Raw genomic sequence first — 51,219 nt, 5'->3', positions numbered from 1 at the left:
GGTGATAGGTCGGATGTGGAAGCACAGCAATGTGTGGAGCTGACCGATACTAATAGGCCGAGGGCTTGTCTTTTCTACAAAGATGCTACGCGTCCACTGTGAGGTTTCTCGGGATACGGTCGGGAAACCGTGAACAACTCAACAATCTTGAGTATGTGTCGGATCCGATCACTATCACCCATAGTGTTTCGGTGGCCATAGCGAGAGGGAAACACCCGGTCCCATCCCGAACCCGGAAGTTAAGCCTCTCTGCGCCGATGGTACTGCGAGGGGGACCTCGTGGGAGACTAGGACGCCGCCGGACTTCTTACATACAAACCCCCTGAACCTGGTTCAGGGGGTTTGTTGCATTTCAGGGGGTTTGCTCGCCCACCGTGCTCGTGGGCAAGTGACGCTTTCGATCCCTGCCCATACTCCCGGACGTAGACTTGGCAGGGAAGTTGCCACTGCCGTGCGCTGCTCCCGAGGAGGACTGACATGAGTGCCATCACCGTTTCCCGCAAGCTGGGCTCCTACGGCGGCCGCATCGCCGAACGGGTGGCCCAGGAGCTGGGCTGGAAATTCGCCGATCGAGCCTTCGTCGACGGGGTGATCAGCGAATACGGCCTGATCGCCCTCAGGGACCTCTACGACAAGCCGCCGACACTGCTCGACCTGTTCAACGAGAACACCGCGATGACCATCCAGTGGATGAACAAGACACTCGTCACGCTGGCCGCCCGCCACGACGTGGTCATCCTCGGGCGGGGCGGTTTCGCCGCGCTGAAGGGTCATTCGGACGTTTTCAACGTGCTCGTCACGGCGCCCGATGACGAACGCGTCCGCCGGGTGGTGGAAGACAGCCGGGTGTCCCAGGGGGTCGCGCGGGAGATGGTGGACCGTGACACCGACACCAAGACGCGATTCGTTCGCCGCTACTACGGCGAGAACTGGGCGGCGGAGGACAGCTACCACTGGTGGTGGACACCTCCGAGCTGTCGGAGGACGAGGCGGTGGCCCAGATCATCGAGGCTGCCCGCGCCTGGTTCGGGTCCAGCGACGGCACCCCCATCACCGACGTCGAGGTCGACGCGATGCTGCTGCAGACCATCGACGAGCGCTTCGAGAACGACAAGCCGCTCTACAAGTAGCGGCGGGCCGGGCCGGCAGCTGGGAGGATCGGCCACGCGCCGGCCTCCCCATTGCGCAATGCCCCGGAAACTTGGGAGAACAGCCCTCCGGCTGGGATGATGGACCCTATGACTGACAACTCCACACCGGACGAAGGCCAGGGAAACCGCGGGCGCGACGGCAACGACCACGAACGCCGGGCCCCGCGGGGTGACGGCGCGCCGCGAGGCGGCCGCGGACCCCGACGCGACGACGACCGTCGCGGCCCTCGTCAGGGTGGGGAGCGCCGGACCTGGGGTGACCGGGACGACCGCCGTGGTCCCCGTGATGACCGGTTCGGGGGCCCTTCGTCCGAGGCTCGTTCCTCGCGCTCGGCTCAGGGACCGCGCTGGGGTGACCGGGATGACCGTCGCGGCCCGCGGCGGGATGATGATCGTCGTGGTCCCCGCGCCGAGGGTGATCGTCGCACCTGGGGTGACCGGGACGACCGTCGTGGTCCCCGTGATGACCGGTTCGGTGGCCCTTCGTCCGAGGGTCGTTCCTCGCGCTCGGCTCAGGGACCCCGCTGGGGTGACCGGGACGACCGTCGCGGCCCCCGCGCCGAGGGTGATCGTCGCACCTGGGGTGACCGGGACGACCGTCGTGGTCCCCGTGATGACCGGTTCGGCGGCCCTTCGTCCGAGGGTCGTTCCTCGCGCTCGGCTCAGGGACCGCGCTGGGGCGACCGGGACGACCGTCGCGGCCCGCGTCGCGACGATGACCGTCGCGGCCCTCGTGATGACCGGTTCGGGGGCCCTTCGTCCGAGGCTCGTTCCTCGCGCTCGGCTCAGGGACCCCGCTGGGGCGACCGCGACGACCGACGTGGTCCCCGTCGCGATGACCGCTTCGGCGGCCCTTCGTCCGAGGCTCGTTCCTCGCGCTCGGCTCAGGGACCGCGCTGGGGTGACCGGGACGACCGTCGCGGCCCGCGTCGCGATGATGACCGTCGTGGTCCCCGCGCCGAGGGAGATCGTCGCACCTGGGGTGACCGGGACGACCGACGTGGTCCCCGTCGCGATGATGACCGTCGTGGTCCCCGTCGCGACGATGATCGCCGTGGTCCTCGTGATGACCGGTTCGGGGGCCCTTCGTCCGAGGCTCGTTCCTCGCGCTCGGCTCAGGGACCGCGCTGGGGTGACCGGGACGACCGACGTGGTCCCCGTCGCGATGATGATCGCCGTGGTCCCCGTCGGGACGACGACCGCCGCGGTCCCCGTCGCGATGACGACCGCTGGGGCAGGGAGGAGCGCGAAGAGCGCGTGCACCGCCCCGGGACGGCGCCGCGGGCGGACGAGCCCCCGACGCCGCTGGAGTTCGACGACTCGCAGCTGCACCCCGGCGTGAAGGCGGAACTCAAGGGGCTCCCCAAGGACCTGGCCGACACCGTCGCCGCGCACATCTGGGCGGCGGGCCAGCTGATCGACGTCGACCCCGACCTGGCCTTCCGCCACGCCGAGGCCGCCCGGCGCCGTGCGGGCCGCCTGCCGATCGTCCGCGAAGCCGCCGCCGAAACGGCCTACGCCGCCGGCGAGTTCGCCGTCGCCCTGCGTGAGTTCCGCGCCATCCGCCGGATGTCCGGTGGCGACGAGCTCATCCCGCTCATCGCCGACTGCGAACGCGCCCTGGGCCGTCACCGCGACGCGCTCGAGGTGCTCCAGGAACTCAACCCGAAGCATCCGGACGTCAACCTGCACATCGAGTGCCTCCTCGTCGAGGCAGGCATCCGCGACGACCTGGGCCAGCGTGAAGAGGCCGAGCGACTGCTCACGGCCGCGATCTCCCGCAAGGTGGGCCCGCCGCAGGCACAGGCCAGATTGCAGTACGCCCTCGCGAACCTGCTCGAGGAGAACGGCGACAGCGCCGGCGCCCGCCAATGGTTCGCGTCCGCCGCAGAGCTCGACCGCTACGGCGATCTCGACACCGCGGAGCGGCTGGCCGCCATCGACGGCATCACCCTCCCCGACTTCTTCGAGGACGAGGACGACGAGTTCTCCGACGAGGAGGCTGCCGAGGAAGACGAGACGGGCGACCTCGACGACGACGATCTCGACGATGACGATGACCTCGACGACGACGACTTCGACGACGATTTCGCTGACGACGAAGCGGACGACGAAGCCGACCTGGAAACACCCGAGGATGACCTCGACGTGCAGGAGGATTTCTCCGCGGTGGAGGCTCCGGTCGTCGATGGACCGGACGCCGTCGAAGCCGCACCCGGCGAGGAGGACGACAGACGGCCCGATACGCTGGGGGACCCGACGACGGAGGAGACCGATCGATGAAGGCCCTTGCCGCTGACTACGACGCAGCGCTGTTCGACCTCGACGGGGTGATCTACCTCGGCCCGTACGCGGTCGAGGGCATTCCCGAGGCGCTCGAGGAGTTGCGGTCGCGGGGCACCCACCTGGGCTTCGTCACGAACAATGCCGCCCGCACCCCGGCTGCAGTCGCGGTGCACCTCGAGGAACTCGGCATCCGCGCCACCGAGGCCGACGTGGTCAACTCCACCCAGGCCACGCTCCGGATGCTGGCGGCAGACCTGCCCGCCGGCGCCCGGGTGCTGGCCGTCGGCACCAACGCGCTGGCGCACCAACTGGCCGGCGCCGGGTTCACCGTCGTCCACTCGCTCGACGAGGACCCGATGGCCGTGGTGCAGGGCTACCACCCCACCATCGAGTGGCCGCGGCTCGAGGACGCCGCGCTCGCCATCCAGCGGGGCGCCGTCTGGTACGCCACCAACCCGGACCTCACCCGGCCGTCCGAGCGTGGCATCGTGCCCGGTCTGGGCTCGCAACTCCAGGTGGTGCGCAACTGTGTGGCGATCGACCCCAAGATCGCCGGCAAGCCGTACCGGCCCCTCCTCGACGAGACGGTGCTGCGGCTCAGCGCCAAGAACCCGATCTTCGTGGGCGACCGCACCGACACCGACATCCTCGGCGCGAACATCGTCGGCATGGACTCGCTGTTCGTGTTCACCGGCGCCCACGGCAAGGCCGACCTCGCCGAGGCGGCGCCGGAGTACCGCCCCACGCACATCGGCTTCGACGCCAGCGCCCTGCTGGAACCCAAGCGGGAGGCCGAGTTCCAGGGCCAGCGCTACATCTGCGGCTACCAGGAGGTCGACTTCACCGAGGGCGTCGGTTACCTCTCCACCCGCCCCCTCACGCGCGACGAGCAGCTCGACGCGCTGTGGGCAGGCCTGCAGGCGAAGTGGCGCTTCGACGTCGACATCACCGCCGTGCTCAACTCGCTGGACGCCCTGCGATGACCGACGCGCCCACGCCGCGCAGCGCCGCGCCCGCAGACGTGCGCCGCACGGAACTCGTGGGTGAGGTGATGGCCGGGCTCGACCACCTCGACCACCTGCCGCTCGAGGAACAGACCGCGAAGCTGGCCGAGGCACAGTCCGTCCTGCAGGCCGTGCTGAACAACGACCCGACCCTCGCGCAGCTGGGCATCCCCGGCGTCGCCCGGTGAGACTCGACGTCGCCCTCGTCGAGCGCGGCCTCGCCCGCTCCCGCACCCACGCGGCCACTCTGATCGCCGAAGGTCGTGTGGCCGTGAACGGTGCCACCACCACGAAGGCGTCGGCCAGGATCGGCACCGACGACGAACTGACGGCCCGCGCCGAACTCTGGGTCTCGCGCGCGGCCCACAAGCTGCTGGGCGCCCTGGCCGGCTCCGGGGTGGACATCCGTGGCCGCGTGCTCGACGCCGGGGCCTCCACGGGCGGTTTCACCCAGGTGTGCCTCGAGCGGGGCGCCGACGTGGTGTACGCCGTCGACGTTGGACACGACCAACTGGCCCCCGAACTGCGCGCCGACCCCCGCGTCCGCGTGCGTGAGGGGCTCAACCTCCGCGACCTCACGCTCGACGACCTCGACGGCCTCCCCGTCGACCGCGTTGTGGGCGACGTCTCGTTCATCTCGCTCCGGCTTCTGTTGCCCGCACTGTGGAGCGTGCTGCGCGACGACGGGGAGGCGCTGCTGCTCGTCAAACCGCAGTTCGAGGTGGGCAGGGAGCGGCTGGGCTCTGGCGGGGTGGTCCGCGACGAGCGGCTCCGTGCGGAGGCCGTCGACGCCGTCGTCGCCGATGCCGAGGCGCTCGGGTGGCGGCAGCGCTGGCGGGGCGTGAGCGAACTGCCCGGAGCCACCGGCAACGTCGAGTACTTCGTCCACCTGACTCGCTAGGCTGGGCAGGTGACCAAACGAACCGTGGCCGTCCTCGTCCACCCGGACAGGGAGGAGGCCCTCGACAACGCCATCGCGTTCATGGCGGACCTCCACGCCATGGGCTTCGACTTCCTCGTCTTCGACGACGACCTCCAGCGCATCGCCGACAGGGTGGCGCCGGAGGTCGAGTTCGAGGCGCTCGACAGCCGCATGGCGGAACTGGCCGTGGTCTTCGGCGGCGACGGCACGATCCTGCGCGCAGCCGAGTGGGCCCTGCCGCTGGGCGTGCCGCTGCTCGGCGTCAACCTCGGCCACGTCGGCTTCCTCGCGGAACTCGAACCGTCGGACCTCCACGAACTGGCCACCGTGGTGGCGGAACGCCGCTACCAGGTGGAGGAACGCCTCGCACTCGAGGTGCAGGTCAGGGACCAGGACGGGCGGGTCACCTGGACGTCGGCGGCGGTCAACGAGGTGTCGCTGGAGAAGCGGGCCAGGGAGCGCATGCTCAACGTGCTGGTCAGCATCGACGAGCGTCCACTGTCGCGCTGGGGCTGCGACGGCGTCCTCGTGTCCACCCCCACGGGGTCCACCGCCTACGGCTTCTCGGCCGGCGGCCCGGTCGTGTGGCCCGACGTCAAGGCCATGCTCGTGGTGCCGCTCGCCGCGCACGCGCTGTTCAACCGTCCGATGGTGCTCAGCCCGTCGTCGAAGGTGCGGCTCGACATCATCCCCGACCTCCAGGCCAGCGGCATCCTGTGGTGCGACGGGCGCCGCAGCCACGAGGTCGCCGACGGTGAGGTCATCGAGGTCACGCAACTCCACGCGAAGCTGCGCCTGGCGCGCCTGCGGGAACAGCCGTTCACGACGCGCCTGGTGAAGAAGTTCGCGCTGCCCGTGCAGGGGTGGCGCAAGCAGACGGAGAAGTGATGCTGAGCGCCCTGCGGATGACGGCGTTCGGCGTCGTGGACGAGGCCGAGCTCGAGTTGGGTCCCGGCCTCACCGCGCTCACCGGCGAGACAGGCGCAGGCAAGACCATGATCGTCTCGGGCCTCGGCCACCTCCTCGGCAGCCGAGGGGACGCCGGCATCGTGCGACGCGGCGCGGAGCGCGCCGTCGTCGAGGGGCGCTGGGAGGTGCCCGACGACGTGGCCGCCCGGGTCCGCGAGCTGGGCGGCGACGCGGAGGACGGCGAACTCGTCACGCTGCGGCAGGTGTCGGCGCAGGGCCGATCGCGGGCGGTCGTCGGCGGCGCCGGGGTGCCGATCTCCGCGCTGGCGGACGTCATCGGCGAGATCGCCACCATCCACGGCCAGTCCGGGCAGATGAGGCTGTCCAGCCCGGACAGGCAACGCGAACTCCTCGACGCCCACGCGAAGCCGGCCCAGCTGGAGCGCTACCGGGCCAACTTCGCCGAACGCAGGGCCGCGGCCGCGGAACTGCAGGAACTCGAGCAGCAATCCCTGGCCCGCGCCCGCGAGGCAGACATGCTCCGCTTCGGCCTCGACGAGATCGCCGCGGTGGCCCCGCAACCGGGCGAGGACGACGCGTTGGCCGCGGAGCAGGCCAAGCTGATGGACCTCGACGAGCTGCGCAGCCTCGCCGGCACCGCGCACGAAGCACTCAGCGGCTCCGAGACCGACTACGACGCGCCCAGCGCAGTGGCCCTGGCCGGGGAGGCGCGCAAGGCACTCACGGCGCTGGCAGGCCGTGACGAGGCGGCCGCCGCACTGGCCGGCCGCGCCGTCGAGCTCACCATGCTCGCCGGCGAGCTGGCCGCAGACGTCGCCGGCTACGTCGACGACCTCGTGGCTGACCCGCTGCGGCTCGAGGCGGTGGGGCAGCGGCGGGGTGCGCTGGCCGGGTTGACCCGCAAGTACGGCACCACCGTCGACGAGGTCCTGGCCTGGGCCGAGTCCTCCGCTGCGCGGCTGGGCGAACTGGTGGGCAGCGACGAGCGCATCGAGGTGCTCCGTGCCCGCATCGCCGAACTCGACGCCGCGCTCGCGGCGGATGCGGCGGCGATCTCAGCGGCCCGGCGCGCCGCGGCCGAGGACCTGGCCGAGCAGGTCAGGTCGGAGCTGGCCGCGCTGGCGATGCCGCACGCCGAACTCCGCTTCGACGTGACCGACGCGCCCATCGGCCCGCACGGCGCCGACCGCATCGAGCTGCTGTTCACCGCCAACCCGGGCTCGGAACCCGCGCCGCTCGGCAAGGTCGCGTCCGGCGGCGAGCTCTCGCGGGTCCGGCTCGCGCTCGAGGTCGTGCTGGCCGACGCCGGGGCGCACCACACCTACGTGTTCGACGAGGTCGACGCCGGCGTCGGCGGCGCCGTCGGCCTCGAGATCGGGCGGCGGCTGCAGCGGCTGGCCGCCCACAGCCAAGTCATCGTCGTGACGCACCTGGCGCAGGTGGCGGCCTTCGCGGACGCGCACTTCGTGGTGGCCAAGGAGTCCGACGGTCAGGTGACCACTTCGGGTGTGCGACTCCTCACCGACGACCAGCGCGCCGCGGAACTCGCCCGTATGATGGGCGGCGCCTCCTCATCGACGAAGGGGATCGAGCACGCGCAGGAGCTGCTCGCACAAGCTGCCCGGTAGGGGGAAACATCGATGGCCGCACGGCTCCTCGGGGGAGTGCAGCGGTACCTGGACCGGATCCTCGTGGGTCTGGCGGTGGTGCTGCTGTTCTGGGTCTGGCACACGGCGCACCTGGAATGGGGCTCGGAGCTGTACGTCCCGGCCTGGATGGACGAGCGCATCCTCCTGTTCGCGGCGCCGGCCCTGCTGCTGGCGGTGCTCGGGCTGGTGCGCGCGGCGCTGGCCGCGGCGTTCGCGTACCCGCTCGTCGTCATCGTCGGTGAGCTGCTGGGCGGCGCGGCCTGGGACCTGCAGGTCATGTTCCTGGGGGAGGAACACGACCCCGTGCACGCCGGTTGGTGGATCGCCGTCGGGCTCTACTGCTGGGTGGTGCTCGGCGCCGCCTGGGGCGACGGCCGGGCGCGCCACTGGGCCCGGATCGAGGCCGAGGAGGCCGGCACCGGGCAAGTCGTGACGTCGCCGTAACGAAACGGAAATCTGGGCCCCTTAGGCTGGAGTTCCGTGCAAGCAACGAATTCCACGCGTCATGTCTTCGTCACCGGGGGCGTCGTCTCCTCGCTCGGCAAGGGCCTCACGGCCGCCAGCCTCGGCACGCTGCTGATCGGGCGCGGGCTCCGCGTCACCATGCAGAAGCTGGATCCCTACCTCAACGTCGACCCCGGCACCATGAACCCGTTCCAGCACGGCGAGGTCTTCATCACCGAGGACGGGGCGGAGACCGATCTCGACATCGGCCACTACGAACGCTTCCTCGACCGCAACCTCACCCGCAGCGCCAACGTCACCACAGGGCAGGTCTACTCGACCGTCATCGCGCGGGAGCGGCGCGGCGAGTACCTCGGCCAGACCGTCCAGGTGGTGCCCCACATCACCGACGAGATCCGGGACCGGATGCTCGGCATGGCCGGCCCGGACGTCGACGTGGTCATCCACGAGATCGGCGGCACCGTCGGCGACATCGAGTCGCTGCCGTTCCTGGAGGCCGCCCGTCAGGTGCGCCACGAGGTGGGCCGTGACCGGGTCTTCTTCCTGCACGTCTCGCTGGTGCCGTACCTCAAGCCCGCGGCGGAGTTGAAGACCAAGCCCACGCAGCACTCGGTGGCTGCGCTGCGGCAGGTGGGCATCCAGCCCGACGCCATCGTGTGCCGCTCCTCGCAGGAGATCCCGGCTGGGATGAAGGCCAAGATCGCGCTGATGTGTGACGTCGACGAGGAGGCGGTGATCAGCTGCGCCGACGCCTCCAGCATCTACGCGATCCCGCGCGTGCTGCACGCCGAGGGCCTCGACGCCTACGTGGTGCGCCGGCTCAACCTGTCGTTCCGCGACGTCGACTGGAGGGCCTGGGACGACCTGCTCGGCCGCGTGCAGCACCCGCAGCAGCGGGTCACGGTGGCCCTCGTGGGCAAGTACGTCGACCTCCCCGACGCCTATCTCTCGGTGTCCGAGGCGCTGCGGGCCGGCGGCTTCGCGCACCGGGCCGCCGTCGACCTGCGCTGGGTCGCCTCCGACGACTGCGAGACCCCCGACGGTGCCGCCGAGGCGCTGGCCGGCGTCGACGCCGTCTGCGTCCCGGGCGGCTTCGGCATCCGCGGCGTGGAGGGCAAGCTCGGCGCGCTCACCCACGCCCGTCAGCACCGGATCCCCACGCTCGGCCTCTGCCTGGGCATGCAGTGCATGGTGATCGAGGCCGCCCGCAACCTCGCGGGCATGGCCGGGGCGTCGTCGACGGAGTTCGACCCCGCCACCCCCGAGCCCGTGGTCGCCACCATGGCGGAGCAGAGCCACATCGTCGACGGCGGGGGCGACCTCGGCGGCACCATGCGGCTCGGCTCCTACCCGGCGGAGCTGCGCGACGGAACTGTCGTGCGCAGGGTCTATGGTGTGGCCAGGGTCGAGGAACGCCACCGCCACCGCTACGAGGTGAACAACGGCTACCGGGCCAGCCGCGAGGAGGCGGGCCTGGTGGTCTCGGGCACGTCACCGGATTCGCAACTGGTCGAATTCGTGGAACTGCCTGAGGACGTGCACCCGTACTACGTCGGCACGCAGGCGCACCCCGAGCTGAAGTCGCGCCCGACGAAGCCGCACCCGCTCTTCGCCGGGTTGATCGGAGCCGCGCTGGCGGCACGGAAGGGGTAGCGCATGCGCGTCGACGAGCCGATGAAGTGGCCGGTCCGTGGGCGGGAGGTCCTGGCCTCGGGCAAGGTGACCTCCTTCGTCGAGGAACAGGTCGACACCCCCTCGGGTGAGCTCATCACCCGCCAGTTCATCACCCACCCGGGGGCGGTGGCCGTCGTCGCCTGGCAGGAGGCCACAGACCAGATCGCGGTGCTGCGCCAGTACCGCCACCCCGTGGGCCTCGAACTGGTGGAGATCCCGGCCGGGCTGCTGGACGTCGAGGGCGAGGACTTCGTGCTGAGTGCGCAACGCGAACTGGCCGAGGAGGTGGAGCTGGCCGCGGACAGGTGGGACGTGCTGGTCGACATCCTGACCACCCCGGGGTCCTCGGCGGAGTCGCTGCGGATCTACCTCGCGCGGGAGGTACGCCCCGCGCCGCGCCCGGACGGCTTCGTGCTCGCCGGCGAGGAGGCCCACATGACGTGGGCGTGGGTGTCACGCCAGGACCTGGTGGACCAGATCCTGGCCGGGCGTTGCCAGTCGCCCTCGCTGGTGGCAGGCGTGCTCGCGCTCGAGACGGCCCGTCTCTCGGGCCGGCTGGCGGGGCTGCGACCCGCCGACGCCCCCTGGCCCGTCCGCGAGTCGTGAACGCCCTCGAGCAGGCGCGCGACGACTACCTCAACCACGTGCGGGCGGAGCGCGGGCTCGCCACCAACACCGTGGCCGCCTACCGCCGGGACCTTGCGCGCTACCTCGGCTTCCTGGAGGCGCGCGGGATCCGCTCCGTGGGCGAGGTCACGCCCGTGGAGATCACCGAGTTCATCCGGGAGCTGAGCGCCGGCCAGGCCCGCTCGTCGGTTGCCCGGCACGTGGTGAGCGTGCGCACCTTCCACCAGTTCTGCGCCGAGGAGGGGCTGGCGCCGTCCAACCCGGCCGCAGAGGTGTCGCCGCCGAAGCTCGAGCAGAGGCTGCCGAAGGCCCTCTCGGTGGACGAGGTCTCCCGCATCCTCGACGCGCCGGACCGCACCGAGGTCACCGGGCTGCGCGACGCGGCGCTGCTCGAGCTGCTCTACGGCACCGGCGCGCGCGTCTCCGAGGTCTGCGGGTTGGACGTCGACGACGTCACGGCCGCCCTGTCGGACCCTGACGGGGGCATCCGGCTGCTCGGCAAGGGCGGCAAGGATCGGGTCGTCCCCCTCGGCAGCTACGCGGCCAAGGCGGTGTCGGCCTATCTCGTCCGAGCCCGCCCCGCGCTGGCGCAAGCCGCGAGGAGGCACACGCCCGCCCTGCTGCTGAACCAGCGGGGGGCCAGGCTCAGCCGGCAGTCGGCGTGGGCGGTGCTCCAGCGGGCGGCTGAAGGCGCAGGCATCGACGCGGACGTCTCACCCCACTCGCTGCGCCACTCCTTCGCCACCCACCTGCTCGACGGCGGGGCGGACCTGCGGGTGGTGCAGGAGTTGCTCGGCCACTCGTCGGTGGCCACCACCCAGATCTACACGTTGGTGACCATCGAACACCTGCGCGAGGTGCACGCCGCCGCCCACCCGCGGGCCCGCTGACCGGCTCAGAAGGAGGCGAGGTTGATCGGCCGTTCGTCGACCTGGAAGAGCCGGGAGAGACGCATCACCGCACTCCGCTCGCCGCGGACCAGACCGGAGAGGGCCAGTTCCGCAGCGGTCCGATCGCCGTGCCACATGGTGCCCAGCACGTCGACGGACAGTGCCGCCTCCGGTGCATCGTCCGAGCGCTCGGCCGTGCCGTGCCCGTCGTGGGCCTGGAGGCGCCACACCCCGCTGCAGTAGCCCATGGCGTCGGCGATCTCGACCACCACGCTGCCCTCGCCGTCGAACCCGCGCTGGGCGGTGGCCGAGGGCAGGTCGAGGATCCGCAGCCACGCGGGGTCGTCGCCCTCCTTCGTCCGCACCGCCCACGGGTCGGTGAGCGAGGCGGCGAGCGGGTCGCCGGGCATGGAGAAATCGAGGTTGAGGCGCTCCACCAGGTCCATGTCGGCCATCGCCCGCCACAGCGCGCGGGAAACCGACTCATCGGGGGCGCAGACCTTGCGCACCGTCACGGTGATCGGTTCCTCGTCCCAACCGTTCGGCGTGAACAGGGCGAACCCGTCCACCTCGCCGGCGGGCGAGAAGTGCACCGCGCAGCGCAGCGACCGTGCCGGCCCGTTGTCGCGGGAGTCCCACTGGCCGGTGTCGATCAGGAAGTGGCCGTGGAGGTGGCCGACGGCACCACGGTGGCGCGCCTGGTGCGCCCGGGTGAGCCGCTGCCAGTGGTCCTTCAGGAACGCCGGCGGCACGAACTCGATCGATCCCGCGGCGACCGGCACATCCGGCCGGAAGGTGAACCGGTCGGTGCGGACCTCGATGGGATGGACGTGCGTCGAGACGCCGAAGCCGTAGCGGCCGTAGATCGTCGCCTCCGACGCGGTGAGGGTGGCCAGCGCCCTTCCGTGGTCACGGGCGGCGTCCAGCTGTTGGCGCATCATGTGGCTGAGGAGGCCCCGGCGGCGGTGGCTCGGACGCACGGCCACGGTGTTGATCACCAGGGCGTCGACGAGCCCCCGCCCGCAGTTGATCGTCGAAGGCGCGGAGGCGAAGGCAGCCACCGCGCGCCGACCGTCGAGGCCCGGCCCCTCCGTGGTGACCCGGCCGAGCCAGGCGCCGTCCTGCCGCCGGTGGGTGCGATACGTGGCCAGTCCCTCGTCGGTGGCCGCCGTCTGGAGGAACCCGAAGCGGAAGACGTCGAGGTAGTCGGCCCAGGCGGGGCTCTCGTCAGGGGTCTCCAAGGGCATCAGGTCATATCGGTAGGGCGCTTCCACCCGATCGACTCTAGCGGCTGGGCCGGAGAGAGCCCGGGAGCACATGAGCCCGGACCACCTCATACGTGGTCCGGGCTCGCGTCACATTTATCGGCGCAACCTGACATAGGCGTGACGACACGCCGACAAATGATAAAACTCCTGGTGAATTCTTCCAATTCGGCTGACAAGCATGCGCCGAGCGTGTAGACATGTCCTACGCACTTCCTTTCGAGGAGGAGCGAGGAAGGGACAGTCCCACTTTCGAATTGCCGCAAGTCTGATCTTCGCAGCACCCCACCCGGCGAGGTGGGTGAGAAATACCCGGATGCCCTTCCACGGCAGGTGGTCCGCCACCACCCGCCACACCCAGGTGGCCTGACCAACTCATACTTGGTCAGGCCACCGCCTTGTCCGGGGTCTGGTGGGGAAAACGGCAGCGGCGCGTCCACTAGGCTGGTCCCCACTTGCGAAGAAGTAGGAGGCAGTGCGGTGGCCGATAGCGGGCTGTTCGAGAAGTCGGAGTTCCAGGTGCCGGATGCACCCGGCGAGTCGACGCTCGTCGATACCGGCGAGATCGGGCCCACTGGGCGACCCCTTCCCGTCTTCCCCGAGCCCCAGCCGCCGGCTCCGGGCCCCAAGAACGCCATCATCGTGTCGATGACCAACCAGAAGGGCGGCGTCGGCAAGACGACCACCGCCATCAACCTGGGCGCCGCGCTGGCCGAGACCAGCCGCAAGGTGCTGCTGGTGGACTTCGACCCGCAGGGCTCGCTCTCCGTCGGGCTGGGCGTCAACCCCCACACCCTGGACCGGTCCATCTACAACCTGCTGCTCAGCCGCGAGTACGAGCCGCAGGACGTCATCCGCGAGAGCACCGTGCCGGGCCTCGACATCCTGCCCAGCAACATCGACCTCTCCGCTGCAGAGGTGCAGCTGGTCAGCGAGGTGGCACGAGAGCAGACGCTGCAGCGCGTGCTGAGCAAGCTGCGCTCCGGGTACGACTACATCCTCATCGACTGCGCGCCCAGCCTCGGCCTGCTCACGATCAACGCACTCACCGCCAGCGACCACGTCATCGTCCCGCTGGAGTGCGAGTTCTTCGCGCTGCGCGGCGTGGCGCTGCTGACCGACACCATCTCCAAGGTGCAGGACCGGCTCAACCCCGACCTGTCGGTCATGGGCATCCTCGGCACCATGTACGACGCCCGCACCCTCCACAGCCGTGAGGTCCTCGAGCGCGTCGTCCAGGCGTTCGGCGACGAGGTGTTCCACACCGTCATCCGCCGCACCATCAAGTTCCCCGAGACGACGGTGGCGGGCGAGCCCATCACCACCTACGCCTCCGCCTCGCCCGGTGCCGACGCCTACCGCCAGTTGGCTCGTGAGGTGCTGCTGAGGAGCGAGGGGTGAGCAAACCCAAGCGCGCGGAGCTGCCTGGGGCGTCGGAGCTGTTCCGTCCCACCCGGCAGCCCGCCGAGCCCGAACCGAGGGCGAAGCCCCAGGTGCAGGCGGCGCCCGAGCCGACGGCGGACGCGGCGTCGCCCGTGCCCAGCGGGCGGGTGCGCCACGACCACAAGATCACCGTCTACTTCAGCGAGGACGAGCTCCTGGCGCTCGAGGACGCCAACCTCGACCTGCGCCGCACGCACGGGATCCGCGTGGACCGTGGGCGCATCGTGCGGGTCGCCGTCGCGCACGCGCTGGCAGACCTCCTTGCCCGCGGGGCCGACAGCGACCTCGTGGCCGAACTCAGATAGCAGTGAGCAGGGCCAAGGCGCAGGGGGAGCAGCGCGACGAGCTGCCGGGCTTCGAGCTGCGGCTCAGCAACTTCGAGGGCCCGTTCGACCTGCTGCTCGACCTCATCTCGAGGCGGGAACTCGACATCACCGAGGTGGCGCTCAGCGCGGTCACCGACGAGTTCATCGCCTACGTCAAGCTCGGCGGCGAGATCTGGGACCTCGACAAGACGAGTTCCTTCCTCGTGGTGGCAGCCACGCTGCTCGACCTCAAGGCCGCCCGCCTGTTGCCCGGCGGGGAGGTCAGCGACCCCGAGGACATCGCCGCGCTCGAGGCCCGTGACCTGCTGTTCGCCCGACTCCTGCAGTACCGCGCCTTCAAGAAGCTGGCCGAGTGGGTGGCGCAGACCATGGACGGCGCGGAGTCCACGCATTGGCGTCCGGGCGGCCTCGAGGAGCAGTTCCGCGGCGTGCTGCCAGAGGTCGAGCTCCCGCTCACGCCGGACGACGTGGCCCGCCTCGCAGCGGCCGCGATGGTCCCGAAGCCCGCACCCGTCGTCGACCTCGGCCACCTGCACGGCAACGCCGTCAGCGTGCCCGAGCAGGTCGCGCACGTGGCCGACCGGCTCAAGCGGGAGGGTGCGGCCACGTTCCGCTCGCTGATCGCCGGCGCCGACCGGCTCACCGTCGTGGTGCGGTTCCTGGCGATCCTGGAGCTCTTCCGCGCCCAGCAGGTGGCGCTCGAACAACTCGAACCGCTCGCGGAGCTGACCATCCGCTGGACGGCCGGCGACGAGGCGGCCGTCGAGGTCACCGACGACTACGGACCCCAACCCGAACTGGAGGACGCATGAGCGCCCAGGCCGCCCTCGAGGCCATCCTGCTGATGGCCACCGAACCGACCACCACCGACGAGCTGGCTGCGGCGCTGGGACTCACCGTCGCGGAGGCCGACGGCGAACTCGAGGCCATCGCCGGGTTCTACGAGGACCAGGGGCGGGGCATCCGGCTGCGGCGCGTCGCCGGTGGCTGGCGGTTCGCCACTGACCCGGCGCTCGCCGACGTCCTGGAGGCGTGGCTCGTCTCCGACCAACGCTCGCGCCTCACGCAGGCCGCCCTCGAGACGCTCTCGGTGATCGCCTACCTGCAGCCGGTGACCCGTGGCCGCATCTCGGGCGTGCGCGGCGTCAACGTCGACGGAGTGGTGAAGACCCTCCTGGTCCGCGGCCTGATCGCCGAGGCGGGGGAGGACCCCGTCACCGGGGCCATGACGTTTCGCACCACGCCGCTGTTCCTGCAGAAGCTCGGCCTCAATTCGTTGCGGGAACTGCCGGACTTGGCGCCGCTGTTGCCAGACGCCGTAGCCTTGGAAGCTGAGCTGGGACAACTCGCCGCCGCGATGGCGCCCGAGGCCCGGCCGGAGGAGGAACCCGAAGATGAACGATCAGCCTGACAGCCCCCAGGGCGAAGGCATCCGCCTGCAGAAGGTGCTGGCCGCCGCCGGCATCGCCTCGCGCCGCGCCAGCGAACTGCTCATCGAGGAGGGTCGCGTCGAGGTCAACGGGAGGATCGTGACCGAGCAGGGCCTGCGGGTGGACCCGGAGAAGGACACGATCCGGGTGGACGGCTCCCGCATCCCGTCGCCGCGTCACCACCTGTACCTCGTGATGAACAAGCCGCGCGGGGTCGTCTCGACCATGGAGGACCCGGAGGGCCGCAAGACGCTGCTCGACTACCTGCCGCGCCTCAAGGAGCGGATCTTCCACGTCGGCCGGCTCGACACCGACACCGAGGGCCTGATCCTGCTCACCAACGACGGCGAGTTCGCCCACCGCATGGCCCACCCCAGCTACGAGGTGCCCAAGACGTACTCCGTGCAGGCGGCCGGCGTGATGGACAACCGCACGCTCAAGCGCCTCGAGAAGGGCGTCACCCTCGACGACGGCCCGGTGAAGCCGGACAAGGTCAAGCTCGTCTCGCGCGGCGCCAACAAGACGCTCGTCGAGGTTTCCCTGCACGAGGGACGCAACCGCATCGTGCGCAGGATGTTCGACACGGTGGGCCACCCCGTCGACCGCTTGGCCCGCACGGCCATCGGCCCGGTGCGGCTGGGCACGCTCCCGGTGGGCGAGATTCGTGAGCTGACAAGGGAAGAGCTGGGCGAACTGCTCGACCTCGTCGGCATGTGACCCTGCCCGGGGCCGGCCGCACCGAATGGATTGCCTCACCTCGCACGTGCGCTAGGTTGAAGGTCAAGGAGGTGGCCGGTGGCCGGGTACGAGGATTTCGACTTCGACTTCGACGCGACCCAACAGGGCGCCTGGGAGGATTTCACCACCCGTCTCGACGAGGTGCTCTCCGTGATGGACGCCACCGCAGACCTCACGATCTCCGTGGCGTCGGCCAAGAAGGACGGTGAGGGTGCCGAGGAGGAGCTCCCGGGCATCCGGTTCTCGATGATCGAGCCGGGCGTGATCGCCGCCTACGTGAGGGGGCCGCACGGCGTCCCGACGGCGCAGCAGGCCGGGGACCTGCACCGCCTCGGATGGGATCAACCCACGGTTGACGAGCAGCGGTTCCACACCGTCGTCGACCAGGAGGAATCGTTGGCGCTGGCGCAGCTCGCCACCGAGACGCTGTCCGAGGTGTTCGGGGTGCTGCACCCCGTCTTCCTCGAGCCGGACCAGCTCGCGGAGATCCTCAAGGGCCAGACCGACTGGGTGCCGCTGACGCCCAAGCCGCTCACCCGCGACCAGGTGGCCGTCATGCCCGCCAACCGCACCGAACTGGACAACCTGGTCGACCACGAACTCGCGAAGGCGTTCGGGCACCCTCCGCTGCGCAACGAGCAGGGCGACGTGGCCATCCGGGTGGGGTCGACCATCGTGTTCCTGCGGTCGACGCCGGACGCCGCGGAACTGGTGCTGTTCTCCGCGCTGGTCCACGACGTGGAGGGCCGGTCGCGGGCCTGTGAGGTGCTCAACGACCTCAACGTCGAGGCCCGCTACGGCCGCTTCGCCCTGCACCGCGACCGCGTGTTCGTCCAGGTCTCCGTGGCCGCCAAGCCGTTCGTGCCGGCGCACCTGCACCAGGCGCTGATCCACCTGGCGCAGATCGCAGACGGCATCGACGACGCGCTGGCGAGCAAGCTCGGCGGCCGTACCACGTTCAACGGCTGACAAGCGATACAGTTTCCCCATGACCGATCCGCAGCAGGTGACCTACTTCTCCCGGCTCGAAGGTGAGGAGTGCTGGGCGTTGTTGAGCGAGGCCGTCGTCGGTCGCATCGCGTGGCAGGGGGCAGACGGCATCGTCGTGGTCCCCGTCAACTACCAGGTCGTGGACCGGGCCATCGTCTTCCACACGGACGTCGAGTCCAGCCTCGCGAAGCTGTCCGACGGCAGGAGCCTCTCCTTCCAGGTCGACGAGATCGACCCCGACACCGCCATCGGCTGGTCGGTGCTGGTGCGCGGCACCGGCGGCCTGGCCGATCCCGCGGTGGCCAACACGAGCTGGCTCGACGATGACAACACCGTCGGGATCGCGATCACCGTCACGTCGATCGACGGGCGGGTCGTGTCCGGAACGAAGAAGGGCTGACCATCATGAACGAGAAGACCTCTCCGCTGGTCGTCGTCGGCGTCGACGGAAGTGACGACGGCCTCCGGGCCGTGCGTTTCGGCACCGGCGCCGCGCTGCGCATCGACGGTGAACTGCTGCTGGTCAACGCCGTCGACGACACGCTGATGGCCGGGGCATGGGGCGTCGTCTACGACCCCGAGGTGCTCCAGTCGGCGGGCCTCACCGCCAACGAACAGGCCAGGGACGTCGCCCTCAGCATGGGCCTACCCGAACACCGGATCAAGACCGAGGTCGTCATGGGGTCGCCCGGCGGGGTCATGTCCCGGCTCTCCGAGGTGGCGGACCTCGTCGTCGTGGGCCGCCGCGCCGCCTCCGGCCTGGAGCGCATGTTCGTCGGATCCACCTCGGTGGCCGTGGTCGCCAACGCCTCGTGCCCCGTCGTCGTCATCTCGGCCGCCGCGCACCCGGACCCCATCGGCGGCCGTGGCATCGTCGGCGTCGGACTGCAGACCAGCCCAGGTTCCGAGAAGATCCTCCAGGCCGGCTTCCAGCAGGCACAGCGCCTCGGCTCCCGCCTCGAGATCGTGCATGCCATCCAGCCCCCCGTCGGGCTGTTCGCCCGCAAGCTGTCGCCGGCCCAACTCGAGGAGCAGGTGCGCTTCGCCAAGGGCGGCATCGAGGCCATCGCCAACGAGGTGGGCCAGGCGTTCCCCGACGTGCAGTACCGCGTGGAGGTGGCCGCGGACAGCCCCATCAACGAACTCGTCAGCCGCAGCGCCGGCTATGACCTGCTCGTGGTGGGCGTGGGCGACTCGGGGATCCCCGGCTTCTCGCTGGGCGGCCTCATGCGTGGCCTGTTGGCCCACGCGGAGTGCCCGCTGTTCGTCGCGCGCGGATGACCGAGGCCCCCGCCGCACCCACCGTCGACGTCGATCCGCAGCTGCCGATCGCTGCGGAGGCGGAGCACATCGCCGAACTCATCCGCACCCACCAGGTGGTGGTCGTCGCGGGCGAGACCGGGTCCGGCAAGACCACGCAGTTGCCCAAGATCTGCCTGATGGCGGGTCGGGAGAACATCGCGCACACCCAGCCCCGCCGCATCGCCGCGCGGACCGTGGCGCAGCGCATCGCCGACGAGTGCGGGGTGGGCCTGGGCGAGTTCGTCGGCTACCAGGTGCGGTTCACCCGCAAGGTGACGGCGGCCACGCGGATCAAGGTGATGACCGACGGCATCCTGCTGGCCGAACTGACCCACGACCGGATGCTCAGCCGCTACGACACGATCATCATCGACGAGGCGCACGAGCGCAGCCTCAACATCGACTTCCTGCTCGGCTACCTGAAGCAGCTGCTGCCCAAGCGGCCGGAGCTGAGGGTGGTGGTCACGTCGGCCACCATCGACACCGCCCGCTTCTCGGAGCACTTCGGCGACGCGCCGATCGTCGAGGTGTCGGGCCGCACCTACCCCGTGGAGACCCGCTACCGGCCGCTCGACGAGGGCCAGGACGAGATCGACGGCATCGTCGGCGCCGTCGAGGAGATCCTCACCGAGCCAGGGGGCGGCGACATCCTGGTGTTCCTGTCCGGCGAGCGGGAGATCCGCGACGCCGCGGAGGCGATCGACGGGCTGGGGTCCGGGCTCGAGGTGCTGCCGCTGTTCGCGCGCCTGTCGGCGGCGGACCAGCAACGCGTGTTCTCGGGGCACAGCGGGCGCCGCATCGTGCTGGCCACCAACGTCGCCGAGACGTCGATCACGGTGCCCCGCATCCGCTACGTCATCGACACCGGCCTGGCGCGCATCTCGCGCTACTCGGCGCGCACCAAGGTGCAGCGGCTCCCCATCGAGCCCGTGTCACAGGCCTCGGCCAACCAGCGCGCCGGCCGCTGTGGGCGCCTCGGCCCCGGCATCGCGATCCGGCTGTACTCGGAGGAGGACTTCGAGGCGCGTCCCCGCTACTCGGACCCCGAGATCCTGCGGACGAACCTGGCCACCGTCATCCTGCTGATGGCGCAGGCCGGGCTGGGCGACGTCGAGGGCTTCCCGTTCGTCGAGGCCCCGGTGCTCAGCCAGATCAACGACGGCGTGCGTGTCCTGAGCGAACTCGGCGCCATCCACCCCCGGCCCCGCCACGCGCAGGTGCGCCTCACGCGCACGGGCCGGATGCTGGCGCGCATGCCGGTGGACCCCCGGCTGGGCAGGATGATCATCGAGGGCGCCCGCCGCAAGACGCTGGCCACCGTCCTGGTGCTCGTGGCCGGCCTGACCGTGCCCGACGTGCGGGAACGCCCGGCCGAGTTCCAGCAGCAGGCCGACCAGCTGCACCGTCGCTTCTGGGGCGTCGACGAGGCGCCCCAGCAGGCCGACGGCGGCGCGCCCAAACGCCACACGGTGCACACCGGCACCCGAAAGGACCCCGCGCCCAAGGCGTCGTTGGAGGGCGGCGACTTCGAGGTGCTGCTCAACATCTGGAACTACCTCCACGCACGCCGCCGCGAACTGTCGGGCAACCAGTTCCGCAGGATGTGCCGGGCGGAGTACCTCAACTTCGTGCGCTTCCGCGAATGGGAGGACCTCGTCTCCCAACTGCGGGAGGCCGCCAAGGAACTCGACCTCGACACCCGCGGGCACGGCCCCACCGACCAGGTGCTCACGAGCCTGCTCAGCGGCCTGCTCTCCAACGTCGGCGTGGCGGAGGAACAGCGCGGCAAGCGCGAACCGGGCAAGCGCCGGCCGCTGCAGGAGTACCAGGGCACCCGGGGCGCGAAGTTCGCGCTCCAGCCGGGCTCTGCGCTGGCCAGGTCGATCCCGCCGCTGGTGATGGCCTTCGAGCTGGTCGAGACCTCGCGCCTCTGGGCACGGACGGTGGCCGCCATCAAGCCGGAGTGGGTCGAGGCCGTGGCCGGACCCCTCCTGACCCGGACGGTCTCCGAGCCCGTGTGGTCGCAGCGCTCCGCCAGCGTCGTCGCCAATGAGCGACTGACGCTGTTCGGCGTGCCGATCGTCGCCGGGCGCCGCACCGACTACGCCAAGGACCACCCCGTCGAGGCGCGCGAGATATTCCTGCGCACCGCGCTCGTCGAGGGGGAGTGGGACACCCCCAACCCGGTGGTGCGTGGCAACCGGGCCGTCCTGGCCGAGGCCGAGAAGATGACCGACCGGATGCGGCGGCCGGACCTCCTCATCTCCGACGAGGCGCTGTACGAGTTCTACGACGCACGGGTGCCCACCGACGTGGTCTCCGGCGCCACGTTCGACAAGTGGCTGCGCGCCACGCCGAAGGAGCAGTGGCCGCTGCTGATGATCGACGACGCGATCGTCGACGCCACCCAGCTGCGGCCCAGCGACTTCCCGGACAGGTGGACCTTCGGCGAGCACCGCCTGCCCATCGACTACACCTTCGACCCGGGCGCAGGCAGCGACGGCGTGACGCTCAAGCTGCGCCTCGAACTGCTGGGCCAGCTCGACGCCGACGAGTTCTCCTGGCAGGTGCCCGGGCTGCGTCGCGAGCTGGCCACCGAGCTGATCCGCTCGCTGCCCAAGTCCGTGCGCACCAGTTTCGTGCCCGCGCCGGACTTCGCGGCCAGGGCGCTCACCTGGCTCGACGAACGGGGCGAGGTGGGCGAGGGGGCCTTCCCCGACGCGCTGGCCCGCGCACTCACCGCGCTCACCGGCGTGGTCGTCGAGGGGTCGCAGTTCACGCCCGACGCCGTGGCCGCGCACCTGCGCCCCACCTACGTCGTGCTCGACGAGGGCCGCGAGGTGGCCCGTGGCACGGACCTCGACTCGCTCCTGCAGAAGCTGTCGCCCAAGGTGGCCGCCAAGCTCACCCGGTCGGCCGGCGACCAGGCCGCCACCGGCCAGAAGGCGTGGACGTTCGGCACCGTGCCGCGCGAGACCACCGTCGGCAAGGGCGTGGTCGGGTACCCGGCGCTCGTCGACGAGGGCAACGGCGTGGGGCTGCGGGTGTTCGACTCCGCCGCGCGGGCCAGCCGCTCGCACGCCCACGGCGTGCGCAGGCTGCTCACTCTCACCAACCCGGACCCCACGAAGTGGGTGGTGTCGCACCTGGGCCGCACGGAGAAGCTTTCGCTCGCCGATTCCCCGTACCCGAAGGTGCCCGACCTTCTGGCAGACGCCTGGCTGAAGGCCGGCGAACAACTGGCGCTGCAGCAGGGCCCCCTCGACGGCGTGCGCACCGAGGCCGACTACCAGCGGGTGGCGCTCGAGGTGCGACAGGAGTGCCCGGGCCGCACGCTCCAGGTGGTCAACACCGCGGCCCACTCGCTCGCCTTCGTCACCCAGGCACGGATCCTGCTGGCGGGCATGCCGGCCACCGACCCCGTCCGCACCGACGTGGCGCAGCAGCTGGACAACCTGTTCTTCAACCGGTTCATCTCGGCCACGCCAGACCCTTGGTACGCCCACCTCCCGCGCTACGCGCAAGCCGCCGTCGCCCGGCTGCAGGCCGCGGCGGTGAACCCGGCCCGCGACGACAAGGTCGCCGTCGAGCTGTATGACGTCGAGGATGCCTACGCGGCCCTGACCGAGCGGCAGCCGCCCGGGCCGCTGCGCCCGGAGGTCGAGGAGATCGCGTTCCTGCTGGAAGAGTTCCGCGTGAGCCTCTTCGCGCAGCAGTTGCGCACGGCGGTGCCGGTGTCGGCCAAGCGCATCCGTCAGGCGATCCGTCAGGCGCAGTGAGCGCCATGTGGCACGATGGACGGCGTGCCGAAGGACGTCGCCGAACTCATCGCCCTGTTTGACCTGACTCAGACCGGGGCGTCGAGCTTCCGCGGGCCGCATCCGCAGACCTACCTGCAGCGGCTCTTCGGTGGGCAGGTGCTGGGCCAGACCCTCGTGGCGGCCGCCCGCACCGTCGCGTCTGACCGGCGGATCCACTCGCTCAACGCGTACTTCCTGCGGCCGGGAGCCAACGACGCACCGCTGGACTTCGAGGTCGAGGTGGTGCGCGACGGCAACACGTTCAGCAACCGTCGGGTGGTGACCCGGCAGGGGGACCGCGAGATATTCATGATGACGGCCTCCTTCCAGGCGCCGGAGGAGGGGCTGGACCATTCGGCGTCCCCGCCGGCCGACGTCGCCGTGTCGGAGGCGAGCCCGTCGCTGCGCGAGGTGCTGCAGCGCCGGTTCGGGGCACCGTTCAAGCTGCTGTCGGAGTGGGACGCGCTCGACGTGCGGCTGGCGGCCCGCCCGGACCGAACCGACTCGGGTGGCTCGATGAGGGCGTGGGTTCGCACCCGGCAGGCGATGCCCGACGACCCGGTGCTCCACGCCGCCGTCCTGGCCTACCTCAGTGACATCACGCTGCTGAGCGTCACCACCGTGCCCCACGAGGTGGAGTTCCTGTCACCGGCGATGCAGGCCGCCTCGATCGACCACGTCATGTGGTTCCACCGGCCCGTGCGCGTCGACGAGTGGCTGCTCTACGACATGGTCTCCCCGTCGGCGTCGCACGCCCGAGGGTTCGCGACGGGCAGGCTGTTCCAGGGCGGTCAGGCCGTGGCCAGTTGCGCGCAGGAGGGCCTCATCCGGGTCCTGGCATGAGACACGGCCCGCGCCTTGGGGGAGAGGCACGGGCCGTGTGGTGTGTGGGCTCAGGCGGCGATGCCCTGCGATTCGCGCATCGTCGCCAGGGCGGCACGCTCGATCTGGCGCACCCGCTCGGCGGTGATGCCCCAGTGCGTGCCGATGTCGGCCAGCTTCGCCTGCCGTCCGTCGAGCAGGCCGTAGCGACGGCGCACGACATCCTGTGAACGCTCGTCGAGGTCAGCCAGCATCCCCTCGAGGCGGGCACGCTCCTCGGCGTCGAGCACCATCTCGTCCGGGCCGGGCGCGGTCTCGCGGGCGATCAGGTCGCCCAGCGCGGTGTCGCCGTCGGACTCGACGGGGGCGTCGAGCGAGACGTGGTCGCGCGAGTAGCGCAGGAGGTCGACGATGCGTGCCTCCTCGAGGCCCAGTTCGTCGGCGATCTCGTGGATCTCCGGCTCCCGGCCGAGCTCGCGTTCGAGGTTGCGGCGGGTGGCGGATACCTGGTTGACCTGCTCGGCGACGTGCACGGGCAGCCGCACGATGCGGCTCTGCTGTGCGATGCCGCGCGAGATGGCCTGGCGCACCCACCACGTGGCGTACGTGGAGAACTTGAAGCCCTTGGCGTAGTCGAACTTCTCCACCGCACGGATGAGGCCGGTGTTGCCCTCCTGCACCAGGTCGAGCAGCGGCATCTGGGCGCGGCCGTAACGGCGGGCCACGGAGACCACGAGCCGCAGGTTGGCCTTCACGAAACGCTGGATGGTGCGCTCGCCCTCGGCAGCGATCTCGCGCAGTTCCTCCTCAGTGGCCGCCACGTCGGTGGTGATCTCACCGTCGAGGATCTTCTGCGCGTAGAGCCCTGCCTCGATGGCGCGGGCGAGTTCGACCTCTTCGACAGCGGAGAGCAGGGGCGTCTTGGCAATGGCGTCCAGGTACAGACCCACGGAGTCCTTGCCCTCGATGCCTTCGGTGCTTCGCATGCGCGCAGTACGATTCATATTCTTCAGACCTTTCGCCAGTCGTCACCCATAACAACGAAGGCCCTGCGCGGTTGGTTCCATGAGTTCGCCCACGGGCGAGAAATCATCCCCAGGTACGAGACGACCCTGACCCCGGATGGGGGCGTTCCCGGGGCAGGCGGTTTGAAGGGGCCGAGTGGGCGTGCAACAATGGACGGCGCGTCACCCTTGACCAAGGCGGGGCGGCGCATGCGCAAATTGCAGTCGAAGGCCTTGAGAGGACCACAGTGACCGAGAACGCTGAAGGCACCGGCAAGACTCCCCGTACTCGCCGGAGCACGAAGAGCGCCGCCGCTGAGGAGACGCCGACCACCAAGCGCGCGTCCACGCGCAAGCCGGCCGCCCCCAAGACCGCTGCCAAGACGACGGCCGCCCGCCGCACCACAGCGAAGCCCGCCACCGCCAAGAAGGAGCCCACCATCGCGGAGGCCTCCACCGGCGAGGTCGAAGTTCAGTTCGAGCGGGATGGAGACGACGTGGTGCTCACCGTGGGGGGCAAGAAGCGCACCCTTGACGACGTCGACGAGGCCACCTTCAACGAGGCCGAAGTGGCCAAGGACGAGAAGGAGCTCGTCGAGGAGGAACAGGGCTTCGCGCTGTCGGATTCCGACGACGCGGACGAGCCCGAGCAGCAGGTGGTGTCGGCCGGCGCCACCGCTGACCCGGTCAAGGACTACCTGAAGCAGATCGGCAAGGTCGCGCTGCTGAACGCGGTCGAGGAGGTCGAGCTGGCCAAGCGCATCGAGGCCGGCCTCTTCGCCGAGGAGCGGCTCACCTCGGACGAACCCCCGTCAGCGGAGGACTCCGAGGACCTGGAGTGGATCGCCGAGGACGGCCGCCGCGCCAAGAACCACCTCCTCGAGGCGAACCTGCGCCTCGTGGTGTCGCTGGCGAAGCGCTACACCGGCCGCGGCATGCTGTTCCTGGACCTCATCCAGGAAGGCAACCTCGGCCTCATCCGCGCGGTCGAGAAGTTCGACTACACCAAGGGCTACAAGTTCTCCACCTACGCCACCTGGTGGATCAAGCAGGCCATCACCCGCGCCATGGCGGACCAGGCCCGCACCATCCGCATCCCCGTGCACATGGTCGAGGTCATCAACAAGCTCGCCCGCGTCCAGCGCCAGATGCTGCAGGACCTCGGCCGCGAACCAACCCCGGAGGAACTGGCCGTCGAGCTGGACATGACGCCGGAGAAGGTCGTCGAGGTCCAGAAGTACGGCCGCGAGCCCATCTCGCTGCACACGCCCCTGGGCGAGGACGGCGACTCGGAGTTCGGTGACCTCATCGAGGACTCCGAGGCCATCGTCCCTGCCGACGCGGTGAACTTCACGCTGCTGCAGGAGCAGCTCAACGACGTGCTGGACACGCTCAGCGAGCGCGAGGCCGGCGTCGTCCAGATGCGCTTCGGCCTCACCGACGGACAGCCGAAGACCCTCGACGAGATCGGCAAGGTCTACGGGGTCACCCGTGAGCGCATCCGCCAGATCGAGTCCAAGACCATGTCGAAGCTGCGCCACCCCTCGCGTTCGCAGGTGCTGCGCGACTACCTCGACTGAGCGGCCCAGCGCCCCCAGACGCCCGAAGGGCGGTCACCCCACGGTGGCCGCCCTTCGTCGCATCTGCTGGCGTTGTGGTTCAGCTGAACCGCACCATGTTGTTGAGGATCTCCTTGGTGACCCAGCGGTAGGTGCCGTTGCGGTACTCGATCACGCTGGCCGTGGCCCAGGTGCGGCAGCCGTTGCGGCCGGTCAGGGCGGTGTCGCACTCGGTGCGCCAGGTGCGGCCACCGTCGGTCCAGCTGAGCTTGCCGCCGACGACGCCGTTGGCCGCGAGCGGGTTGCCCTTCCACGTGGCACGGGGGCTGGCCTTGTAGGTCAGGTTGTTGAACGCCCAGCCGTTCACCTGCACGAAGCGGCCCCGGTCGTCGTCATCGTCATCATCGTCGTCGTCATCGTCGGCGTCCCAACGCACGATCGTGGCCTGGATCTCCGTGCGGCAGCGCTCGGTGGTCGAGTACGGCTCACAGGTGGTGCGCCACTGTCGCCCGTTGACGGAGTGGAGGCCCGGGGTGATGTAGACGTCGACGGCGGGAGCGGGGGCGGGTTCTGAGGGCGTGCCGGTGAACGTGGCGCACTGGTCCTCGGCGTTGCCCTGCACGGCGTTGCCGGAGCCGGTCGGGGCCGGGGCGTTCTCCTTGCACTGGAGGTTGCCACCAACCGTGTTGTCGGTGACGCTGATCGTCGCGGTGTTCTCGAACAGCTGGATGTCGCCGCCGACGCGCACGCCGCTGATGCTCACGCTCCCGGTGGCGTACTTGACCTGGATGTTGCCGCCGACGTGCCCGCCCGTGACGGTGAGGGAGCGGCCGCCGTCGGTGATGACGTTGCCCTGCGTGGTCACGTCGGTGAGGGTGCAGGACGCGCCGGCCGGGACGACGATGTTGTCGTCGCCGACGTCGCGGTTGGAGATGCTGGTGGTGCAGGTGACGTCGGCGGCGGCCGTCTGGGCAGTGACCGCGAGGCCGCTGAGGGCCAGGGCGGCGGAGGCCGCCACGCTGAGGAGTCGCTTCATCGGGGTTCCTTTCAATCGGTCGGCGATGTCGCCGTGGCCCCTACTCAACCCAGCGTCCCTGAACCGCGCATGGGTTCAGGATGAGAGAAGTCTCATTCCCGGGCCATGGCGGCGAAGTTCTCCAGCATGCGGTGCACCTCGGGCGTCGGCTGCGTGCGCAGCGCGTAATCGACGAGGGTCTCGGTCTGCTCCGGGTCGAAGTAGCCGGCGTCACGGTAGATGCGGATGCGGGCGGCCAGGCCCTGGGAGTCCAACTCGGGATGGAACTGCGTGGCGTAGACGTGCCGGCCCACCCGGAAGGCCTGCACGGGACACACCGTGCCGGTGGCGAGCAGGGTGGCACCCTCGGGCAGCCGACGGCACGCCTCCTTGTGACCGACGAAGGCCTCGAACGTGCCCGGCACGCCGTCGAAGATGGGGTCGCGGAGGCCCTCCGAGGTGACGGTGGCCAGCGTGGTGCCGACCGCCTCACCGTACGTCCGGTCGACGACCCCGCCCAGCCTGTCGGTCAGCGTGCCGACGCCGTAGCACAGGCCGAGGAATGGCAGGTCGCGGCCGACCACCTCGTCGATGACCCGGTTGAGGTCTGCCTCGACGCGGTGCTGCAGCGCCGACTTGACCGGGTCGCTGGCGTTGAACGGGCCGCCGCCCAGGAAGATGCCGGCGTAGTCGTCGAGGTCCAGCTCGGGCAGCGGTTCCGCCTCCACCCGCAGCTGGACCACGTCGTCGTCGGCCAGGCCGCCCAGCCGGACCACGGCCTCGCGTTCGCCCTCGGCAGCGTCGTCCTCGGGGCGGGTGCTGAGCAGCAGGAACGGTCTCACCTAGTCCTCCTTGAACTGCGGTTTCCCTGCGCGCAGTTCGTCGATCAGTGAACGGGTCACGGCGCGCATGTCGCCGTCGGTGGCAGCGGCCACCCGACGCTGCCGCAGGTAGCTCGGCCCCTTCTGCACCAGTTGGTGCAGGTGCTCGAACTGCTGGTGGCAGCCGAGTTCGTCCGCGATGGGCGCGAGCCTGTCCAGCCAGTACAGGATGCCGTCGGTGGCGTGGATGATGTGTTCGTCCTTGCGGACGCTGATGATGTCGGCCGACAGGCCGTAGCGGGCCGCGCGCCACTTGTTCTCGCGCATGAACCAGAAGGGGAGCCGGTCCAGCGGTTCGCCCTTGGCCAGGACGCGCGACATCCGCTCGACGAGCGCCTGGCTCAGTGCCGCCAGGGCACCCACCTCCATGGTGGTGGGGACGGAGTCCATGGTCCGGTTCTCGACGGTGCCCCACTGGGACGGACGCACGTCCCAGCGGATCTCGGACGGGTTCTGGATCATGCCCGCGCCCTCGAGCTGCGAGGCGAACGCCTCGAGTTCGCGCCAGTCGGCCATGTGATACGGCAGCCCGTTGGTGGGCAGCTGCTGGAAGACCATGGTGCGCTGGGAGGCGAAGCGGGTGTCCTCACCCATCCAGAACGGCGAGGAGGCCGACAGCGCGATGAAGTAGGGCGTGAACCGTGCCAGGCCGTACACGATCGGCAGCGCCTTGTCCTTCTTGTCGATGCCGACGTGGATGTGGAGGCCGTTGATCGCCATCTGCTGGCCCCACCACCCGTTGCGCTCGGTGACGCGCCTGTACTGGGGCTTCTCGTAGGGCCGTTGCGCCGCCGGATTGCCGAACGGGTGCGCGCCGGCACCCAACAGGGTCATGCCGCGGGGCTCCAGCACCGACAACGCCCAGTCGCGCAGCCGCGTCATCTCCGCGACGGCCGAGTTCACCGTCGTGTGGACACCCGTGACGAACTCGACCATGGAGGTGAGGTATTCGCCGCGGATCGGGCCGTTGACGGGGTCGTCCACCCTCTCCAGCAGCAGCGGGTCGCCCGGGACCTGTTCGTACGTCGTGGCGTCGACGATCGCCAACTCCCACTCGATGCCGATCGTGGACTGCTTCGACTGCCCGAACTTGATCCTCATCAGGCCTCCCAGATGTCAGTGGCAGATTAGTGTACGGCGGTGGAAAGGCCATGGCGGTTCCGCCCATCGGCATTAGGCTTGGATGCGCTTTAGAAAGTGAGGCCTCCCATGTCGCTGTTCGATGCAGTCGAACTCGCCCCTGCTGATCCCATCCTCGGCCTGACCGAGGCGTACAACGCCGACACCAACCCCAACAAGGTCAACCTGGGCGTGGGCGTCTACCTGGACGAGCAGGGCAAGCTCCCGCTGCTCGAGTGCGTGCACATCGCCGAGCAGCGCCTGGCCGAGGCATCCAAGCCCAAGGCCTACCTCCCCATCGACGGCATGCCCGCGTACCGTGACGCGGTGCGCGAACTGGTCTTCGGGGCCGACTCGAGCGCGCTGGCGGACAAGCGCGTCGTCACCGTGGAGTCGCTGGGCGGCACCGGCGCGCTGAAGGTGGGCGCCGACCTGCTCAAGCAGATGAACCCGTCGGCCACCGTGCTGCTGTCGGACCCCAGCTGGGAGAACCACCGGGCGCTGTTCAACCGCGCAGGGTTCCGCGTCGACACCTACCGCTACTACGACGCCGAGGCCAAGGGCATCGACTTCGAGGGCATGCTCGCCGACCTGCGCCTGGCCGACGCCGGCACCATCGTCGTGCTGCACGCCTGCTGCCACAACCCCACCGGGTACGACCTGGTCGCCGAGCAGTGGGATCAGGTCATCGAGGTGCTCCGCGAGCGCAACCTCGTGCCGTTCCTCGACATGGCCTACCAGGGCTTCGGCTTCGGCCTCGAACGCGACGGCGCCGTCGTCGGCCGCTTCGTCGAGGCGGGCCTGGAGTTCTTCCTGTCGACGTCGTTCTCGAAGTCGCTGAGCCTGTACGGCGAGCGCATCGGGTCGCTGTCGATCGTGACCGCCGACGAGGACGCCGCCAAGCGCACCCTCTCGCAGGTCAAGATCTGCATCCGCACCAACTACTCCAACCCCGCCACGCACGGCGCGGCGATCGTCGCCACGGTGCTGGCAGATCCCGAACTGCGCGCCACCTGGGAGCGGGAGCTCGGCGGGATGCGCGAGCGCATCAAGCAGCTGCGTACGGGCCTGGTGCAGCGCCTCGAGGCCCGCGGCATCACCGACATGGGCTTCATCGCTGAGCAGATCGGCATGTTCAGCTACTCCGGCCTCACCAAGGCGCAGATGGTGGAGCTGCGCGAGAAGCACGGCGTCTACGGCACCGACACCGGCCGCATGTGCGTCGCCGCGCTGAACGACGGCAACCTGGACACGGTCGCCGACGCCATCGCCGCCGTGCGCTGAGGTCAGTCGGCGGACCTGGCGAGGCCGCTGGCCCGGCGGGCGGGAGTCTCCACCGCCGCGGCCAGCGCCTCCCACGACCCGTAGAGCGTGACCCGTTCCTGGGCCCGCGTCACCGCGGTGTAGAGCAACTCCCGCGTGAGCAGGGGCGAGCCTGGGGGCGGCAGCACGATCGAGACCTCCGCGAACTGGCTGCCCTGCGACTTGTGGATGGTCATGGCGTGCAGGTCTGCGGCGTCGTCCAGCAGCGAGGGCGCCACCCTGAGCGGCGCCTCCGGCAGGTCGACGGCGGCCATGAGCCCGGCGTCGTCACGCACCACGACGGCGGTGTCGCCGTTGCTGAAGAGGTCGGTGTTGCGCTGGATGAGCAGCGGCTGGCCGGCGTACGGCCGGGTGTCGTAGCCGTAGTCGTCGAGCTGCGTGCCCAGCCAGCTGCGCACCGCGCGGGCCCAGTGCGTCACGCCGAAGGGGCCCTCCCGATGGCCGCAGAGGATGCGGTGCCGCTCCAACGCCCTGTTGGCGTCGCCGGCCCGTCCCTGACGCGCCGCCTCTTGTACCGCTGCGGCGGTGGCCAGCGTGTCGTGTCGCAGCTCGCGGAGTGCGGCCGGATCCGCCGTGCCGGTGAACTCGACGAAACGCAGCAGCCCCGACGCCTGGACCACCTCGCGGGCCCGGGCGGCGTCGCCCGTGAGGATGGCGTCTGCCAGCTCGTTGATGTCGGGCTTCGAGCGGTAGTTGTGCACGAGCCGCACCAGCGCCCCGCCGGGGGCGGTGACAAGGTCGTCGGCCCGTTCGATGTCCGCCAGGACGGCGCCCGCCTCCACGGAGCGCAACTGGTGGGGGTCACCCAGCATGACGAGGCGGGACGTGGGGGCGACGGCCTCGAGGAGCGCCGTCATGAGTTCGAGCGAGACCATGGAGGTCTCGTCGACGACGATGACGTCGAAGGGCACCGGGTGGTGCGCGCCGAACTCCATCTCCTGGGTGCGGGGCCGCGCGCCCAGGAGTTTGTGGATGGTGCCGCCCCAGACCTTGCCCAAGCCGGGCACCTGCTCGCGCACGGCCTGCTGGAGCCGGGCGGCCGCCTTGCCCGTGGGGGCCGCCAACGCGATCCGGGGCGACTCCGCGGCCAGGGCGTGCAGGATCCGCGACACGATGGTGGTCTTGCCAGTGCCGGGGCCGCCGGTGATGACGCTGGTCGGGTGGTTGAGGGCGGCCAGGACGGCGGCGTTCTGGTGCTCGTCGGCCTGCTGGGGCGTGCCATCAGGACGTGGCAGCGGATCCGGCGCGGTGCTGACAGAGGCAAGTGGCGCCAGCAGGCTGCGGCGTCGGAGGATCTCAGCCAGCCTGCGCTCCTGGCGCCAGTACCTGTCGAGGTACAGCAGCGTGCCCTCGAGCCGGAACGGGCGGTTCGCCTCGCGGCCGTCGTGCGCAACGGCGGGTGAACCGGCCACGGCCTCGACCCAGTGGGTGGGCGCCGGCCACGGCAGCGTCGAGGCCTGCTCGGTGGCGCCGTCGTCGTCCTCGGATTCGGGCCGTAGCTCCTCGGCGGCCGTGGCCAGGTCGAGGCAGACGGACCCCAGCCTGAGTTCGCGCGCGACGAGGGCGAAGGCCAGCAGCACCTCAGGGTCTGGCTCGCCACCCAGGGCGCCGAGCCGCTTGGCCAGGTGGAAGTCCACCAGGCCGAGCCAGCCGGCCTCGCAGAACGTGCGCAGCAAGCCAGTGGCCGCCACGGGGACCTCACGCACGGGTGCCTCCCAGCAGTTCTGACACGGCCACCACCAGGGCGGCCGGCGGGAACCAGGCGAAGACCCCGCACGATGCGCCGTCGACCACCGGCGTCTGCGGGCCCGCCATGCCGCGGACGAACAGGTATCCCACCCCGCCCAGATGCTCCTCCGGGGAGTAGCCGGGCAGCCGCTGGCCCAGGTACCGGTGCAGCGCGGCGCAGTAGAGGATGGCCTGGAGCGGGTAGTGCGCCTGCATCATGGCTTCGGCCATGGCTGGCTGCGTGTAGTGGCCCAGCGTCAGGTCATCTGCGGCGGTGGGCGCCAGCCGGTTGGTCTTGTAGTCGACGACGACGAACCTGCCCTCCACCTGCAGCACGCCGTCGATGGAGCCGGTCAGGAAGCCGTTGAGGACCGCGCCGGCCGCCTCCGAGGCGGCGAGCCTGGCCGGGTAGCCGGCCAAGGGGTCCTCCGCCGGGAGGTGGTGTGCCATGAGGCCGGCCAGGTCCTGGAGCGTGCCGGGGGCGCTCCTGTCCGCCAGCGGCAGGTCGAAGTCGAGTTCCGGGAGCCGGTGCGCGGTGGGCACGTCCGTCAGCGCCAGCGACGACAGCGGCAGCAGGGGGGTGCGGCACAGCGCCACCAGCGCCTCTGCCAGCTGCGCAGACTCTGCCCGGTCGAGGTTGTGGGCGGGGCCCATGACCTCCAGGAGCTCGGCGGCGTGCGACTCGAGCCGTGCGGGGCTCCAGTCGAGCACCTCCAGCGCCTCGTGGACGAGGGTGCCGAAGGCTGCGCCCGCAGGGAGCCCCGACATCGGCGAGGGAGCGAACAGTTCCGGATCCGACAGCTGCGGAGGTGAGACGTCGAGCTCGGCCGTCTCGTCCGTGACGACGCGCACCCCCGTCTCGTGGAGGCCCTGGGTGAGCCCGGAGTAGGACGTGCGGCGCCAGGTCTGGTCGATGGCGCGGCGCAGCTTCGCCAGCGTCAGGTCGTCGGTGGCGGGCGGGGGAGCGTCGACGGCGCCGGGATGGGACGGGTCGAGCTGCGTGTCCAGGATGCGGCCACTGCCGATGGCGGGGCGCCCCACCAGCAGGCTGTGGAGGGGGCCGTCGCTGCGCGCGCCCTTGGGGGGCGCGACGTGCCAGGCGATGGCGAGGTGTTCGGCCCGGGTCAAGCCCACGTAGAGGAGGCGCAGTTCCTCGTCGAGGTGCTGGGCCTTGAGGTCCTTGGTGAGCTCGTCGTTCCACTGGGGCGTGGGCCCGATGTAGAGGTGTCGGCGGCCGTGGTCGACGATGCTGAACGGTCGGGTGCGCTGCGCCGACGCCCCGCCTGTCTCCGGCAGGAGCACGATGGGGAATTCGAGCCCCTTCGCGGCGTGCATGGTCATCACCCTGATCGCCGGCTCATCCGTCGCCACGCGCAGCGAATCCGATTCATCGTCCGGGACGGCGCGCGCCTCGCCCATGGCGACCAGCGCGCTGAGGGTGGTCTCCCCGGCGGCGTCGAAGAGTTCGGCGAGGTGGCCGATGTCGGCCAGCAGCCGGTCACCGTCGGGCTCGGCCAGCAGCCTGCTGTCGAGCGAGGCGTGCGTGCGCAGGTGGGTGCGGACCGCGGCGACGCCGCCGTCGCGCCACCGCTGGCCGAGCTCGCGCACGAGGGTGCTGACGCGTGCCGCTTCGGCGGGGCTGTCCGACAGCAGCTCGCTCAGCGGCGAGCCGATCAGCGGTGTCATGGCGGCCAACCGGATGTGGGCCTGGGTGGGGTCGTCCATGGCGCGCAGCAGGGTCACCCAGTACCGGTTGGCGGGCTGGGCCCAGACCGATTGGGTGCCCGTCAGCACCGCGGGGTGGCCTGCGTCCGTCAGAGCGGCACGGATGGATCGGCCCCGCGCGGTGGTGCGCACGAGCACTGCGATGTCCGACGCCTCGAAGCCGCGCGCGAGGATCTCGCGCACCTGCCGGATGACGTCGTGGGTGATCGCGTTCTCCGGAGAGATGTCGCCCAGCTCGTCGGAGACCCCCGTGCGCAGCCAGAGGCGCGCGTGCGTGGGCAACTGGGGGTGGCGGGCGTCGTGGCGGGCGGCCACCGGCGTCACCGTGACGGACTCGTGGCCGAGCGTGGTGGTGCCGAACAGTTCGACCACGCCCTCGACCAGCGGCCGGTCGGTGCGGTGGTTCATGCCGAGGGTGGCGCGCTCGGCATGGTCGTAGGCCGCCAGGTAGCTGCCCAGGTCTGCCCCACGGAAGCCGTAGATCGACTGCTTCGGGTCGCCGATGAGGATCGTGGGGCGGTCCGCGCCCACGAACGCGTCCTTGAGGATGGCCCACTGGTCGGGGTCGGTGTCCTGGAACTCGTCCACCAGCACGACCCGGAACCGGCGTCGCAGCTCAGCGGCCACGGCCTGCCCGCTCACGGGGTCTGCGAGGAGTGCCCGGAGGCGCGTGGTGACGTCGTCGAAGGAGCAGATGCCGAGGACGGCCTTGCGCCGGGCGAACAGTTCGCGCACCGCCGTGGCGTACTCGAAGTGCGGCCCCGAGGAGGGCAGCAGGGGGAGCGTCTTGGTGCAGGCGGCCTCGCCGATGCGCATGGCCTGGAGCGGCTGGATCGGGGGAGTGTCGTCGGCGCGGAACATGGTGAGGTAGACGTCCGTGGCGCACTCGCGGGCCAGGTCGACCGGGTCTGGGCCCACCGTCTCCGCCGGGTCCCAGTCACCCAGGATGCCGAGTTCGAGCAGCATCGACTGGCAGAAGGAGTGGGTGGTGAGGATGGTGGCCTCGTTGAAGCGCGCCACCGCCTCGGTGAGCCTGCGCCGGTGCAGTGCCGCGTCCCCCGTGCTCAGCAGCCGGGCGACCGGGTCCTCCGACTCGCCGGCGGGGACGGGCTCGCCGGCGGCGATGCGGTCCATGTCGGCGACGACCTGCTGCAGGCGGCCGAACACGCGCGCCCGCATCTCGCCCGCGGCGTGGTTGCCGAAGGTGATCAGCAGCAGGTCTGCCACGTCCAGGCCCTGCTCGGCGAGGTAGCGGGCCGTGAGGGCGGCGATGGTGTAGGTCTTGCCCGTGCCGGCACTGGCCTCGAGCAGCACGGTGCCGGTGGGCAGTGATGCGGTGATGTCGAACGCCGTCATGCGTTGCCTCCCGCCAGGGGGCCGTAGAGTTCCCACGCCCAGGCCTGGAATGCGCTGGGCTGCCCGTTGTCCGGGTCTCCCGGGAACAGTTCGTCGGTCAGCAGTTCCCGCACCTCGTCCGCGTAGAACAGGGGCCATGCCTCACCCGGCTGGTCCCACTTCGTCTGCCAGCGACCCACGGTGCCGCCCCAGTCGGCCGCGCGGAACTTCCCGGCCGCGTGTTCACGCGCGTAGGTGATCGCCGGTGCGGCAGGCGCCACGACCAGGCGGTGCTGGCCCTGGGCGTAGGCGGTGACGAGCCTTGTCAGGTGCCTGCGTGCCTCCTCTGCGGCGACTGCGTCGACCTGGACGGCCTCTGCCGCGATCGCGAACCCGGTGCTGCGGTCCTTGACGAAGCGGTGGAGCCGCGCGGGGGCCGCGATGCCCTGCCCCGCCAGGGCGAGGCTCTCGAGCCAGGGCCGGAGGATGGCGGTGGTGCTCTGGCTGGGCGACGCGGCCAAGGCGAATCCGCTGCGGGTGCCCACCTCGTCGATGAGCCGGACGCTGCCGAGCGGGCCCAGGTCGAGCTCGAGGTCGACGGCGTGGCGCTGCGCAGGACCCGACCACTCGCCCCACGCGCTGCGCCACAGCGTGACGGCATCCTCCTTGGCCGACTGGAACAGGGCGTCGCCGATGCGCTGCGGTGGCAGGTCCTCGCGCTGGCGGAAGTAGCTCTCCACGGACTCCAGCGTGGTGCCCGTCTTCCAGGACTCCACCAGGGCGTTGACCACCTTCCACCTGTCGAGGCCGCCGACCTGCAGGGGCATCTCGTCGGTGACGGCGGGCTCCTCGTGGAGCGTGATGCCCCCCGCCGCACGCAGGAAGGCCTTCGCCGGGTCCGCCAGGAAGCGTTCGAGTTGCGTGAGCGTCAGTTGGGACGGGCCGGCCCCCACGGGGCGGGACCTCGCCTCGGAGCGGCGCCGTGCCGTCAGGGTCGAGGTGGCGCCTGCCCCCGCTCGGCGCGCAAGCGCGCCTCCCAGGGCGGCGGCGTCGAAGCTGGGCCGGTCACGGAAGTTCCCCTCCGAGGTGGCCGTCGGCGGGTGCGTGAATCCGTCCTCGTCGGCGCCCAGTTGTTCGAGCAGCCAACTGGCCGCCACAGGCCTGGCCGTCGCGCGGTTGGTGCGCTGCGAGGCGGCGGGCCGCACGATCAGCAGCTTCTCGGCGGCACGCGCGTGCGTGAGCAGCTGTGCCAGCCGCCGCCCACGCAGGTCTGGGGTGCGGCCCGCCAGGTCCACGCCGTCGGGGAGGGCCCCTCCGCGGCCGGGCACCACGTCGTCGGTGACGCCCAGCATGGCGACCACGCGGAACTCGACGTGCTGCAGTTCACCCAGCGGCAGCACCTGGACGGTGCCGTTGCCAGCTGCCACGCGAGCCCGCGGCGGCTGCGCGGAATCCTCGAGGAGGTGCGCGAACTCGTGGGGGGTCAGCAGGGTGGGATGGCCGTCATGGTCCGACTCGAACCGGGCCAGCACCCCCAAGGCGTGCAGCAACTGCCACTCGTCGGAGCGTGGGAGCCCCACCAGCGACTCCAGCGCGGAGCGGGAACGGGTCACCCAGCCCGCGACGGTGGCGGGCGAGGCGCTGTCGGCGACGACTCGGCGCAGCCGGGCGAGGACCTCGCAGAGTGCGCCCACCAGCTGCATGTCGGAGGCGGTCACCGCCTCGGACCCGGACAGGCCGAGACCCGCGTCGGTGCCAGGGGCGACGGCCAGGCCGATGAGGAGCCTGTCGACACCGCGCACCCAGGTGTTCTGCTCGACGTCGGCCAGGTTGAACGCGGCGCGGTGGGCACCGTCGAGGCCCCAGCGGATGCCGGCCCCGGAGACGAGTTCGATGACGGCGCGGCGGTCTGCCAGCCGCCACCGGTGCGCGATGGGCGGGCTGAGCACCAGGTCGACGACGTGGCTGGCCGTGGCGCGTGAACTGCCCAGCCGCAGCAGTGTCACGAGCAGCGTGAGCACCGGGTTGGCAGTGGTGCCGCCCACCGGCTGCACCCGCAGGGTGCGGCCGGGGTGGGCCTTGTCGTCGACGGGGGCGAAGGTGGAGTCGAGGAGGCGGGCGTAGCGCTCCGGTTGGGGGCACACGATGGCGACCTCACGCGGCTCGAGCGTGGGGTCCTCCGCGAAGGCCCTGGTCAACTCGTCGCGCAGCACCTCCACCTGGCGGGCCTCCCCATGTGAGTCGTGCACGAGGACCTGCGGGGGCGGGGCCGGCGCGCCCGGCAGTTCGACGGTGGCGTCGGCGATGGCCTCGGCCCAGGCCTCGCCCCGGGAGCCGGTGGGCTGCAGCAGGGTGAGCCCCGGGCCGGCGCCCAACGCCTGCAGTGCGCGCAGTTGGGGCTGGGTCAGGTCGTCGACGGCGATCACGAAGGTGGGGGTGGTGTCCTGTCGGGCGGTCTCGCAGACCTCGGCCAGCGTGGCGAGCGGGTCCAGCTCCAGCGCGTCTGTGACCGCCCGCAGCAGCCCGGGCTGCCAGGAGAGCGCTGGGGGGAGGGCCGTACCGTCGAGCCCGTCGTTGGACCCGTCGAGCCAGGCGGCGAGGAGGTCCGGCGCGTGGTCGAGGTAGCTGCGGAACAGCCGGGCGACACGGATGGCCGTGGCGCGGCGCCGGCCGGGGCGCGCGTCGTCCGTGGCCAGCGCCCGCTGCACGAGCGGGTGCTCGACCTGGGCGAGTGCTTCCGCCACCGCCAGGTCCAGTGGGGTGCCCAGCCAGCGCGACCGGTCCCGCGCGACGCCGGCCCGCTCCGCGAGGTGCCGCATGAGGTCTGCCGGCGACAGGTAGTCGATGCCTGCGGAGATGCCCAGCCGGGCGGCGACCTGCTGCCCCAGGACGCGGCCGGTGGCTCGCGAGGACACCACGACGCGGAGGGTGAGGAACGGATCAGTGGCTGCGGCGGAGAGCAGTTCCGCAAGCTGGTCGACAAGGGTTGCCCACCGGGCGCCCCTCACCAAACTCACAGTCATGGCGATCACACTACTGGGGCCCGCCGACAATTCTGTTTTGTCCGCGGGTGGGGGTATGAATGGGGCCGTGAGCAACCAGATCCTCGACGCCCTCGACCCGGAGCAGCGCACCGTCGCGACGCTGCTGGACGCCCCGGTGGTCGTGCTCGCTGGTGCCGGTACGGGCAAGACCCGCGCCATCACGCACCGCATCGCGTACGCGGTCAGCGAGGGAAGGTATTCGCCCACCGCCACCCTCGCGGTGACGTTCACGACGCGCGCGGCCGGCGAGATGCGCTCGCGGCTGGCCGGGCTCGGCGTTCGGGGCGCGCAGGCCCGCACGATCCACTCGGCCGCGCTGCGGCAGTGCCAGTTCTTCTGGCCCCAGGCCTATGGAGTCGCCTTCCCCGCCGTCGCGGAGAACACGTTCGGGCTGGTGGCGCGCGCGGCCCACCAGGTGCTCGGCAGCTCCGACACCGCGCTGGTGCGTGACCTCGACGCAGAGATCAGCTGGGCCAAGACCAGCAACGTGGCGCCAGCGCAGTACGTCGACGTGGCGGAGTCACGCTCCGTCAACGGGGCGTCGGCGGCCCAGGTGGCCTCCGTCATGACGCTCTACGAAAAGGCGAAGCTGACAGAGGGGACGGTGGACTTCAACGACATCCTGCTGTGCAACGCGGTCCTGTTGAGCGAGCACCCCGAGATCGGGGAGACCATCCGTGCCACGTACCGTCACTTCGTCGTCGACGAGTACCAGGACGTCTCCGCGCTGCAGCACCGGCTGATCCAGCTGTGGGTCGACGGGCGCCCGGACGTGTGCGTCGTGGGGGACCCCAACCAGGCCATCCACTCGTTCGCCGGCGCGGATGCCGGGTACCTGCTGCGCTTCGCATCCGAGTACCCGGCCGCCCGCACCGTCCGGCTGGTGCGCAACTACCGCTCGACGCCCGAGGTCATCGCCTCGGCCAACAAGGTGCTGCGGGTCAGGGAGGGCTCCGAGGGGGCACTGCGCGCCACGCGCGCCGCCGGGCCGGCCCCGTCGTTCCACCACGCGGCTGACGAGGCGACCGAGGCCTCGGACGTGGCCGAGTGGCTCCGCGGGCGGCACGCCGCCGGGACCCGTTGGTCCGAGCTGGCGGTGCTCTACCGCATCAACGCGCAGTCACCGTCGCTGGAGGCGGCGCTCACCGAGCGCGGCATCCCGTACACCGTGCGGGGGACGGAGCGCTTCTACGACCGTGCCGAGGTGCGTCAGGCCATCCTGGAGTTCGGCCGTCACTCGCAGCGCGACGCGGAGCGCCCGCCCGGAGCACTGCTCGACGCGGTGCTGGCCGGCCTCGGCTGGAAGCCCGAGGCCCCGTCGGGCCAGGGCCGCCAGCGCGAGCGGTGGGAGTCGCTCACCGCGTTGCGCACGATGGTGTCCGAGGAAGGAGAGCGCCGCGAAGCCTGGTCGGGCGAGGACGCAGCGGCCTGGCTGCAGGAGCGCGCCAGCTGGCAGGCTGCGCCCGTGGCCGACGCCGTGACGCTGTCCACCCTGCACGCGGCAAAGGGCCTGGAGTGGGACGGCGTCGCGATCGTCGGGGTGCGTGAGGGCATGATCCCCTTCGTGCTGGCACAGGAGGAGCCCGCCCTCTCCGAGGAGAAGCGGCTCCTGTACGTGGGCTTCACGCGCGCACGCAGGGACCTGAGGGTCAGTTGGTCAGCCTCGCGCGGCAAGGCCACGCGGTCAAGGTTCATCGCAGACCAGACGGGTGGCCACGCAGTGGCGGCACCGCCCCGCCGCACCACGTCGGTCAAGTCGCGCACGTGCCGCGTGTGCGGCAATCCGCTGCACTCCGCAGCGGAGCGCAAGTTGAGCCGCCACGCCGATTGTGAGGTCGCCTATGACGAGGACCTGTTCGAGGCGTTGCGCGCATGGCGCAAGCAGGTGGCGGAGGAGACCCGCATGCCTGCGTTCGTCGTGTTCACCGACGCCACGCTGCAGGCCATAGCGGAGGCGGCTCCCACCACGCCGGCCCAACTGCTGAGGCTGCCCGGCATCGGGCAATCAAAGCTGAGCAAGTACGGCGAGGGCGCGCTGGGCGTGGTGCGCCAGCATCAGGAGTCCTGACAGCCGCGCGTGGGGCACCCCGTGCGCCATGGCCAGGTGATGAGGCTGAGCCCCGGTTGCTCCACGTTCCACGTCCACGTCGAACCCATCAGGTCGGTGGTGCCGTGCTGGAGCACGGCCATGGCCTGGAGGGCTGCCCAGGACGCGGCCCAGGCGGTGAGGTGCCTACCCGTACCCCGCTCGGCGGGCTGGTTCTCGCGGGAGGCCAGGCATGCGGGGCATGGGCCGAAGCCCGGAGCGACGTAGGGCCCGACGGCGGCGCCCTTGGCGTCCCACCACACGTGCAGGGCGCCGATCTCCTCCCCGTAGATCTCGGACTCCAGCACGGGGTGTCGGCCGGGGGCCCACGTCAGGACCGCGAGGGCGGAGGAGGAGGTGGTGCCGGGGGAGCGGTGCGCGTCGCGCGGGGTGACGGTCCTGGCGAACATCCCCGCCCGCTGGAGGCCTGCCGCGATGGGCGCGGTGCGGGCGGGGGAGCCGAGGACGGTGAGGGGCTGGGTGCTGAAGTTCATGGCAGCCACTCTTGGCCCCGGCCGGGTGCAGCCAGGGGGCCTGCGCGGGAACGGACAACACCTCACCGGGAACGGACAACACCTTGGGCGTGTCGGACAACACCTGCCGCCGGACATGCGACGGGGCGGCAGCTCTGTCGCTGCCGCCCCGTCAAGCTGTGTGCAGGCTCAGGCCTTGCCGAGGATACGGTTCAGGTTGGTGCCGCACACGGGGCACTTGCCCTTGGCCATCTTGGTGCCCTTGGCGTTGACGACAACCTCGCCCTTCGCGTCGCGCTTCTCCTTGCACTTGACGCAGTAGAAAGAGCCTTCCCAGGTCTCTGCAGCCATGAATTTCCTCCTTGTTCGGGGCGCTGATGGATTCAGCAACCCAGTTCACTCTAGCGGGGCGACAAGCTCTCCTGCGATGACACACCCGGTCCAGAGAAGCGGAATCCCGGGTCCTGGATCCGCCTTCCCCTGCGGACCCGTCCCCGGGACTCTCGATCATGAGTTAACCGTGCCGAGCGCAGCGGCGTCAAGGGCGAACGCCTCAGCGGGGCGCCTCGCCCTCCAGGAGCCGACGCAACTCGGCGTCCATCTCGTCCTCGGCAGGGGCCTCCTGCGTGGCCTCCACCGTGAACGACAGGGGGTCTGCCAGGTGGGCCCTGGTGGGCAGCAGGTCGGGGTGTCCCCACACCGCGTCGCGCCCGGCCACGTCGCGGGAGTGCTCCACGGCGGCCCAGAGGTTCTTGGCGTCGCGCACCAGCCGGGGGCGCAGGTCGAGGCCGAGCAGTTCGGTGAACACGCCGGTCACCGGGGTGGCCGAACCCCTCCGACGGTGCAGCACCTCCTCGAGCTGGGGTGCGTTGGGCATCCACGGGGCGGCGGCACGGCCGGCGACGTGGTCGACCCAGCCCTCCACGAGCGCGAGCAGCACCTCGAGGCGCTCGAGGATCTCGACCTGCGTGGGCGTGGTGGCGGGCTGGAAGAAGGAGCCGCGCACCTGCTCGCCCACCGCCACCATGTCCTCCATGGTGAGTTGCTCCAGGTTCTCCGGCCGGAGCGAATCGGCGATGGCCTCGAAGTCGATGGTGATCTCGCGGGCGTAGTGCGCCAGCAGGGCGCTGAGCTGGGGGGAGAGCCAGCCGACGGCGTGGAACAGGCGCTGCCTGGCGGCCTCGCGCAGCAGCAGGTACAGCGTGACGTCGGTGTCGCTGGCGTCGAGGTCCTGCGTGAACTGCGCCACGTTGGCGGGCACGATCAGCACGTCGCTCGAGCCGAGGAGGTTGAACCCGATCTCGGTGCCGGTCAGGATGTCACCGGCGACGCGCGCCAGCTCCCGCTTGAGGCGGTCACGGTAGATCAGCGAAGCCGACTGCTTCATCATCGGGCCCATCATCTGGGCCAGCGGCTGCAGTTCCTCGTCCTGTTCCGCCACGCTCCCACGCTGCAGTGCGTCCGCGAGCCCGTCGATGATGGGGTCGACGACCGCGCGCCAGCCGTCACCGGTCTCGTCGAGCCAGTCGCCCTTGGTGACGGCCCTGGCGGGGCGGCCGGTCTCGGAGAAGTCCGTCACCGTCGACAGCCAGCTCTGCGCGAGGCGTTCGGCGTCCACGATCGCCGAGCGCTCCTCCGGCCGCAGCTCCGGGTCACCGCCGGACTCTGCGGCGAGGTGCTTGGCGGCGGTGAGCGTCGTGCGCCACGCGGCGTCCGGGTCCCTGTCAGCTGGGGTCATCCCGAACATGAAGCCGCTGCCGGAGGCCTGCATCCGCTGGACGTGGGCCACCAGGTCCTCGAGGTTGAGGTTGTCGACATCCCCCAGACCGAGCTGCTCCAGCATCTTGCGCAACTGCTCGAAGTCGAAGGGACCGAACGACGGGTTGGACATCAGCTTCCTCCTGTGCACCGATGGAGCCCATTGTTCCGCATGGGGCAAGGCCCGCGCGACGGCTTGCCGCCGGTTGGTAGTGTGACGTCAGTCTCGGGAGAAGGGAGCCGCCATGTCACGCAACGCCGTGGCGATCGTCAGTTCCCTGCTCTTCGCCGCGCTGGCCGCGTTGCTGGTGGTGACCCCCGTGCCCTACGTCGCGTGGCGGCCGGGCCAGACCATCGACGTGCTGGGCACCACGGATGCCGGCCCCGTGATCGACATCAGCGGCGGCCTGCCCACGTATCCCACCGATGGCCGCCTCCTGATGACGACCATCGAGGCCACGCGGGTCGACGCCAGCATCAGCCTGCCCGAGGCCCTCTACGTCCACCTCGCCACCGGCTCCGACGCGATCCCGCGCGAGATCTACTACCCGCCCGGCAAGACGATCGAGCAGGTGCGCGCCGAGGCGACCCTGCAGATGGACAACTCGCGCGCGCTAGCGATCGTGGCGGCGCTGCGCGCCGAGGGCGTGCCCGTCGCGGAAGTGCCCAGTGTCGGCGCCGTCTCGCTCACCGGGCCGTCCGCCGACAAGCTGCTCCCGGGAGACGTGGTCCAGGAGGTCGACGGGGAACCGGTCGAGACCATCGATGAGCTCCAGAGCATCATCGCCGGCCGGGCGGTGGGCGACACCATCACGTTCACGTTCCTGCGCGACGGGCGCACGCTCACCGAGACGGTCACGGCCACCGCCGACAACACCAACCCCCGCCGCCCCGACCTGGGCGTGCGCTGGGCCGTGGGGTACCAGTACTCGCCCACGATCACGTTCGGCATCGACGCCGCCGTGACCGGACCCAGCGCCGGGCTCATCTTCGCGCTCGGCATCTACGACCGCATCACAGAGGGCGACCTGCTGGGCGGCCGCGTCGTCGCCGGCACCGGCTCCGTCGACGCCACTGGCAGGGTCGGGCCCATCGGCGGCATCCGCGAGAAGATCACGGGCGCCGAGAGGGACGGCGCGGAGATCTTCCTCGTGCCCGAACGCAACTGCCAGGACATCGGTGACCTGCGCACCCGCCTGACGCTCATCCGGGTGGCCTCGTTCAAGGAGGCGGTGGCTGCCCTGCAACTCATCAATGAAGGAAACACTGCGGAGGTGCCCACCTGTGGCTGACCGACTGATCGCCTGCATCATGGACGTCGAGCGCCATGTGTCCAGCTCCGGGTGGGACCAGCCCGCCCGGTTGTTCGCCCTCGTGACGACGTCCACGCTGCTCGAGGCCGAGCCGCAGTTGCGCGGCCGCGTGCCCGAGACCTTCCCGGATGCGCTGACCGCGATCGAACAGGACGAGTTCCACGCGGGCGACGACCTGTTCGAGCGCCTGCGGAGCATCTACTGGCCCGACACCGTCGAGGGCTGTGCGCTTGCCCTCGAGCGCGCCTTCCTGCCACCGCAGTACGAGAAGGACATCCCCGACGACCCGGACGACGCCGCGACCTTCGTCATGAAGCACCCTGCCAAGACGGACGTGCGGGTGGTCGTCGGCGTCCTGCGCGGGGGCGACAAGCACGGGCTCGCCCGCCTCCAGAGCAACCCCGACGACCTGCTGGGCGCCGAGGACCTGGTCCCCGGCCTCGCCGACGCACTGCTCAACACCTTCAGGAGTGAGGACTCGTGAGTACCGAGACCCTGACCGACGCCCACGCCGAGCCCCGCCGCGGGCCGCTCCTCTGGACGGTCCTGATCGTCGGTGGCCTGATCTTCGCCACCGTCATCGTCTCGAGGATCGCAACGGACTACCTGTGGTTCCGCAGCATCGACTTCCAAACGGTGTTCACCACCCAGTTGGCTGCCCGGATCGGGCTGCTGGTGGTGTTCGGCCTGGTCCTGTTCGGCGTGGTGTTCTTCAGCCAGTTGATCGCCTACAAGCTGCGCCCCAAGGTGCGCCGGGCCAATCTGGACTCCGAGTTCCTGGTGCAACTGCGCGACGCCCTCGACCGGCGCTCGAAGATGCTGATGGCAGTGCCGGCCGGCATCCTCGGCATCCTCGGCGGACTGACGGCGGCCGGCATGACGCCGGTCTTCCTCGCGTGGTGGCACCGCACCCCCTTCGGCAAGACCGATCCGTACTTCGGCCTTGATGCCAGCTTCTACGTCTTCACGCTGCCGTGGCTGCAGTTCGTGACCGGTTTCGTGCTGTTCTCGCTCATCGTCGGAGGCATCGCGGCCGCCGCCGTGCACTTCATGACCGGCGCGTTGAACACCGCCGCCTTCCGCGGCCGCGGCAACAGCCCCGCGATGGTGGGCGCCCAGCGCCACCTGTCGATCATGCTGGGCCTGGTGCTGCTCGTCATCGCCGTGAACACCCTGCTCGAGCGCTACGCGCTGAGCGTGACGCCGTCGACGCTGTTCACTGGTATCGGCTTCACCGACGCGAACACCCGCATGCCGGTGGCGGTCATCATGGCCTCGATCGCCGTCATCACAGCGCTGGCGTCGTTCTTCAACGCCTGGCGGCTGCGCTGGAGCGTGCCCGGGGCCTCGATCGCGCTGCTGATCGTCTCCGGCCTGCTGCTGTCGATGGCCTACCCGTGGATCATCCAGACCTTCCAGGTCGATCCCAGCCCGCAGGACAAGGAACGGCGCTACATCTCGAACAACATCGAGGCGACCCGGTATGCGTTCGGCGTCGAGGGCGTCGAGATCGAGGACTACGAGGCCACCACCAGCGCCAGCGCCGGACAGCTGAGGCAGGACGCGGCGGCGCTGCCCGCCATCCGCCTCATCGACCCGACGGTGGTGCCACCGACGTTCGAGCAGTTGCAGCAGGTGCGAGGCTACTATTCGTTCCCCCGCACGCTGGACGTCGACCGCTACGTCATCGACGGCAAGCCCACGGACTCCGTCGTGGCGGTGCGCGAACTGAACCTGGAGTCCATCGAGGGCGGCGACACCTGGAACAACCGCCGCACCGTCTACACGCACGGCTACGGCATGGTCGCCGCCTACGGCAACCAGCGCGAGGCCAACGGCGAGCCGGTGTTCTTCTCGGGCGGCATCCCCACGATGGGCGAGCTCGACACGCATGAGCCACGCATCTACTTCGGTGAGCGCACCGACTACTACGTCGTCGTCGGGGCCCCCGAGGGCAGCGATCCCGTCGAGCTCGACACCCCGTCCGGCGGTGAGGGCCGCTCGGAGTCGCTGTACACCTACACCGGCAGCGGCGGCGTCCCGATCGGCAACTGGTTCACCAAGGCGGCGTTCGCGATCCGTTTCGGCGACATCAACCTCATGTTGTCGGACCGCGTCAACGAGGAGTCGCGGATCCTGCACGACCGCATCCCCGTCCAGCGGGTGCACGAGGCGGCGCCCTGGCTGACCCTCGACTCGGATCCGTTCCCCAGCATGGTCGACGGCCGCATCGTGTGGATCATCGACGGCTACACCACGACGGACTCGTTCCCGAACTCGCAGCGGCTCGACTGGACGCAGGCCATCTCCGATTCCCACACCTCGGCCGATCGGCTGCTGCTCGGCCAGCAGGTCAGTTACGTCCGCAACTCGGTCAAGGCCGTGGTCGATGCCTACGACGGCACCGTGACGCTGTACGAGTGGGACGAGGAGGACCCGCTGCTGCAGACCTGGTCCAAGGCGTTCCCGGGTGCGGTCACGCCGAAGGAGGAGATCTCGCCAGAACTGCTGGCGCACCTGCGCTACCCGCAGGACCTGTTCAAGGCGCAGCGCGAGATCCTCGGCCGCTACCACACCACCAACCCGGGCACCTGGTACCAGCAGTCCGACGTGTGGCAGGTGCCCAACGACCCCATCCGCGGCTCCGAGTCGCGGCAGAAGCAGCCGCCGTACTTCCTCACCATCCGCTGGCCGGGAGACGACACGCCCGTGTACTCCAACACCACCGTGTTCGTGCCGAAGGACCGGGAGAACCTCTCGGTGTACCTGGCGGTCAACGCCGACGCGACCTCCGACGACTACGGCCGGATGCGCGTGCTGAAGCTCTCCGACGCGGAACAGATCGCCGGCCCCGGCCAGACGTTCAACTTCATCTCGACCAACCCCGTGGTGGCCGAGCGGCTGCTGCCGTTCAACAGGCAGGGCGCCTCGGCGACGGCGATCCACGGCAACCTCCTCACGCTGCCGCTGGGCGGCGGCCTGCTGTACGTGCAGCCGATCTACACCCAGGCCGTGACCACCGGCTCGTATCCGGCGCTCCGGTTCATCGTGGTGCGCTTCGGCGAGCACATCGGCATCGGCGACACGCTGCAGGCCGCGCTGGACCAGGTGTTCCAGGGTGACGCGGGCGCCGAGACCGGTGAGGGTGGCGCCGGCGGCGTGCCCCCCGTCGTGGACCCGACGCAGCCCACCGAGCCGACGGAGCCCGGTGAATCACCGGAGCCCGGCGGTTCGCCGGCCACGGAGGGCGCCGCGCGTGCCCGTCAGTTGCTGGACGAGGCGCAGGACCTGTACGAGGGGGCGGACGCGGCGCTCAAGGAGGGTAACCTCGGCGAGTTCCAAGCCAAGACCAAGAGCGCCGAGGAGAAGGTCGCCGAGGCCATCCGGGCACTCGACGAGGGCTAGACCACCTCAGGCTGCAGGCCGAGCCGCTCCAGGGCGGGGACCAGCTCGGCCGCAGCGCCGGTGACGGCGATGGTCAGCTGGGCGGGGTCGACCACCTGGCGGAAGGCCTCCGTCGCCTCCTCCGTGGTGACCCTCTGCAGCACGTTGAAGTGGTCGTCGAGGTATCCGGGCCCGATCCCGGCGCCGGCCAGCGCGGAGCCCTGCGCGACGATGTCGGCTGAGGTCTCGTTCGCCAAGGGCGCGATGCCGACGAGGAACTGTCGGGCGTCGTCGACCTCCTGGTCGCTGAAGGGCTCCTCCAGCGCGAGGCCGTCGAGCAGTCGAGCGACCGCGTCGCCCGCCACCTCGGTGCGGACGCTGCCGCCGACGCTGAACTGCCCCTCGTCGACGCCCGGGGTGAATCCGCCGCGGATGCCGTAGGTGTAGCCGAGTCGCTCGCGCAGTTCCAGGTTGAGGCGGCTGGCGAATGCCCCCGCGACGGCGTGGCCCGCCACCCGCAGGGCCGGCCACCGGGGGTCATGCCGCGTGACGGTGCGGGTGGCCAGCGTCAGCGTGGCCTGGACGGCATCGGGGTGGTCCACCACGACGACCTTCGGCTCCTGGAGCGGCGACGTCGGGCGCAGCCCGTCGGAGACCGCGGCGGTGACCTGCCAGCCTGCGATGCCGTCGAGCACCTCGTCGAGCGTGACCGCACCGGCGATGACCAGGGTGGCGCCAGCGGGGGAGTAGTGCTGGCGGTGCCAGGCGACCGCGTCGGCCGCGGTGATGGCGGCGATCGTCTCGGGGTCGCCGCTGGTGGGACGGGCGTCGCGATGCCCGGGGTCGTAGAGGGCGGCGCGCAACGCGATGCGGTTGGCGGCACCGGGGGAGGCCATCCGCGATTCGTAGGAGGCGATCTGGGCCTCCACATGGTGGGCGACGTCGCGCTCCGCATAGGCCGGCTGCGTCAGTACCTCGGCGAAGAGGGGGAGGACCTCGGGCAGCCGGCGTGACGGGGCCTGGCCGCCGAAGGTCGAGTACCGGTGCCGCGTGGCGCCGTGCAGCGTGGCCCCCTGCGCCTCCAGCAGTTCGCCGATGGCGCCGTCGGGGTGGGCGATGGTGCCCTCGTCGATGGCGTGCAGCGCGACGTTGGCCACGCCCTCCTTGCTCCGCGGTTCGTGGGTGAGCTGTGTTCCCAGGACCACCTCGAACGTGGCGACGTGCTGGCCGGGGAGATGGAAGTGCCACACGTTGAGGCCCGAGTCGAGGGCCACGACGGTGGGGGTGGGGAAGTGCCAGGGCGTGGCGAGCTGGACGTCGGGACGGTTCATCGGGCGTTCTCCGCGCGGTAGAGGAGTCGGTGGGAGGCGTCGGGCTGCAGCCATCTGGTTGCCGCCTCGCGCACGTCGTCGGGGGTGAGGGCGAGGACCTCGCCGAGGTGGGTGTTGAGGTGGTGGGGGTCGCCGTGGAGCAGCCATGCCTCGTTGATGGCGTCAGCGCGTCCGCTCGTGGTGGCCAGGTCCCACAGCCAGTCGCGCTCGTACTGGGCGACGGCGCGGCCCAGTTCCTCCTCGGTCGGACCTTCGGTGAGGAACCGGGCCAGTTCGCCGGCGACCGCGTCGGAGACCTCGTCGAGGCCCACCTCCTCGGCCGGACGCGAGACCAGCGTGGTGATCGATTGGCTGGACCGGTTGGTCAGCATGCCGCCGTGCACCTCGTAGGCGACATCGGCGCGCTTGACGAGCGCACGGTGGAGGCGGCTGGCGTGGCCGTCCGCCAGGACGGACAGGGCCATGTCGAGCGCAGGCATGTCCGGATGGGCGGCCGGGGGAGTGGCCCACGAGAGGTAGGTCAGCGAGTGCGGCACCTGACGGCTGACGGCGACGGTGTGGGGGCGCAGCAGGCCACCGTCGGGCATGGGCGCCCGCTCCGGCTTGGGCAGTGCGGGGAGGTGGCCGAAGTGGCGGTCGGCGAGCGTGAGGCCCTCGTCGACGGTGACCGGGCCGCACAGCACCAGCCGGAGGTTGCTCGCCGGATACCACGCAGTGAAGAACCCGGCGACGTCATCGAGCGAGGAGGCGTCGAGGTCCTCCATCGACCCGATGGTGAGGTGGCCGTAGGGGTGCTCCGGCGCGAAGTGCTGGGCGGTGAGCAGTTCCAGGAGATCGCCATAGGGCTGGTTGTCGTAGCGCTGGCGCTTCTCCTCCTTCACCACCTGCCGCTGCGCCTCGAAGTTCTGGGAGGTGATGGCCAGCGACGCGAAGCGGTCCGCCTCCATCCACAGCGCAAGGTCGAGGGCGCCCCTGGGAACGGTCTCGAAGTAGTTCGTGCGGTCCGACGAGGTGGTCGCGTTGACGGTGCCGCCCAAGGCCTCGACGGTGGCCATGTGTTCGCCGCTGGCCACGTTGGCCGAGCCCTGGAACATGAGGTGCTCGAAGAGGTGGGCGAAGCCCGTGCGGCCGGTCACCTCGTCGGCGGAGCCCACCTCGACCCAGATGTTGACCGCCACGCCCGGAGCCGCGTCGTCGGGCGCCACCACGACCTGGAGTCCGTTGTCGAGCCGATGCTGGCTCAGTTCGTAGTGCAGGTCCGCTCGGGTCATGGTGGGGAGCCTAGCGCGCCCGGCGAGTGCCGCAGGGCAGTAGCGTGGGAGCCATGAAGTACCGCTATCTCGGCAACTCCGGTCTCAAGGTGACCGAACTCATCTACGGCAACTGGCTCACCCACGGCTCCCAGGTGGAGAACGACGCAGCCACCGCGTGCGTGCGCGCCGCCCTCGACAACGGCATCACGACGTTCGACACCGCCGACGTCTACGCCAACACCGTCGCTGAGGAGGTGTTGGGTGAGGCGCTCAAGGGTGAGCGGCGCGAGTCGCTCGAGCTCCTCACGAAGGTGTACTGGCCGGTGGGGCCGAAGGGCGCCAACGACGTGGGCCTGTCCCGCAAGCACATCATGGAGGGCATCAACGGCTCGCTGAGGCGGCTGCAGACCGACTACGTCGACGTCTACCAGGCGCACCGCTTCGACGTGGAGACGCCGCTGGAGGAGACGATGGTCGCGTTCGCCGACGTCGTGCGGCAGGGCAAGGCGCTGTACATCGGGGTGTCCGAATGGCGTGCCGAGCACATCCTCGAGGCCGCGCGCTACGCCAGGGAACTGCGCATCCCCCTGGTGTCGAACCAGCCGCAGTACAACATGCTGTGGCGCGTCATCGAGGCCGAGGTCGTGCCGGCCTCCCGCGAGGCCGGACTCTCCCAGATCGTCTTCTCGCCGGTGGCGCAGGGGGTGCTGACCGGCAAGTACCTGCCCGGCAAGGGCGCCCCCGAAGGCTCCCGCGCCACGGACACCAAGGGTGGCCAGCAGATGATCAGCCGGTGGATGAACGACGACCTGCTCGCCGCAGTCCAGGGCCTGAAGCCCATCGCGGACGAGATGGACCTCACCCTGGCCCAACTCGCCGTCGCGTGGGTGTTGCAGAACGACAACGTGGCGGCCGCCATCATCGGCGCCTCCCGTCCGGAACAGGTGGTCGAGAACGTCAGGGCCAGCGGCGTGGAGCTGCCGGCGGACCTGCTGGCCCGGATCGACGAGGTGCTCGACGGCTTCATCGAGCGTGATCCGGCCAGGACCCAATTGCTGCCGCAGCGTCCGTAACTGGACGAGGGATCCACCCCGGAGGAACCCGCCGATCCCGTTGCCTCATGTCAAGATGCCCGCTTGGTTTGAGTCGTTGACTCACCTGAAGATGCCCGCGT

The 51,219-nt window shown here is 70.6% G+C and carries 42 protein-coding genes, 1 rRNA gene and 1 pseudogene; 31 read left to right on the top strand and 13 right to left on the bottom strand.

Features of this window, described 5'->3' with window-relative positions; genetic code table 11:
• Positions 1–187: 187 nt before the first annotated feature.
• From rrf to xerD, 14 genes and pseudogenes are all read left to right on the top strand, one after another.
• Positions 188–304: ribosomal RNA gene (rrf, locus tag ABEA30_RS00785) — 5S ribosomal RNA — on the top strand.
• A gap of 173 nt (positions 305–477) precedes the next feature.
• A pseudogene (locus ABEA30_RS15890) lies at positions 478–942 on the top strand (cytidylate kinase-like family protein); the annotation flags it as partial.
• Between the two features lie 14 nt (positions 943–956).
• Positions 957–1,130 carry a hypothetical protein gene (locus ABEA30_RS00780; protein WP_345577537.1) on the top strand — a complete coding sequence of 58 codons (174 nt, stop codon included), beginning with the start codon at positions 957–959 and terminating at the stop codon, positions 1,128–1,130.
• Positions 1,131–1,512: 382 nt separating this feature from the next.
• A complete protein-coding gene (locus ABEA30_RS00775) occupies positions 1,513–2,493 on the top strand; it encodes a hypothetical protein (RefSeq protein ID WP_345577534.1) in 981 nt (326 codons plus the stop codon).
• Positions 2,409–3,434 carry a tetratricopeptide repeat protein gene (locus ABEA30_RS00770; protein ID WP_345577532.1) on the top strand — a complete coding sequence of 342 codons (1,026 nt, stop codon included), beginning with the start codon at positions 2,409–2,411 and terminating at the stop codon, positions 3,432–3,434. The genes ABEA30_RS00775 and ABEA30_RS00770 overlap by 85 nt, the downstream gene beginning before the upstream one ends.
• Positions 3,431–4,420: an HAD-IIA family hydrolase gene (locus tag ABEA30_RS00765; protein ID WP_345577530.1), complete on the top strand. Its 990-nt coding sequence runs from the start codon at positions 3,431–3,433 to the stop codon at positions 4,418–4,420. The genes ABEA30_RS00770 and ABEA30_RS00765 overlap by 4 nt, the downstream gene beginning before the upstream one ends.
• Positions 4,417–4,629, top strand: coding sequence for a hypothetical protein (locus ABEA30_RS00760; RefSeq protein ID WP_345577527.1), 213 nt, complete (start codon positions 4,417–4,419; stop codon positions 4,627–4,629). Before ABEA30_RS00765 ends, ABEA30_RS00760 begins: the two co-directional genes overlap by 4 nt.
• On the top strand, positions 4,626–5,342 hold the full coding sequence (locus ABEA30_RS00755; RefSeq protein ID WP_345577524.1) for a TlyA family RNA methyltransferase: 717 nt from the start codon (positions 4,626–4,628) through the stop codon (positions 5,340–5,342). The genes ABEA30_RS00760 and ABEA30_RS00755 overlap by 4 nt, the downstream gene beginning before the upstream one ends.
• 9 nt (positions 5,343–5,351) lie before the next feature.
• A complete protein-coding gene (locus tag ABEA30_RS00750) occupies positions 5,352–6,251 on the top strand; it encodes an NAD kinase (protein WP_345577521.1) in 900 nt (299 codons plus the stop codon).
• Positions 6,251–7,921, top strand: coding sequence for a DNA repair protein RecN (recN, locus tag ABEA30_RS00745; protein ID WP_345577518.1), 1,671 nt, complete (start codon positions 6,251–6,253; stop codon positions 7,919–7,921). Before ABEA30_RS00750 ends, recN begins: the two co-directional genes overlap by 1 nt.
• A gap of 12 nt (positions 7,922–7,933) precedes the next feature.
• On the top strand, positions 7,934–8,386 hold the full coding sequence (locus ABEA30_RS00740) for a hypothetical protein (protein ID WP_345577516.1): 453 nt from the start codon (positions 7,934–7,936) through the stop codon (positions 8,384–8,386).
• Between the two features lie 36 nt (positions 8,387–8,422).
• Positions 8,423–10,060, top strand: coding sequence for a CTP synthase (locus ABEA30_RS00735; RefSeq protein ID WP_345577513.1), 1,638 nt, complete (start codon positions 8,423–8,425; stop codon positions 10,058–10,060).
• 3 nt (positions 10,061–10,063) lie between these two features.
• Positions 10,064–10,687 (top strand): NUDIX hydrolase, encoded by a 624-nt coding sequence (locus tag ABEA30_RS00730; RefSeq protein ID WP_345577510.1) that lies wholly within the window; start codon positions 10,064–10,066, stop codon positions 10,685–10,687.
• Positions 10,684–11,598: a site-specific tyrosine recombinase XerD gene (gene xerD, locus ABEA30_RS00725; RefSeq protein WP_345577508.1), complete on the top strand. Its 915-nt coding sequence runs from the start codon at positions 10,684–10,686 to the stop codon at positions 11,596–11,598. Before ABEA30_RS00730 ends, xerD begins: the two co-directional genes overlap by 4 nt.
• Positions 11,599–11,603: 5 nt before the next feature.
• Here the strand turns inward: xerD and ABEA30_RS00720 are convergent, their stop codons facing one another.
• A complete protein-coding gene (locus ABEA30_RS00720; protein WP_345577505.1) occupies positions 11,604–12,872 on the bottom strand; it encodes a GNAT family N-acetyltransferase in 1,269 nt (422 codons plus the stop codon).
• Positions 12,873–13,343: 471 nt separating this feature from the next.
• On the opposite strand from ABEA30_RS00720, the gene ABEA30_RS00715 reads away from it, so the two are divergent.
• From ABEA30_RS00715 to ABEA30_RS00670, 10 genes are all read left to right on the top strand, one after another.
• Positions 13,344–14,264, top strand: coding sequence for a ParA family protein (locus ABEA30_RS00715; protein ID WP_386084992.1), 921 nt, complete (start codon positions 13,344–13,346; stop codon positions 14,262–14,264).
• On the top strand, positions 14,261–14,611 hold the full coding sequence (locus ABEA30_RS00710) for a hypothetical protein (RefSeq protein WP_345577502.1): 351 nt from the start codon (positions 14,261–14,263) through the stop codon (positions 14,609–14,611). The genes ABEA30_RS00715 and ABEA30_RS00710 overlap by 4 nt, the downstream gene beginning before the upstream one ends.
• Before the next feature lie 2 nt (positions 14,612–14,613).
• Entirely contained in the window at positions 14,614–15,444 is an 831-nt protein-coding gene (locus ABEA30_RS00705) for a segregation and condensation protein A (RefSeq protein ID WP_345577499.1), read from the top strand.
• Positions 15,441–16,043: an SMC-Scp complex subunit ScpB gene (scpB, locus tag ABEA30_RS00700; RefSeq protein WP_345577496.1), complete on the top strand. Its 603-nt coding sequence runs from the start codon at positions 15,441–15,443 to the stop codon at positions 16,041–16,043. Before ABEA30_RS00705 ends, scpB begins: the two co-directional genes overlap by 4 nt.
• Positions 16,027–16,779 carry a pseudouridine synthase gene (locus ABEA30_RS00695; RefSeq protein WP_345577493.1) on the top strand — a complete coding sequence of 251 codons (753 nt, stop codon included), beginning with the start codon at positions 16,027–16,029 and terminating at the stop codon, positions 16,777–16,779. The genes scpB and ABEA30_RS00695 overlap by 17 nt, the downstream gene beginning before the upstream one ends.
• Before the next feature lie 78 nt (positions 16,780–16,857).
• Positions 16,858–17,769 (top strand): T3SS (YopN, CesT) and YbjN peptide-binding chaperone 1, encoded by a 912-nt coding sequence (locus ABEA30_RS00690; RefSeq protein ID WP_345577490.1) that lies wholly within the window; start codon positions 16,858–16,860, stop codon positions 17,767–17,769.
• Positions 17,770–17,788: 19 nt separating this feature from the next.
• Positions 17,789–18,190, top strand: coding sequence for a pyridoxamine 5'-phosphate oxidase family protein (locus tag ABEA30_RS00685; protein ID WP_345577487.1), 402 nt, complete (start codon positions 17,789–17,791; stop codon positions 18,188–18,190).
• A gap of 5 nt (positions 18,191–18,195) precedes the next feature.
• Positions 18,196–19,071 carry a universal stress protein gene (locus ABEA30_RS00680; protein WP_345577484.1) on the top strand — a complete coding sequence of 292 codons (876 nt, stop codon included), beginning with the start codon at positions 18,196–18,198 and terminating at the stop codon, positions 19,069–19,071.
• A complete protein-coding gene (gene hrpA, locus ABEA30_RS00675) occupies positions 19,068–22,871 on the top strand; it encodes an ATP-dependent RNA helicase HrpA (RefSeq protein WP_345577481.1) in 3,804 nt (1,267 codons plus the stop codon). Before ABEA30_RS00680 ends, hrpA begins: the two co-directional genes overlap by 4 nt.
• Before the next feature lie 15 nt (positions 22,872–22,886).
• Positions 22,887–23,735: an acyl-CoA thioesterase gene (locus ABEA30_RS00670; RefSeq protein ID WP_345577478.1), complete on the top strand. Its 849-nt coding sequence runs from the start codon at positions 22,887–22,889 to the stop codon at positions 23,733–23,735.
• Between the two features lie 50 nt (positions 23,736–23,785).
• Here the strand turns inward: ABEA30_RS00670 and ABEA30_RS00665 are convergent, their stop codons facing one another.
• Positions 23,786–24,718: a sigma-70 family RNA polymerase sigma factor gene (locus ABEA30_RS00665; RefSeq protein WP_345577475.1), complete on the bottom strand. Its 933-nt coding sequence runs from the start codon at positions 24,716–24,718 to the stop codon at positions 23,786–23,788.
• 218 nt (positions 24,719–24,936) lie between these two features.
• On the opposite strand from ABEA30_RS00665, the gene ABEA30_RS00660 reads away from it, so the two are divergent.
• Positions 24,937–26,298, top strand: a complete 1,362-nt coding sequence (locus tag ABEA30_RS00660) for an RNA polymerase sigma factor (RefSeq protein ID WP_386085005.1) — start codon at positions 24,937–24,939, stop codon at positions 26,296–26,298.
• 79 nt (positions 26,299–26,377) lie between these two features.
• Here ABEA30_RS00660 and ABEA30_RS00655 read toward each other — a convergent pair whose 3' ends face one another.
• The 3 genes from ABEA30_RS00655 to ABEA30_RS00645 form a co-directional block, all read right to left on the bottom strand.
• Entirely contained in the window at positions 26,378–27,313 is a 936-nt protein-coding gene (locus ABEA30_RS00655; protein WP_345577471.1) for a hypothetical protein, read from the bottom strand.
• A 92-nt stretch (positions 27,314–27,405) separates the two neighbouring features.
• The gene (locus tag ABEA30_RS00650) at positions 27,406–28,134 is read right to left on the bottom strand and encodes a glutamine amidotransferase (RefSeq protein ID WP_345577468.1); all 729 of its coding nucleotides are present in this window, start codon (positions 28,132–28,134) and stop codon (positions 27,406–27,408) included.
• On the bottom strand, positions 28,135–29,274 hold the full coding sequence (locus ABEA30_RS00645) for a carboxylate-amine ligase (RefSeq protein WP_345577465.1): 1,140 nt from the start codon (positions 29,272–29,274) through the stop codon (positions 28,135–28,137).
• Between the two features lie 108 nt (positions 29,275–29,382).
• Here ABEA30_RS00645 and ABEA30_RS00640 point away from each other — a divergent pair, with 108 nt between their 5' ends.
• Positions 29,383–30,576: an amino acid aminotransferase gene (locus ABEA30_RS00640; RefSeq protein ID WP_345577462.1), complete on the top strand. Its 1,194-nt coding sequence runs from the start codon at positions 29,383–29,385 to the stop codon at positions 30,574–30,576.
• Positions 30,577–30,578: 2 nt separating this feature from the next.
• Here ABEA30_RS00640 and recD read toward each other — a convergent pair whose 3' ends face one another.
• From recD to ABEA30_RS00625, 3 genes are read right to left on the bottom strand one after another with little or no spacing between them, the layout of a single operon-like run.
• Positions 30,579–32,321 carry an exodeoxyribonuclease V subunit alpha gene (gene recD, locus ABEA30_RS00635; RefSeq protein ID WP_345577459.1) on the bottom strand — a complete coding sequence of 581 codons (1,743 nt, stop codon included), beginning with the start codon at positions 32,319–32,321 and terminating at the stop codon, positions 30,579–30,581.
• A complete protein-coding gene (locus ABEA30_RS00630) occupies positions 32,314–35,424 on the bottom strand; it encodes a UvrD-helicase domain-containing protein (protein WP_345577456.1) in 3,111 nt (1,036 codons plus the stop codon). Before ABEA30_RS00630 ends, recD begins: the two co-directional genes overlap by 8 nt.
• On the bottom strand, positions 35,421–38,426 hold the full coding sequence (locus ABEA30_RS00625; protein WP_345577453.1) for an exodeoxyribonuclease V subunit gamma: 3,006 nt from the start codon (positions 38,424–38,426) through the stop codon (positions 35,421–35,423). Before ABEA30_RS00625 ends, ABEA30_RS00630 begins: the two co-directional genes overlap by 4 nt.
• 55 nt (positions 38,427–38,481) lie before the next feature.
• Between ABEA30_RS00625 and ABEA30_RS00620 the strand changes: the two genes are divergently transcribed.
• Entirely contained in the window at positions 38,482–40,515 is a 2,034-nt protein-coding gene (locus ABEA30_RS00620) for an ATP-dependent DNA helicase UvrD2 (RefSeq protein WP_386085575.1), read from the top strand.
• Here ABEA30_RS00620 and ABEA30_RS00615 read toward each other — a convergent pair.
• The 3 genes from ABEA30_RS00615 to ABEA30_RS00605 form a co-directional block, all read right to left on the bottom strand.
• The gene (locus ABEA30_RS00615) at positions 40,503–41,027 is read right to left on the bottom strand and encodes a hypothetical protein (RefSeq protein ID WP_345577447.1); all 525 of its coding nucleotides are present in this window, start codon (positions 41,025–41,027) and stop codon (positions 40,503–40,505) included. The genes ABEA30_RS00620 and ABEA30_RS00615 overlap by 13 nt on opposite strands.
• Before the next feature lie 168 nt (positions 41,028–41,195).
• Complete coding sequence (locus tag ABEA30_RS00610) at positions 41,196–41,357, bottom strand: DUF5679 domain-containing protein (RefSeq protein ID WP_345577444.1); 162 nt, start codon at positions 41,355–41,357, stop codon at positions 41,196–41,198.
• Between the two features lie 202 nt (positions 41,358–41,559).
• Positions 41,560–42,897 (bottom strand): zinc-dependent metalloprotease, encoded by a 1,338-nt coding sequence (locus tag ABEA30_RS00605; protein WP_345577441.1) that lies wholly within the window; start codon positions 42,895–42,897, stop codon positions 41,560–41,562.
• A gap of 112 nt (positions 42,898–43,009) precedes the next feature.
• Here ABEA30_RS00605 and ABEA30_RS00600 point away from each other — a divergent pair, with 112 nt between their 5' ends.
• From ABEA30_RS00600 to ABEA30_RS00590, 3 genes are read left to right on the top strand one after another with little or no spacing between them, the layout of a single operon-like run.
• Entirely contained in the window at positions 43,010–44,056 is a 1,047-nt protein-coding gene (locus ABEA30_RS00600) for a YlbL family protein (RefSeq protein WP_345577438.1), read from the top strand.
• Positions 44,049–44,561 carry a PPA1309 family protein gene (locus ABEA30_RS00595; protein ID WP_345577435.1) on the top strand — a complete coding sequence of 171 codons (513 nt, stop codon included), beginning with the start codon at positions 44,049–44,051 and terminating at the stop codon, positions 44,559–44,561. Before ABEA30_RS00600 ends, ABEA30_RS00595 begins: the two co-directional genes overlap by 8 nt.
• Positions 44,558–47,482: a UPF0182 family membrane protein gene (locus ABEA30_RS00590; protein ID WP_345577432.1), complete on the top strand. Its 2,925-nt coding sequence runs from the start codon at positions 44,558–44,560 to the stop codon at positions 47,480–47,482. Before ABEA30_RS00595 ends, ABEA30_RS00590 begins: the two co-directional genes overlap by 4 nt.
• On the opposite strand, the gene ABEA30_RS00585 is transcribed toward ABEA30_RS00590, so the two are convergent.
• Together ABEA30_RS00585 and ABEA30_RS00580 are read right to left on the bottom strand one after the other, a co-directional pair.
• Positions 47,479–48,792 (bottom strand): M16 family metallopeptidase, encoded by a 1,314-nt coding sequence (locus tag ABEA30_RS00585; RefSeq protein WP_345577429.1) that lies wholly within the window; start codon positions 48,790–48,792, stop codon positions 47,479–47,481. The genes ABEA30_RS00590 and ABEA30_RS00585 overlap by 4 nt on opposite strands.
• Positions 48,789–50,063 (bottom strand): M16 family metallopeptidase, encoded by a 1,275-nt coding sequence (locus ABEA30_RS00580; protein ID WP_345577427.1) that lies wholly within the window; start codon positions 50,061–50,063, stop codon positions 48,789–48,791. The genes ABEA30_RS00585 and ABEA30_RS00580 overlap by 4 nt, the downstream gene beginning before the upstream one ends.
• 53 nt (positions 50,064–50,116) lie before the next feature.
• Here ABEA30_RS00580 and ABEA30_RS00575 point away from each other — a divergent pair, with 53 nt between their 5' ends.
• Entirely contained in the window at positions 50,117–51,118 is a 1,002-nt protein-coding gene (locus ABEA30_RS00575; RefSeq protein WP_345577425.1) for an aldo/keto reductase family protein, read from the top strand.
• Positions 51,119–51,219: the final 101 nt, after the last annotated feature.

This window comes from Tessaracoccus lubricantis, assembly GCF_039544535.1.
GTDB classification, from domain to species: Bacteria; Actinomycetota; Actinomycetes; order Propionibacteriales; family Propionibacteriaceae; genus Arachnia; species Arachnia lubricantis.
Note: the sequence above shows the minus strand (reverse complement) of the source record. Positions and strands in the feature narration are given on the sequence as shown.

Bases quoted from the DNA above. Each gene is read 5' to 3' on its own strand.
- ABEA30_RS00600 (WP_345577438.1), top strand. From the start codon at position 43,010: ATGTCACGCAACGCCGTGGCGATCGTCAGTTCCCTGCTCTTCGCCGCG.
- scpB (WP_345577496.1), top strand. From the start codon at position 15,441: ATGAGCGCCCAGGCCGCCCTCGAGGCCATCCTGCTGATGGCCACCGAA.
- ABEA30_RS00645 (WP_345577465.1), bottom strand. From the start codon at position 29,274: ATGAGGATCAAGTTCGGGCAGTCGAAGCAGTCCACGATCGGCATCGAG.
- ABEA30_RS00670 (WP_345577478.1), top strand. From the start codon at position 22,887: ATGGACGGCGTGCCGAAGGACGTCGCCGAACTCATCGCCCTGTTTGAC.
- ABEA30_RS00680 (WP_345577484.1), top strand. From the start codon at position 18,196: ATGAACGAGAAGACCTCTCCGCTGGTCGTCGTCGGCGTCGACGGAAGT.
- ABEA30_RS00620 (WP_386085575.1), top strand. From the start codon at position 38,482: ATGAATGGGGCCGTGAGCAACCAGATCCTCGACGCCCTCGACCCGGAG.
- ABEA30_RS00640 (WP_345577462.1), top strand. From the start codon at position 29,383: ATGTCGCTGTTCGATGCAGTCGAACTCGCCCCTGCTGATCCCATCCTC.
- ABEA30_RS00630 (WP_345577456.1), bottom strand. From the start codon at position 35,424: ATGACGGCGTTCGACATCACCGCATCACTGCCCACCGGCACCGTGCTG.
- ABEA30_RS00575 (WP_345577425.1), top strand. From the start codon at position 50,117: ATGAAGTACCGCTATCTCGGCAACTCCGGTCTCAAGGTGACCGAACTC.
- ABEA30_RS00685 (WP_345577487.1), top strand. From the start codon at position 17,789: ATGACCGATCCGCAGCAGGTGACCTACTTCTCCCGGCTCGAAGGTGAG.
- hrpA (WP_345577481.1), top strand. From the start codon at position 19,068: ATGACCGAGGCCCCCGCCGCACCCACCGTCGACGTCGATCCGCAGCTG.
- ABEA30_RS00605 (WP_345577441.1), bottom strand. From the start codon at position 42,897: ATGTCCAACCCGTCGTTCGGTCCCTTCGACTTCGAGCAGTTGCGCAAG.
- ABEA30_RS00765 (WP_345577530.1), top strand. From the start codon at position 3,431: ATGAAGGCCCTTGCCGCTGACTACGACGCAGCGCTGTTCGACCTCGAC.
- ABEA30_RS00740 (WP_345577516.1), top strand. From the start codon at position 7,934: ATGGCCGCACGGCTCCTCGGGGGAGTGCAGCGGTACCTGGACCGGATC.
- ABEA30_RS00615 (WP_345577447.1), bottom strand. From the start codon at position 41,027: ATGAACTTCAGCACCCAGCCCCTCACCGTCCTCGGCTCCCCCGCCCGC.
- ABEA30_RS00625 (WP_345577453.1), bottom strand. From the start codon at position 38,426: ATGACTGTGAGTTTGGTGAGGGGCGCCCGGTGGGCAACCCTTGTCGAC.
- ABEA30_RS00775 (WP_345577534.1), top strand. From the start codon at position 1,513: ATGACCGTCGCGGCCCGCGGCGGGATGATGATCGTCGTGGTCCCCGCG.
- ABEA30_RS00665 (WP_345577475.1), bottom strand. From the start codon at position 24,718: ATGAATCGTACTGCGCGCATGCGAAGCACCGAAGGCATCGAGGGCAAG.
- ABEA30_RS00580 (WP_345577427.1), bottom strand. From the start codon at position 50,063: ATGACCCGAGCGGACCTGCACTACGAACTGAGCCAGCATCGGCTCGAC.
- ABEA30_RS00585 (WP_345577429.1), bottom strand. From the start codon at position 48,792: ATGAACCGTCCCGACGTCCAGCTCGCCACGCCCTGGCACTTCCCCACC.
- ABEA30_RS00760 (WP_345577527.1), top strand. From the start codon at position 4,417: ATGACCGACGCGCCCACGCCGCGCAGCGCCGCGCCCGCAGACGTGCGC.
- ABEA30_RS00610 (WP_345577444.1), bottom strand. From the start codon at position 41,357: ATGGCTGCAGAGACCTGGGAAGGCTCTTTCTACTGCGTCAAGTGCAAG.
- ABEA30_RS00655 (WP_345577471.1), bottom strand. From the start codon at position 27,313: ATGAAGCGACTCCTCAGCGTGGCGGCCTCCGCCGCCCTGGCCCTCAGC.
- ABEA30_RS00730 (WP_345577510.1), top strand. From the start codon at position 10,064: ATGCGCGTCGACGAGCCGATGAAGTGGCCGGTCCGTGGGCGGGAGGTC.
- recN (WP_345577518.1), top strand. From the start codon at position 6,251: ATGCTGAGCGCCCTGCGGATGACGGCGTTCGGCGTCGTGGACGAGGCC.
- ABEA30_RS00695 (WP_345577493.1), top strand. From the start codon at position 16,027: ATGAACGATCAGCCTGACAGCCCCCAGGGCGAAGGCATCCGCCTGCAG.